The 57,671-nt window shown below is 69.3% G+C and carries 40 protein-coding genes (1 of these 40 running past the window's edge); 23 read left to right on the top strand and 17 right to left on the bottom strand.

The window, feature by feature from the left end; translation table 11 throughout:
• The 3 genes from G6O54_RS14290 to G6O54_RS14280 all read right to left on the bottom strand — a co-directional run.
• On the bottom strand, positions 1-4,072 hold the 5' portion of the coding sequence (locus tag G6O54_RS14290) for a beta strand repeat-containing protein (RefSeq protein WP_165226319.1). Its footprint begins 191 nt before the window's first position; the window shows 4,072 of its 4,263 coding nt (coding positions 1-4,072); the start codon lies at positions 4,070-4,072; the stop codon falls past the left edge of the window.
• Between the two features lie 178 nt (positions 4,073-4,250).
• On the bottom strand, positions 4,251-5,912 hold the full coding sequence (locus tag G6O54_RS14285; RefSeq protein WP_165226318.1) for a hypothetical protein: 1,662 nt from the start codon (positions 5,910-5,912) through the stop codon (positions 4,251-4,253).
• 82 nt (positions 5,913-5,994) lie between these two features.
• Entirely contained in the window at positions 5,995-6,207 is a 213-nt protein-coding gene (locus G6O54_RS14280; protein ID WP_165226317.1) for a hypothetical protein, read from the bottom strand.
• On the opposite strand from G6O54_RS14280, the gene G6O54_RS14275 reads away from it, so the two are divergent.
• The 5 genes from G6O54_RS14275 to ltaE all read left to right on the top strand — a co-directional run bounded on the left by G6O54_RS14275 (position 6,206) and on the right by ltaE (position 19,112).
• The gene (locus tag G6O54_RS14275) at positions 6,206-6,496 is read left to right on the top strand and encodes a hypothetical protein (protein WP_165226316.1); all 291 of its coding nucleotides are present in this window, start codon (positions 6,206-6,208) and stop codon (positions 6,494-6,496) included. The genes G6O54_RS14280 and G6O54_RS14275 overlap by 2 nt on opposite strands.
• Positions 6,497-7,064: 568 nt before the next feature.
• Positions 7,065-10,349 carry a non-ribosomal peptide synthetase gene (locus G6O54_RS14270; protein WP_165226315.1) on the top strand — a complete coding sequence of 1,095 codons (3,285 nt, stop codon included), beginning with the start codon at positions 7,065-7,067 and terminating at the stop codon, positions 10,347-10,349.
• A 3-nt stretch (positions 10,350-10,352) separates the two neighbouring features.
• Positions 10,353-16,862: a non-ribosomal peptide synthetase gene (locus G6O54_RS14265; protein WP_165226314.1), complete on the top strand. Its 6,510-nt coding sequence runs from the start codon at positions 10,353-10,355 to the stop codon at positions 16,860-16,862.
• Positions 16,863-16,876: 14 nt separating this feature from the next.
• Positions 16,877-17,959, top strand: a complete 1,083-nt coding sequence (locus tag G6O54_RS14260) for a sulfotransferase family protein (RefSeq protein ID WP_165226313.1) — start codon at positions 16,877-16,879, stop codon at positions 17,957-17,959.
• Between the two features lie 85 nt (positions 17,960-18,044).
• Entirely contained in the window at positions 18,045-19,112 is a 1,068-nt protein-coding gene (gene ltaE, locus G6O54_RS14255) for a low-specificity L-threonine aldolase (protein ID WP_165226312.1), read from the top strand.
• A 4-nt stretch (positions 19,113-19,116) separates the two neighbouring features.
• On the opposite strand, the gene G6O54_RS14250 is transcribed toward ltaE, so the two are convergent.
• From G6O54_RS14250 to G6O54_RS14240, 3 genes are all read right to left on the bottom strand, one after another.
• Positions 19,117-21,654, bottom strand: a complete 2,538-nt coding sequence (locus tag G6O54_RS14250; protein WP_165226311.1) for a discoidin domain-containing protein — start codon at positions 21,652-21,654, stop codon at positions 19,117-19,119.
• Positions 21,655-21,809: 155 nt separating this feature from the next.
• On the bottom strand, positions 21,810-22,445 hold the full coding sequence (locus G6O54_RS14245; RefSeq protein WP_165226310.1) for a PH domain-containing protein: 636 nt from the start codon (positions 22,443-22,445) through the stop codon (positions 21,810-21,812).
• Between the two features lie 123 nt (positions 22,446-22,568).
• Positions 22,569-23,138 carry a hypothetical protein gene (locus G6O54_RS14240; RefSeq protein ID WP_165226309.1) on the bottom strand — a complete coding sequence of 190 codons (570 nt, stop codon included), beginning with the start codon at positions 23,136-23,138 and terminating at the stop codon, positions 22,569-22,571.
• A gap of 235 nt (positions 23,139-23,373) precedes the next feature.
• Here G6O54_RS14240 and G6O54_RS14235 point away from each other — a divergent pair, with 235 nt between their 5' ends.
• Positions 23,374-24,930, top strand: a complete 1,557-nt coding sequence (locus G6O54_RS14235; protein WP_165226308.1) for a DUF1570 domain-containing protein — start codon at positions 23,374-23,376, stop codon at positions 24,928-24,930.
• A 73-nt stretch (positions 24,931-25,003) separates the two neighbouring features.
• Here the strand turns inward: G6O54_RS14235 and rpsR are convergent, their stop codons facing one another.
• Entirely contained in the window at positions 25,004-25,246 is a 243-nt protein-coding gene (gene rpsR, locus G6O54_RS14230) for a 30S ribosomal protein S18 (protein ID WP_165226307.1), read from the bottom strand.
• A gap of 513 nt (positions 25,247-25,759) precedes the next feature.
• On the opposite strand from rpsR, the gene G6O54_RS14225 reads away from it, so the two are divergent.
• The 7 genes from G6O54_RS14225 (at position 25,760) to G6O54_RS14195 (ending at position 32,170) form a co-directional block, all read left to right on the top strand.
• Positions 25,760-26,167 carry a response regulator gene (locus tag G6O54_RS14225; RefSeq protein WP_165226306.1) on the top strand — a complete coding sequence of 136 codons (408 nt, stop codon included), beginning with the start codon at positions 25,760-25,762 and terminating at the stop codon, positions 26,165-26,167.
• A gap of 5 nt (positions 26,168-26,172) precedes the next feature.
• Entirely contained in the window at positions 26,173-27,567 is a 1,395-nt protein-coding gene (locus tag G6O54_RS14220) for a bifunctional folylpolyglutamate synthase/dihydrofolate synthase (protein WP_165226305.1), read from the top strand.
• 51 nt (positions 27,568-27,618) lie between these two features.
• Positions 27,619-28,023 (top strand): DUF423 domain-containing protein, encoded by a 405-nt coding sequence (locus G6O54_RS14215; RefSeq protein WP_165226304.1) that lies wholly within the window; start codon positions 27,619-27,621, stop codon positions 28,021-28,023.
• A gap of 15 nt (positions 28,024-28,038) precedes the next feature.
• A complete protein-coding gene (locus G6O54_RS14210) occupies positions 28,039-28,698 on the top strand; it encodes a glycine cleavage system transcriptional repressor (RefSeq protein WP_165226303.1) in 660 nt (219 codons plus the stop codon).
• Entirely contained in the window at positions 28,685-30,061 is a 1,377-nt protein-coding gene (locus G6O54_RS14205; protein WP_165226302.1) for a PFL family protein, read from the top strand. The genes G6O54_RS14210 and G6O54_RS14205 overlap by 14 nt, the downstream gene beginning before the upstream one ends.
• Positions 30,062-30,177: 116 nt before the next feature.
• A complete protein-coding gene (locus G6O54_RS14200; RefSeq protein WP_165226301.1) occupies positions 30,178-30,954 on the top strand; it encodes a Uma2 family endonuclease in 777 nt (258 codons plus the stop codon).
• Between the two features lie 202 nt (positions 30,955-31,156).
• A complete protein-coding gene (locus tag G6O54_RS14195) occupies positions 31,157-32,170 on the top strand; it encodes a hypothetical protein (protein ID WP_165226300.1) in 1,014 nt (337 codons plus the stop codon).
• Positions 32,171-32,312: 142 nt separating this feature from the next.
• Here G6O54_RS14195 and G6O54_RS14190 read toward each other — a convergent pair whose 3' ends face one another.
• The 4 genes from G6O54_RS14190 to G6O54_RS14175 all read right to left on the bottom strand — a co-directional run bounded on the left by G6O54_RS14190 (position 32,313) and on the right by G6O54_RS14175 (position 36,701).
• Positions 32,313-33,113: an amino acid ABC transporter ATP-binding protein gene (locus tag G6O54_RS14190; RefSeq protein WP_214654228.1), complete on the bottom strand. Its 801-nt coding sequence runs from the start codon at positions 33,111-33,113 to the stop codon at positions 32,313-32,315.
• Entirely contained in the window at positions 33,110-34,720 is a 1,611-nt protein-coding gene (locus tag G6O54_RS14185) for an ABC transporter permease subunit (protein WP_205678786.1), read from the bottom strand. Before G6O54_RS14185 ends, G6O54_RS14190 begins: the two co-directional genes overlap by 4 nt.
• 84 nt (positions 34,721-34,804) lie before the next feature.
• Positions 34,805-36,136, bottom strand: a complete 1,332-nt coding sequence (locus G6O54_RS14180) for a glycosyltransferase (RefSeq protein ID WP_165226299.1) — start codon at positions 36,134-36,136, stop codon at positions 34,805-34,807.
• 100 nt (positions 36,137-36,236) lie between these two features.
• Positions 36,237-36,701: a hypothetical protein gene (locus tag G6O54_RS14175; protein WP_250846886.1), complete on the bottom strand. Its 465-nt coding sequence runs from the start codon at positions 36,699-36,701 to the stop codon at positions 36,237-36,239.
• 397 nt (positions 36,702-37,098) lie between these two features.
• Between G6O54_RS14175 and G6O54_RS14170 the strand changes: the two genes are divergently transcribed.
• Complete coding sequence (locus G6O54_RS14170; protein WP_165226297.1) at positions 37,099-39,801, top strand: serine/threonine-protein kinase; 2,703 nt, start codon at positions 37,099-37,101, stop codon at positions 39,799-39,801.
• Positions 39,802-39,988: 187 nt separating this feature from the next.
• Positions 39,989-41,335, top strand: a complete 1,347-nt coding sequence (locus G6O54_RS14165) for a carbohydrate porin (RefSeq protein ID WP_165226296.1) — start codon at positions 39,989-39,991, stop codon at positions 41,333-41,335.
• A gap of 9 nt (positions 41,336-41,344) precedes the next feature.
• Here the strand turns inward: G6O54_RS14165 and G6O54_RS14160 are convergent, their stop codons facing one another.
• Together G6O54_RS14160 and G6O54_RS14155 are read right to left on the bottom strand one after the other, a co-directional pair.
• Positions 41,345-42,688, bottom strand: coding sequence for an FAD/NAD(P)-binding protein (locus G6O54_RS14160; protein ID WP_165226295.1), 1,344 nt, complete (start codon positions 42,686-42,688; stop codon positions 41,345-41,347).
• On the bottom strand, positions 42,676-43,287 hold the full coding sequence (locus G6O54_RS14155; protein WP_165226294.1) for a cysteine dioxygenase: 612 nt from the start codon (positions 43,285-43,287) through the stop codon (positions 42,676-42,678). The genes G6O54_RS14160 and G6O54_RS14155 overlap by 13 nt, the downstream gene beginning before the upstream one ends.
• A 664-nt stretch (positions 43,288-43,951) precedes the next feature.
• Between G6O54_RS14155 and G6O54_RS14150 the strand changes: the two genes are divergently transcribed.
• Positions 43,952-44,413, top strand: coding sequence for a hypothetical protein (locus tag G6O54_RS14150; RefSeq protein ID WP_165226293.1), 462 nt, complete (start codon positions 43,952-43,954; stop codon positions 44,411-44,413).
• 335 nt (positions 44,414-44,748) lie between these two features.
• Here G6O54_RS14150 and G6O54_RS14145 read toward each other — a convergent pair whose 3' ends face one another.
• The 3 genes from G6O54_RS14145 to G6O54_RS14135 all read right to left on the bottom strand — a co-directional run bounded on the left by G6O54_RS14145 (position 44,749) and on the right by G6O54_RS14135 (position 47,554).
• Positions 44,749-46,017, bottom strand: a complete 1,269-nt coding sequence (locus tag G6O54_RS14145; protein WP_165226292.1) for a peroxiredoxin family protein — start codon at positions 46,015-46,017, stop codon at positions 44,749-44,751.
• A 151-nt stretch (positions 46,018-46,168) separates the two neighbouring features.
• The gene (locus G6O54_RS14140) at positions 46,169-47,227 is read right to left on the bottom strand and encodes a DUF1559 domain-containing protein (protein WP_250846885.1); all 1,059 of its coding nucleotides are present in this window, start codon (positions 47,225-47,227) and stop codon (positions 46,169-46,171) included.
• 111 nt (positions 47,228-47,338) lie between these two features.
• Positions 47,339-47,554, bottom strand: coding sequence for a hypothetical protein (locus G6O54_RS14135; RefSeq protein WP_165226291.1), 216 nt, complete (start codon positions 47,552-47,554; stop codon positions 47,339-47,341).
• Between the two features lie 465 nt (positions 47,555-48,019).
• On the opposite strand from G6O54_RS14135, the gene G6O54_RS14130 reads away from it, so the two are divergent.
• The 7 genes from G6O54_RS14130 to G6O54_RS14100 all read left to right on the top strand — a co-directional run bounded on the left by G6O54_RS14130 (position 48,020) and on the right by G6O54_RS14100 (position 57,267).
• Positions 48,020-49,357, top strand: coding sequence for a hypothetical protein (locus G6O54_RS14130; RefSeq protein ID WP_165226290.1), 1,338 nt, complete (start codon positions 48,020-48,022; stop codon positions 49,355-49,357).
• Positions 49,358-49,769: 412 nt separating this feature from the next.
• On the top strand, positions 49,770-50,807 hold the full coding sequence (locus G6O54_RS14125) for a DUF1559 domain-containing protein (protein ID WP_250846884.1): 1,038 nt from the start codon (positions 49,770-49,772) through the stop codon (positions 50,805-50,807).
• Between the two features lie 76 nt (positions 50,808-50,883).
• The gene (locus tag G6O54_RS14120; RefSeq protein WP_205678784.1) at positions 50,884-53,238 is read left to right on the top strand and encodes an arylsulfatase; all 2,355 of its coding nucleotides are present in this window, start codon (positions 50,884-50,886) and stop codon (positions 53,236-53,238) included.
• 404 nt (positions 53,239-53,642) lie between these two features.
• Positions 53,643-53,981 carry a hypothetical protein gene (locus tag G6O54_RS14115; protein WP_165226288.1) on the top strand — a complete coding sequence of 113 codons (339 nt, stop codon included), beginning with the start codon at positions 53,643-53,645 and terminating at the stop codon, positions 53,979-53,981.
• A gap of 92 nt (positions 53,982-54,073) precedes the next feature.
• Positions 54,074-55,279, top strand: a complete 1,206-nt coding sequence (locus G6O54_RS14110; RefSeq protein WP_165226287.1) for a M20 metallopeptidase family protein — start codon at positions 54,074-54,076, stop codon at positions 55,277-55,279.
• Positions 55,276-56,403 carry a carboxylate-amine ligase gene (locus tag G6O54_RS14105; protein ID WP_165226286.1) on the top strand — a complete coding sequence of 376 codons (1,128 nt, stop codon included), beginning with the start codon at positions 55,276-55,278 and terminating at the stop codon, positions 56,401-56,403. Before G6O54_RS14110 ends, G6O54_RS14105 begins: the two co-directional genes overlap by 4 nt.
• A 156-nt stretch (positions 56,404-56,559) precedes the next feature.
• Complete coding sequence (locus G6O54_RS14100) at positions 56,560-57,267, top strand: winged helix-turn-helix domain-containing protein (protein WP_165226285.1); 708 nt, start codon at positions 56,560-56,562, stop codon at positions 57,265-57,267.
• Here the strand turns inward: G6O54_RS14100 and G6O54_RS38830 are convergent.
• A complete protein-coding gene (locus G6O54_RS38830; protein WP_165226284.1) occupies positions 57,231-57,515 on the bottom strand; it encodes a carbon storage regulator in 285 nt (94 codons plus the stop codon). The genes G6O54_RS14100 and G6O54_RS38830 overlap by 37 nt on opposite strands.
• Positions 57,516-57,671 lie beyond the last annotated feature (156 nt).

Raw genomic sequence — 57,671 nt, 5'->3', positions numbered from 1 at the left:
CGGGCACGGCCGCGTCGAGCGTGACGGCGAAGCTCGCGTTGCCGTCGGCATCGGTGGTGACCGTGACCGATCCCAGGTAGGTCTGCCCTTGCCCGTGGCCGCTCGGGTCGGCCGCGTCGTTGGCGTAGAACTGGATCGTCAGGGTCGTGGACGGCGGCCCGGAGAACGTGCCGGCCAGCGCGATCGCCGTCCCGGTCGTGATCGCGGACTCCACCACCGGCGTGTTCTGGAGGTGGTTGGGGCCGTCATAGGGCCCGCCCGGCAGGTTCGGGCTGACCCCGTCGCCGCCCAGGTCGATGCCCAGGCCGAAATTGCCGTAGATGGAGTTGCCGAGGACGGCGTTGCGGTAGCAGAGGTCGCCAGCGAAGCTCCCGATCGTCACCCCGTTGCCCCAGTTGCCGGCGATGATGTTCCCCTCGCCGGCGGCGGTGCCGCCGATCGTGTTCCGGGAGGAGTAATTGCGGATCGTGACGCCGCCGCCCCAGTTGCCCAGGGTTGCATTACCGGCCGCGTCGGTGCCGATGAGGTTGCCCTGGATCAGGTCGCGGGACGCGAACTCGACGATCAGGCCGTCGCCCCAGTTGCCGGAGATCACGTTGCCGGCGCCCGCCACGGCCCCGCCGATGGTGTTGTTGCCGCCGTCGTCGTCGATGCCGCCGCTCATGTTGCCGATCGCGGAAAAGCCCGTTGCGTCGGTCCCGATCCGATTCCCCTGCACCGTGTTGAACGCACACCCGGCCGCGAACGTGATCCCGTAGCCGGCATTCCCCGAGATCAGGTTGCCGGCGCCCGCCGCGGCCCCGCCGATGGTGTTGTTGCTCGCCCCGCTCCGGAGCGCCAGGCCGTCCGACCAGTTCCAGATCGCGTAGCTGCCGGTGCTGTCCGTGCCGACCTTGTTACCCACGATCGCGTTCCCGACGGCCGCCGGCCCGTCGAGGAGGATTCCCACGTCCCAGTTCCCGGAGACGACGTTGCCCGCGCCGGCCGCCGTCCCGCCGATGGTGTTGTTCGGGCTCTCGGCGTAGATCCCCAGGTTGTTGCCGAAGCCCGGGCCGGTCCCGGTGATGTCGGTGCCGATGAAGTTCCCCTCGACGACGTCGCCGCCGGCTCCCGCCAGGTGGATCGCCGTGGCGAACCCGTCGAAGGAAAGCCCCCGGATGACGACGCCGGGCGAGGTCACCACCAGGCCGTCGCCGCCGTTCATCTGCGCCAGGCCGTTGAGCTGGACCAGGATGACGGCCGTGCTCCCGGGGTCCGCGGTCGCGGCCTGGGCGCCCGGCTGGGAGTAGCCGTCCAGGATCGTCGCGTGGGTGATCGCGGGGAGCGGCGACAGGGGCATGATCACGAACGGGCCGTCCCCCTCGATCGCGAACCGGATCGTGTCCGGGCTGGCCGTGGTGGCGAGGTTGGCGTCCAGGATCGCCTGGCGGAGCGAGCCCGGCCCGTCGTCGTTGGTGTTCGTCACGGTGAACGTCTTGGCGGCGACCGTGATCGTGACCGTCGCCAGGGCCGAGGCGTTGCCGAGCCTGTCCGCGTAGGTGAAGTGGTCGGTGCCGACATAGCCCGCGGCCGGGACGTAGACGAACGACCCGTCGCCGCCCAGGGTGATCGCCCCGTGGGCGGGGCCGGTCACGATCGTCGACGTGAAGCCGCTGCCGTCGAACGAAAGGTCGTTCGCCTGCACGCCGGGACCGGCGATCATTAGGGCATTGTCCTGGTCGATCCGGTAGGCGTCGTCCTGGGCCAGCAGCTTGCCCGACATCGGCACGATCGCGGCCGCGGCGGAGAGCTCCGAGGTGTTGCCGGCCGCGTCGGTCGCGGTCGCGGAGACGACCGTCCCCGGCTGCGTCTTGAACGAGCCCTGGAATCTCGCGTTGCCCGAGGAGTCGGTCTGGACGGCGATCGTGCCGAGCAGCGTCTGGCCGGGGCCGGATCCGGACGGGTCGGCGGACGCGTTGGCGAAGACCTGGATCGTGAACGCCGCGTTCGCCGCGGCATTCAGCGTCCCCTTGACGATCGTCTGGTTGTTCCGCGAGGCCGCGACCCGGAGGACCGGCGTGTTCTGGAGGTTGTTGGGCCCGTCGTGCGGCCCGCCGGGCGTGTTCGGGGTCAGACCGTCGTCGCCCAGGTCGATCCCGAGCCCCGCGTTGCCGTAGATCGAGTTCGACAGGATCGCGTTGCGGACGGCGCCGGAGCTCGAGAGGATCCCCACGCCCGATCCGCCGTTGAACGCGATGACGTTCCCGGCCCCCTTCGCGGTCCCGCCGAGCGTGTTGTCGTTCGAGCCGAGCCCCTGCACCGAGATGCCGTCGCCGGCATTGCCGAGCGGGTAGGACCCGGTGGCGTCGGTGCCGATGAGGTTCCCCTGGACCAGGGCCGAAGAGCTGCCGTAATCGAAGATCAGGCCCGGGCCGCCGTTGCCGGAGATCACGTTGCCGGCATTCTTGTCGGTCCCGCCGATCACGTTCCCGACCCCGCCCAGTCGGATGCCGCCCATCCCGTTCGGCACGGCCGTGACGCCCGCCGAATCGGCGCCGATGACGTTCCCCTGGACCACGATCGACGAGGCCCCGAAGAAGTAGCCGACGATCCCATAGCCGTGGGCATTGCCGGAGATGACGTTGCCGGAGTTCTTGCTGGTCCCGCCGATCGTGACGTTCACGGCGTAGTCCAGGGTGATGCCGCTGCCGGTCGCCCCCAGGGAATGGAGGCCGGTCGCGTCCACCCCGATCGCGTTCCCCTGGATGGACGTCCCGGCCCCGCCCGGCTCCACGAGGATGTCGCGGATCACGTTCCCGGCCGTGGCCCGGGTCCCGCCGATCACGGTCCCCGAGCCGGCGAAGATGACCAGGCTGGTTCCACCCGAGAAGCCGCTCCATCCGGCCGCGTCGGCGCCGATCGAGTTCCCCTGGACGAGCGTCCCGGTCGTGGCGCCGGGGCTGCTCGAGGTCCCGATGGTCAGGCCGGTGAGGACATTGCCCGAATCCGGCTTCAATCCGCCGACGGTCGTGTTCGAGGCCCCCGCGACGAGCACGCCGCCGGCGAGCGTCAGCCGCTGGCTCCCGGAAAGGTCGGTCCCGACGAAGTTCCCCTGGAAGACGTTGCCGGCCCCGGCGATGGTGACCTCATAGCTCCCCGAGCCGTCGATGACGTTCCGCTGAGCGGGCTTCGGCCCGCCGATGAGGTTCCCCCCCGCTCCGGAGACGATCATCGGCCCGGAATTGAGCGCAGCCGCGCCGCTCGGATCGAGGCCCAGGAAGTTCCCCTGGATGGTGTTCCCTCCGCCGTCGTGGATGTCGATCGGGCTGGCGAAGGCCGTGATCGAGAGCCCCTTGACGGTGCTCCCCCCCGCGCTGATGACCAGGCCGGGCGACCCGGCGGGGAGCAACGAGCCGTCGATCTGGACCAGGATCACGGCGTTCTCGCCCGCCGCCAGGCTGTTGGGCTGAGAGCCGGGCTGGGTCGTGCCGTCGATCACGGTCGGGTGCGAGATCGCCGGCAAGGGGGTCAGCGGCCGGATCACGAACGGCCCTGTGCCTGGGATCGCGAACTTGATGACGTCGGGCGCCGCCGTGTTCGAGGCCGCGGCGACGGCGAGGGCCTGCCGGAGCGAGCCCGGGCCGGAATCGTTGGTGTTGCTGACCACCTGGGTCTTGGCATTCACGGAGATGACGACCGTGGCCGCGGCCGAGCTCGTCAGCCCTTCGACCGCGACGTACGTGAACGTGTCGAGGCCCGTGTAACCCCCCTTCGGTGCGTACTCGAACGAGCCGTCCGGATTGAGGACGACCGAGCCATGGGCCGGCCCCTTCACCAGGGCCGCCGAGAAGACGCCGCCGTCCGAGGTCGAGTCGTTGGCACGGACCCCGGGCGCGGCCACGACCAGGTTCGTCTTCGCGTCGGTGTTGTAGGCGTCGTCAACCGCGGTGACCGTCGAGAGGAGCTGGCGCGATTCCAGCGGCTGGAGGCGCCAGGCCCTCAGGGCCGCCCGCCCTCGCCGGGTGCGCGAGAGGTCGCGAGCGGACGCAGGTCGCGAGTCGTGGAGTGACTGGCTGCGAGCACGGTACGACATCGTCGAATTCCCCCTGATGGGTCGAAGTCCCTCTCGAGCTAGACCCTGGTGGAGGATCGCTCCCGCGGCGCCCGGTCCGGCGAACCATCGCCGTGCGGGGCCTCCGCGGCATCCCTCGATTCCCGGCCGCCGACAGGGCGGGCAGTCTAGCTCATCTTCCGGGTCGGTCGGGAGAACCCTAGGACAGATTCCCACGTCTTCGTGCACCAGCGGCGACATTCCCTCCGTCGATGTTGTCTTCAGCCGGCTCGGAGGGAGATCCGGGAACATCCGGGTCATTGGCCGCGCTCGCCCTGACCTCGGCCTCCTCGCCGGACGGCCTCCGCACCGCACCTTCTGCCACGCCCGGAATCGGGTTCGTTCGCGCCTCGACGGTCTCACTGGATTCGTCGCAGCCCTCTTCACAATCAGGGCTTGCGTTCCATCCGCTCGCAACGCCAGGACCAGATTTCTCGTCCGCCGCAGGCAAGGGGATGGCCTCGGAGGCGTGAAGCGACCCCACGGCCGGCGGGCCTTCGCCCTCCCCTTCGGCCCCCGGGACCGGCATCGGGGTGGCTCTGGAGGAGCGCAGCGACCCCACGGCCGGCACGCCTTCGCTCCCCACTGTCTCCTCTCCTGTGCTGCGGGCGGACAAGTGGGTGGATGTGGAGGAGCGCAGCGACCCCACGGCCGGCGAGCCTTCGCCGCCCGCGCAGGCCGTCTCGGTGCCAGGCCGATCCCGTGGTGTCGCCTGCGTCTCCACCACAGCCACCCGGACTTCTGACCTCTCCGGATTGGGTTTGATCGTCGTCCTTGCCTCGGTCGGCTCCTCCGATTCCTCGACGGCCTCATCATGGCTCATGCCCGGGCACTTCTTGAGACGGACGACCGCGTCCAGGATCCGGAGCAGCTCCCGCCCTCGCGCCGTGGAGGTCCGCCGGTGCCGGTCCAGCTCCGGGCCGGCGTCGAACGCGGCCGCGTCGGCCAGCTCGTCGGCGTCGACGTCGTCGTCGGTCGCGGCGGCCTCCATCGCCTCCAGCCGCGCCAGCTTCCGCTCCGCCAGGTCGATCAAAAAGTCCTGGGCCGCGTCAGAGCTCGCCGGCGGCTCGCCGAGCACCCGCCAGGAGCGATGGCCCTCGTAGAACTTGTCGTAGATCCGCGTCCGGCGGCAGTAGTACTCGTAGAACGCCTGCCCCTTGCCGCCGCCGAGGAACGCGTCGAAGGCGGCGATCACGGCGTTCAGCTCCAGGTCGACGTTGGCCTCGGTCTGGAGCTTGCCCAGGAGCCGGACGTAGCGGTAGAAGTCGCCCCAGCCGAACTGGTCGCGGCCGCAGAGCAGGTTGATCTGGGTCAGCCACTGGCGGATCAGCCAGGCGCGGCCCTCGTGCATCTCCTCGAGCCCGGCCAGGAAGGCGGCCGGGACGTCGCGGAAGATGTCCGAGTTGCGGTGGCAGCCGGGGGCGGCCTCGAGGAAGAGGTCCCGCGCGAGGTGCTCGACCCGCCGCTCCCGCTCCTCGCTGGGTTCGTTCGCCTCCGCCTTGAGGGCCGCGCGGGCGAGCCTGGCCAGGTAGGCGGCCTCGGCGCGGTCGGACCGCTCGAGCATGAACGAGAGCCGGGCGGCGCGAGTCAGCAGGTCGCGCTCGATGGCGTTGCCCGCCTTGCCGGCCTGGACATACTCGCGGACGCGGCGGTCGAGCTCCTTCGGGTCCTCCTGGGGGAGCACCGGCATGGCGAGCTGCTTGGAGCGGTTGCCGTGCTTGAGGGCGTTCATTCTGGAAGCCGCCTTGCCCGCCTCTGTCCTCGGTCCGCTGCTCTTCTTCGCGTTGTTCCGGTTGGCTTGGATCTGGGCGGCGGTGGCCATGGGAGTGTCTCCAAGTTGTGGGCCGCGCGCTCGATGGGCGCGGCCTTTACTCAGTACAATCCCGAATTCGGCCGGGCCAGTTTCACCAAAGTCGGAAATCGCTTTCGAATGTGGTCCCAAGGTGGTTTTCGTGGGCCAGCTCGATGACAATGATCTCTGCGCCGAGAGGCCGGACGGTGCCACGCTGTGGTGGCACGATGCGGCCAGCTTCGACGTGTTCACTCGCCCGCGCTGTCTTGCCTGCAAGGCCGTGGGCCAGCAATTCTGAGGTGTCCGCGATGAAGGTCGTGAGCATGACGAGCCTGATGGCTCTGACGATCCTCCTCCTGCCCGCGACGGCCTTCGGACAGGATGGAGCGGGGGGCAATTCCTCCTCCTGGCTGACGCTCGCCCTGATTCTTGCCCCGGGCGTGATCATCATGGCGCTTTTCTTCGTGGTCATGCGAAGAAATCGCGCGGACGTGGCGAAGGCACACGAGCAGATGAAATTCGCTCGCCAGCACATGGCGACCATGGAGCAAAAGACCGAGCGCATGGTCGAGCTCCTCGAGTCGATCGATCGCAAGCTCGCCGAGCGGGCCTGAGGCATCGTCCGGCCGAAGTGGAGGGCTCGGGACGAGGCGGAATCGGGCTCTCTCCCTTACCACGCGGGAGTCGGAGGGGGTGTATTGTCCAGGCCATGACGGTCGAATTCACCCCCCTGAATCCCCCCTTCGTAAGGGGGGAACGATTCCTCACCGGGCCGGTCCTGTCCCGTGGTGTTTCACCACGGCCACCCGATATCCCTGCTGGACTCCGTTGACTGAAATGACCCGACGTGGCGACCTGACGCGGGCTCGAAGACGGAGAATCCGCCTGTCGCAAGACCCCGTTCACGCAGGGACTTCCGATCAGGAAGACTCGCTGGGTTCTTGAAGATGCGACAAAAGGGCAATATAGTCAGGTGGTATTCACGCCTACCCGTGCGCCCGCGCCATCGGTTGACAAGAAGTCCTTCGGATGATCGGGTTGGGGATCTCCTCCTCAGATCCGTGAAGCGACAGGGGCGGCGGGTGGCTGTTGCCTCGCCCGATCTCAGCACCGCGGACGCGGGCGAAGGGTCGGGCGCGAGGCCGATTCGATCCGTCTGGACTCCGGAGTTTCGACGCCGAGATGACGACCAGTCCTTCCGTGGAAGAGAAACGAAGGCTCCTGGGGAAGAAGCTCCAGGGGGCCAACCTCGAGCTTCCCGTCACCCGGCTGTTCGAGCTCCAGGCGAGGCGGACGCCGGACAACCCGGCGGTCATCTGCGGCGATCGCGAGCTTACCTACGCCGAGTTGAACGAACGGGCGGACCGGCTGGCGACACTCCTGCGCGGCGACGGCGTCGGCCCCGAGTCCCTGGTTGGCCTGCTGGCGACGCGGTCGGTGGACATGGTCGTCGGTCTGCTCGGCATCCTCAAGGCCGGCGGCGCGTATGTCCCGCTCGACCCGGACTTCCCCGCCGACCGGCTGGCGCACATGGTCCGCGACTCGGCCATGCGAACGGTGGTGACCGAGCAACCCCTGCGTGATCTGGTCCCGCTGGACGGCGTTCGGGTCCGGCTGCTGTCCGAGATCGACCGGGCCGAACCTGCGGCACCGCCCGAGAGGGGGCCGACGCCGGCGCCCGACTCGCGTGCGTACGTGATCTACACCTCCGGCTCGACGGGGATCCCCAAGGGCGTCGAGATCACCCATCGGTCGCTCACGAACTTCCTGACGGCGATGCGCGGGACCTTCCGGATGACGGCGGAGGACCACCTGCTCGCCGTCACCACGCTCTCGTTCGACATCGCCGCGCTCGAGATCTTCCTGCCGCTCATCCAGGGAGCCCGGGTCACCCTGGCGGGCCGGGAGGTCGCGGCCGACGGCCTGGCGCTCGCGAAGGAGATCGACCGGGGCGACTACACGTTCCTCCAGGCCACGCCCTCGACCTGGCGGATGCTCCTGGACGCCGGCTGGGAGGGCTCGCCGAGGCTGGCCATGCTCTGCGGCGGCGAGGCCCTGTCGCGCGAGCTCGCCGACCGGCTGCTCGAGAAGGGGGAGTCGCTCTGGAACCTCTACGGCCCGACCGAGACGACGATCTGGTCGTCCGCGGCCAAGGTGGAGCGGGGGGACTCGGCGATCACCATCGGCGGTCCCATACGCCGGACACAGCTCCACGCCCTGGATGCGCGGTTCGAGCCGCTGCCGCCGGGCGTGCCGGGCGAGCTGTTCATCGGCGGCGAGGGGCTCGCTCGCGGCTACCTCAATCGCCCCGGCCTGACGGCCGAGCGGTTCCTGCCCGATCCCTTCAGCGCGACCCCCGGCGCGCGGATGTACCGGACCGGGGACAACGTCCGGGGCAAGGGGGACGACTCGCTCGAATGCCTGGGTCGGCTCGACCACCAGGTGAAGATCCGCGGCCACCGGATCGAGCTTGGCGAGATCGAATCCCGCCTGGAACGGCACCCGATGATTCGCCAGGCCGTCCTCTCCGCCGTCGCCGCCGCGGGAGGGATTCAGCGCCTGGTCGCTTACATCGTCCCGACCGAGGGCTGGGGGCTCGACGCCGCGGCCCTCCGCGCGCACCTGCTGCTCTCGCTGCCGGATTACATGGTCCCGTCGGCGTTCGTCTCGATGGACAGCCTGCCGCTGACCCCCAACGGCAAGGTCGACCGCAAGGCGCTCCCGCAGCCCGGCGAGCGGCTCGAAGGCCGTCAGGCCGGCTCGTCCCCGCTTCGGAGCCCGGTCGAGGAGGCCGTCGCCGAGATCTGGCGCGAGGTGCTGTCCGTCGACCGGATCGGCGCCGAGGACAACTTCTTCGAGGCCGGCGGCCACTCGCTGCTGGCCACCCAGGCCCTGGCCCGCGTCCGCGACCTCTTCGAGGTGGAGCTCTCGGTCCACGACCTCCTGGACGACCCGACCGTGGCCGGCCTGGCCCGACGGGTCGAGCAACGTGTCCGTGAGGGGAACGGCCCGGCAAGCCCCCCCATCGTGCCGAGGCCCCGTGACGGCGACGCGCCGGCCACGTTCGCCCAGCGGCGACTCTGGTTCCTCCATCAGCTCGATCCGTCGAGCCCGGCCTACAACATGCCGGTGGGCGTGACGCTCGAGGGCGAGCTCGACGCCGAGGTCCTCCGCGAGGCCCTCGAGGCGATCGTGGGCCGTCACGAGGTCCTCCGCACGACCTTCCCGGAGATCGGCGGCGAGCCGCGGCAGGCGATCGCGGCGACCGCACGCGTCGAGCTCCCCGTGGTCGACCTCCGGCCGCTGCCCGAGGACCTACGGGCCGAGGAGCTCGCCCGGCTGGTCGACGCGGAGGCGGCCCACCCGTTCGACCTGGTCCGCGGCCCGCTCCTCCGCGCCGCGCTCGTGCGGACGAAAGATCGCGAGCACGTCCTGCTGATCACCATCCACCACATCGTGGCCGACGGCTGGTCGATGGGCGTGATCGTCCGCGAGGCGTGCCTATTGTATGCGGCCTTCTCCGAGGGCCGTCCGTCGCCGCTCGCCGCCCCGGTCATCCAGTACGCCGACTACGCCGCCTGGCAGGACGATTGGCTGAGCGCCGGGGCGATGGATGTGCAGTTGCGTTTCTGGGGCGAACGGCTCGCGGGCGTGCCGCGGCTGGACTTGCCGACGGACCATCCGCGGCCGGCGCTCCCCTCGGGCCGCGGCGGCTCGCTGAGCGTCGACCTGCCGGCGGGCCTCCTGGGCGAGCTCAAGGCCATCGGACGCCGGGAGCATGCGACCCTCTACATGACGCTGATGGCGGCCTTCCAGGTCCTGCTGGGCCGGTACGCGAACCGGGACGACTTCGCCGTGGGGACGCCGATCGCGGGCCGCACGCGGTCCGAGCTCGAGCCGCTCATCGGCCTGTTCGTGAACACCCTGGCGATCCGAGCCCGGCTCGAGGGGAGCCCGAGCTTCCCCGAGGTCCTGCGCCGGGTCCGGCAGGAGGCGCTCGGCGCATATGCCCACCAGGACGTGCCGTTCGACCGGGTCGTGGCGGCGATCGAGCCCGATCGGGATCCGTCACGGTCGCCGATCTTCCAGGTCCTGTTCGCGCTCCAGGACGCCCCCCTGCCCGCCTTCGAATCGACGAGCCTGACCATGACTCCCAGGGAGTCCCCGAACGGGACGGCCAAGTTCGATCTCGCCCTCTTCGCCGCGGAGACGGACCGCGGCCTGAACCTGGAGCTCCAGTACAGCCGCGACCTGTTCGACGCGGAGACTGCCGAACAGATCCTCGGCAGCCTGAGGGTCCTGCTGGAGGCCATCGGCGCCGATCCCGATCGGCCGATCGCCGCGCTGCCGATCCTCTCGGACGCGGATCGCCGCGCGATCCTGGAGCCGCCGGCCCCCCCCGCCATCGACCTCGATGCGCTCACGGACGACGAAGTCGAGGCCCTCCTCAAGCGACTCGAGCCGTGATCCATGCGCAGTCCTGATCGCGTCCAGCCGGAGGCCCCGGCCGGCGACCGCACCGCAGCCGAGCTCCGCCGCGCCCGCCTGGCCGCACTCCTGAAGTCCGGCGCGAAGCCCGCGGCCGCGCCGACCCGGCTCCTGCATCGCCGCTTCGAGGAGGTCGCCCGCTCCCACCCGCGGGCGGTCGCGGTCTCGTTCGAGGGGCGGACGCTGACCTATGCGGAGCTCGACCGCCGCGCGGGCCTGCTGGCCCGGCGGCTCCGCGCGGCCGGCGTGGGCATCGAGTCGCTGGTCGGCCTGGCCGCGGAACGGTCGCTCGAGCTGGTCGTCGGCCTGCTCGCGATCCTCAAGGCCGGCGGTGCGTACCTGCCGCTCGACCCCGTCTATCCGGCCCAGAGGCTGGGCTTCGTCCTCCGTGATTCCGGGGCGAGCGTCCTCCTGGTCCAGGACGACCTGCGCGGGCGGTTCGCCGACTTCGACGGCACGATCGTCCCGCTGGTCGCGGAGGATGCGGCGTCGACCGAATCAACCGGCGGCGGCCTGGATCTCCCGGCAACCGCGGTTTCGGCGCGAATGGAACAACGTCCACGCCCCGGTCACGCCGGTCCGGCTCTCCCCCTTACGAAGGGGGAGTCGGAGGGGGTCGATCGTTCCGGCCATGGCGATCGAATCCACCCCCCTGTATCCCCCCTTGGTAAGGGGGGAATCGATTCGGCGCGATGCTCCCTGCCCGGGGCAATCGACTCCGGCGACGGTCCTTTCGACGACGACGACTCGGCGGACCGGCTCGCCTATGTGATCTACACCTCCGGCTCCACCGGCACCCCCAAGGGCGTGCCGGTCACGCACGCGAACGTGGACCGGCTCTTCTCGGCCACGAGGCACTGGTTCGGCTTCGGCGGGTCGGACGTCTGGACGCTCTTCCACTCGTTCGCCTTCGACTTCTCGGTCTGGGAGATCTGGGGCGCGCTGCTGCACGGCGGGACGCTCGTGGTCGTGCCGTACTGGGTGAGCCGGTCGCCGGAGGCCTTCCGCGACCTGCTCCGGGACGAGGGGGTGACGGTCCTGAATCAGACCCCATCGGCCTTCCGCCAGCTCATACGGGCCGACGAGGCCGCGGGGGGCGACGGGCTGGCGCTCCGGTACGTCGTCTTCGGCGGCGAGGCCCTCGAGCTCCAGTCCCTGGGCCCCTGGCTCGACCGCCACGGCGACGCCACGCCGAAGCTTGTGAACATGTACGGGATCACCGAGACGACCGTCCACGTCACCTATCGCCCGATCACCCGGGCCGACCTGGAGGCGCACGCGGGGAGCAGCCCGATCGGCGAGCCGATCCCGGACCTGCGGGTCCACGTCCTGGACGGGAACCTCGAGCCGGTCCCGCCCGGCGCGGTGGGGGAGATCTTCGTCGGCGGCGAGGGGGTGGCGCGGGGCTACCTGGGCCGCCGGGGGCTGACCGCCGAGCGGTTTCTCCCCGACCCGTTCTCGGGCACGCCCGGTTCCAGGCTCTACCGCAGCGGCGACCTCGCCAGGCGGCGGCGGGACGGCTCGCTCGACTACCTGGGCCGCTCGGATCGCCAGGTGAAGGTCCGGGGATTCCGGATCGAGCTCGGCGAGATCGAGGCCGCCCTGGCGCGGCAGCCGGAGCTCCACGACGCGGCCGTGGTCGCCGCGCCGGATCCGCGGGGGGACGTCCGGATCCTGGCCTACGTCGTGCCCAGGGGCGCGCCGCCGGCGGCGGATGCCCTCCGCACCCGGCTGCTCGAGTCGCTCCCCGACTACATGGTCCCGGCCGTCTTCATCCCGCTGGAGCGGCTGCCGCTCACCACCAACGGCAAGCTTGACACCGCCGCCCTGCCGTCGCCGGAGGCGGCCGGATCCCTGGCCGAGCCGGCCGAGTACGTCGCCCCCGGCTCGGCCCTCGAGGAGCAGGTCGCCGCGGTCTGGGGCGAGGTCCTGGGGGGGCCGCCGATCGGCGCCACGGACAACTTCTTCCTCCGCGGCGGCCATTCGCTGCTGGCCGCCCAGGCGATGGCGCGGCTCCGCCGGGCGACCGGGCTTGAGATCCCCCTGCGGGCCCTCTTCGAGGCCCCCACCGTCCGCGGCCTCGCCGCGCGGATCGAGGCGCTGCCGTCCGCCGGCCATGCCGGCAGTCGGGCGGAGATCCTGCCGGTCGCACGCGACGCCGAGCTGCCCCTCTCGTACTCGCAGCAGGCCCTCTGGTTCCTCGATCGCCTGGCGCCGGGCACGCCGACGTTCAACGTCACCGCCGCGGTCACGATCCGCGGACCGCTCGACGTCGCCGCGCTCCGCCGGAGCCTCCGCGAGATCGCCGCGCGGCACGAATCGCTCCGCACCAGGTTCCCGGAGATCGACGGCCGCCCGGTGCAGGTCATCGAGCCGGCGTGCGACCTCCCGCTCGAGCTGGAGGACCTCCAGGGGCTGGCCCCGGGCTCGCGCGATGAGGAGGCCCGACGGCTGGCGGCCGAGGAAGGCCGCACGCCGTTCGACCTGGCCGCCGGCCCGCTCTTCCGCGCCCGGCTCCTGCGGCTCGGCGACGACGACCACGCGCTGCTGCTGACGATGCACCACATCATCACCGACGGCTGGTCGATGGGCGTGGCCGCGAAGGAGCTGGCGACGCTCTACGCGGCGTTTACCGAGGGCCGCGAATCCCCGCTGGCCTCCCCGGCGATCCAGTACGCCGATTACGCGGCCTGGCAGCGCTCCGAGCTGGCCGGCGCCAGGCTCGACCGGCTGGTCTCGTACTGGAAGGGCCAGCTCGAGGGCGTCCCTCCGCTCCAGCTCCCGACCGACCGGCCGCGGCCCGCCGTCCGGGGCACGCGCGGGGACATCCGCTTCTTCGAGCTCTCGCCGGCACTCACCGCCGGGCTGAGGACGCTCGCGAACGGGGAAGAGGCCACCCCCTTCATGGTCCTCCTCGCCGGCTTCCAGGCACTCCTCTCGGCGTACTCCGGCCAGGACGACATCGCGGTGGGCGTCCCCGTGGCCAATCGCAACCGACCGGAGATCGAGGACCTGGTCGGTTACTTCGTGAACATGATCGTGATCCGGACGGGCCTTTCGGATGACCCGAGCTTCCGCGATCTCGTCCGCCGCGTCCGGGACGCCTCGATCGCCGCCTTCGACCACCAGGAGCTGCCCTTCGACCGGCTGGTGGAGGCCATCAAGCCCCCGCGCGACCCGAGCCGCACGCCCCTCTTCGACGTCATGTTCGTCCTCCAGAACAACCGGATGCCGGACGCCTCGCGCCAGGAGCTGACCCTCGGCGGCCTCGAGATCCACGAGGGGACGGGCTCCGCCAAGTTCGATTTGACGCTGGCGATGGCGGAGGATGGCGACGGCCTATCCGGCTCGTTCGAGTATAGCACCGACCTGTTCGACGGCTCGACGATCGAGCGGATGATCGGCCATTTCCGCACCCTGCTCGAGGAGGCGGTGGCCGACCCGGGCGCGCGGATCTCCGCTCTCCCCCTCGCGGACGACGCCGAGCGGTCCCTCGTCCTGGACCGCTGGAACGACACCGCCGCGCCGCCGCCCGATGTCCAACGGCTCCATCGCCTGGTCGAGCGGGCCGCGGAGCGATACCCCGATCTTCCGGCGGTCGAGGCCGGCCCGGATCGGCTGACCCATCGCGAGCTGAACGCGCGGGCGAACCGCCTGGCCCGCCTCCTGCGATCGAGGGGCATCGGCCGCGAGGACGTGGTGGCCGTCCGTGCGGACCGATCGATCGGCGCGATCGTGTCGCTGCTCGGCGTGCTCAAGGCCGGCGCGGCGTTCCTGCCGATCGACCCGGACGAGTCTCCCGTGAGGCTGGCGCGGATGCTCGAGGATTCGGGGGCGCGGGCGCTGCTGGTCGGTGGTTCGGCGAAGCCTGCTGATGCACAGCAAGACTCCCTCCACGAGGCGAGCCCTCTCATCCCCTCCCCCCTCCGTGGGGGAGGGTTAGGGAGAGGGGGCGCCGTGGACGAGCCGTTGATCGCGGGAACGTTCGATGATCGAATCGCTCGTACTCAGGTTGATGCCCCTTCCGACCGCATCGGTGGTCGCCCCCTCTCCCTAACCCTCCCCCACACGGGGGGGAGGGGACCGGATTTGGCCGCCTCTCTCGATGGCAGGGACGCGGCTGATAAGGGGAACGGCGGGATTGCGCCTCGGCCCGTGATCGACCTGGACGCCGAGGCCGAAAACCTCGCGGCTCAGCCCGAGCACGACCTGGACGATTCCGGTCACCCGGACGACGCTGCCTACGTCCTGTTCACGTCGGGATCGACGGGGATCCCGCGCGGGGTGGTGGTCTCGCACCGGTCGGTGGTCAACCATGCGACGGCCGCCATCGACCTGTTCGACCTGACGTCGGCCGATCGGATGCTCCAGTTCTCTCCGCTCCACTTCGACATCGCCGTGGAGGAGATCTTCCCGACCTGGATAACCGGGGGCTGCGTCGTCCTGCGGGACGGGGACGCGATGCTCGATCCGCGGGCGTTCACGGACTGGATTGCGGCGCGAGAGATCACGGTCCTCGACCTGCCGACGGCGTACTGGCACTCGTGGACCGACTGGCTGTCGCGCCGCGGTCGTCCCCCCGGCGCGGGGCTGCGGCTCGTGATCGTGGGGGGCGAGCGTGCCCTTCCCGCCGTCCACCGGGCGTGGAGCAAGCTCGCGGGTGAGGGCCTCCGCTGGATCAACACCTACGGTCCGACCGAGGCGACGGTGATCGCCACGTCGTTCGAGCCGGCTCGCGAGACGCCCGCCGACGCGGCCGAGGGAGACCTGCCGATCGGCTCGCCGATCCGGAACGCCACCGTCTACGTGCTCGACGAGGCGATGCGGCCGATGCCCGTCGGGATCCCCGGAGAGCTCTACCTCGGCGGCGCGGGGGTCGCCCGCGGCTATCTCGGCCGCCCCGCGGAGACCGCCGCGCGGTTCGTCCCGGACCCGTTCGCGGTCCGTCCCGGTGCCCGGCTATTCCGGACCGGGGACATCGTCCGCTGGCGAGCCGACGGACGGCTCGCCTTCGTCGGCCGCCGCGATTTCCAGGTGAAGCTGCACGGCTTCCGGGTCGAGCCGGGCGAGGTCGAGGCCGCGATCCGCCAGCATCCGGAGGTTCGCGACGCGGCGGTACTGGCCGCATCCGAGGCGAGCGGCGGGAGCCGGCTGGACGCCTATGTCGTCCCGGCCGAGGGCGCGGAGCCGACACCGGAGACGCTTGCGGCCTTCCTCCGAGAACGGCTGCCGCGGTACATGATCCCGGCGCGATTCGCCGTGGTCGAAGCCTTGCCCAGGACCGCCACCGGCAAGGTGGACCGGAAGGCCCTGAAGGCCAGCCCGGTCGCGACGACCGGGCCCGGGGAGGGCGAGCTGGTCGCCCCTCGCGACGAGATCGAGGCGAAGCTGGCCGCGATCTGGGAGGAGCTGCTGGGCGTCCGCCCGATCGGCGTGCACGCCGGCTTCTTCGACCTCGGCGGCCACTCGCTGCTGGCCATCCGGATGCTCAGCCGGGTCGAGGCGGAGCTGGGCCGGGAGGTGCCGCTCTCCGCGCTCTTCGTCGCCCCCACGGTGGCCGGGCTGGCCGAGGCGATCCGCGACCCGGCGCCGGAGCGGCCGGGATCGCCGATCGTCCCGATGCACGCGGGCAAGGCCGCGAACAGGTTCTTCTGCGTCCATCCCGCCGGGGGTATCGCCTATTGCTTCCTGGAGCTGGCCCGACGGCTCGGCCCGGACGTGGGCCTCGAGGCCTTCCGGGCGCGGGGACTTTCGGGCGGCAAGACTCCCCTAGGCACCATCGAGGAGCTGGCCGGGTCCTATCTGGCGGCGATGAGGGAGGTCCAGCCGGCCGGGCCGTACCTGCTCGGCGGATACTCGCTCGGGGGGACGGTCGCGCTCGAGATGGCGCGTCGGCTGAACGCCGAAGGCGAGCGGGTCGCCCTGCTGGCGATGTTGGACGCGACGGCCCCGACCGGGCCGCCGGCCGTCGGAGACTCGCTCTTGCGGCTGGCGCGACGAGCCGAGAAGCTCCCTCTCTTCCGGGATGCCCTCGATCTCGATGATGCGGGGGTCGACGATCCGACTCGACGGGTGGCGTTCCTCCTTTCCTACCTCGGCGTTTCCGGCCCCTTGGCGCGTGGCATGGTGGATCGGCTCTCGGGCATGGATCCGGCCGAGCAGCGGCAAGAGGCGTTGCGGGCGTTTGGACTCGATGCGGTCTATCGCGAGGAGATGAGGCCGGACCGCACTGCCGGCCTCTGGAGGGTCCTCGCCGCCAACCTGCTGGCGGCCTCGCGGTATGTCCCTCAACCCTATGGGGGAGACGTGGTCCTGTTCCGCGCGGGCCAGCCGGCCTTCCGAGATTCGTCCCTGGGCTGGGACCGTCTGGCCCGGTCCGTGACCGTGCACACGATCCCCGGCGACCATGCGAGCTTCCTGGTGCCGCCCGGCGCCGACGCTCTCGCTCGCGGCCTCGTCGAGGAGATCCGGGGCCGCGTCGCTCATCCCTGAATGGCCTCTCGCGCATGCTCTACTTCCCTCGCCTGCTGCTCGCCATGTTCGTGGTCCATCTCCTGGAGGGGATCACCTGGGGGGACTGGATCCGCCTCCTCCGCCGCGAGGGCTTCCGGATTAGCCCGATCTGCTGGCCACGGGTGGTCTGGATCACGACGCATAGCCTGGCCAACTCGGCGATGGCCCGTCACGTCGCGCGGACCCGCGACGCCGAGATCGAGGCCGCCCGGGTCGAGGCGCCGGTCTTCATCCTGGGGCATTACCGGAGCGGGACGACGTTCCTGCACGAGCTGATGGCCACCGACCCTCGGTTCGCCTCGCCGACGCGGTTCCAGACGTTCAACCCCCGGACGTTCCTCTTCTCCGAGCGCTGGCTGGCTCCGCTCGTCGAGCCCTTCATGCTCCCGAGGCGGGTGCAGGAGGACGAGGTGGCCCTCATGAACCTCGTCCAGCAGTCGCCCTACATGGACTGGTGCTTTCCCCGAAGCCGGGTGGGCTACCGGCGATTCTCGACGCTCCGCGGCGCCGATCCGGCGGAGATCGCCGCGTGGTCGGACGCCTTCGGCTACTTCCTCAGGTCCCTCACGGTCCGGTATCGCCGGCCCCTGATCCTGAAGTCCCCGCCGCATACGGGCCGCATCCGCTACCTGCTGGAGGCGTTCCCCGACGCGCGGTTCGTGCACATCCGCCGCGATCCGTACACGGTCTACCGGTCGATGCGGAGCCTGCTCCGGGATATCCGCCCGGTCTTCCGGCTCCAGACGTCGGCCGGCGAGGACGACGAGGAATTCGTCCTCTCGACGTATCGCGACATGTACGACGCCTACTTCGAGGACCGGGCGCTCATCCCCGCCGGCCGGCAGATGGAGATCGCCTACGAGGACCTCGAGGCGGACCCGATCGGCCAGCTTCGGGCCGTCTACCGGGGGCTCTCGCTCGCCGACTTCGAGCCGATCCGACCCGCAGTGGACGCGTACCTGCAATCGATCCGGGGATATCGCAAGTCCCGCCATGAGCCGCTCGACGACGAGCTGAGGCGGCGAATCGCCGGGGCGTGGTCGCGGTGCTTCGACGAATGGGGCTACCCGCGTTGACCTGCCGGGCCGGCGGCCGCGACAATAGGAGCGGAAGACGCGCCGAATGCCCCAAGGCCAGACCCCCGCAGGGGACGAGACTGTCATGAGCCGCCCGCCGATCGACCTCCGTTCGGACACCGTGACGAAGCCGACGCCCGCCATGAAGCGGGCGATGATGGAGGCGGAGCTCGGCGACGACGTCTACGGCGACGACCCGACGGTCAACGCCCTCGAGGCGATGACGGCCGATCGGCTCGGCAAGGAGGCGGCGCTCTTCGTCCCGTCCGGGACGATGGCGAACCAGATCGCCGCGGCGATCCACACCCGCCCCGGGGACGAGCTGCTCTGCGGGGAGACCTCGCATGTCTACGTCTGGGAGGCCGGCGGAGTCGCCAGGCACTCCGGGGTCACGGCCCGCACGTTCGCCGGCGACGCGGGCCTGCTCCGCCTGGAGGACATCGAGCACGCGATCCGTCCGGACGACATCCATTACACCCGGACCCGCCTCGTCTGGCTGGAGAACACCCACAATCGCGGCGGCGGGCGGGTCCATCCCATGGAGAGCATCGCGGCGATCCGCCACTGGTCCCGCGAGAACCAGCTCCTGATGCACCTGGACGGGGCCCGGCTGATGAACGCCGTGGTGGCGACGGGGACCGCCGCCGCGGACTGGGCTCGCCATTTCGACACGGTCTCGATCTGCTTCTCGAAGGGCCTTGGGGCCCCGGTCGGCTCCGCCCTGGCCGGTTCGGCGGAGATGATCCGCCGGGCGCGGGCCGTCCGCAAGCTCCTGGGGGGCGGGATGCGGCAGGCCGGGATCCTCGCCGCCGCCGCGATCCACGCCCTGGAGCATCACGTCGACCGCCTTGCCGAGGACCACGCCAACGCGAAGATCCTCGCCGACGCCTTCCGCGCGACCGAAGGCTTCTCGCTGGAACTCGGCCCGGTGGAGACGAACCTCGTCTGGGTGGCCGTCGATCCCTCGATGGGGACGGCGGCGGAGGTCGTCGCCTACCTCAAGACCCGCGGCGTCAGGCTCTCGGCCCTGGGCGGCCAGGTCATCCGGGCCTGCACCCACCTGGACGTCTCCCGCGAGGACGCCGAGTACGCCGCCGGCGTCATCCGACAGATCGAGCCGGCCATGATCACGGCGGTGACGCTGGTTTATTGAACGTTCACGGGAAGACCCGGAACTCCCGGATCGAGTGCCCGTAATTCGTCCCTCGGGCCTTGCCGACGTAGCGGACCCAGCGGGCCCCCGCGGGGGTGAAACGGATGACCTCGGTGCCTCCCTGGCCGGAGTCGGTTCGGTAGACCTCGGACCAGGTCTTGCCGTCGGCCGAGAGCTCGATCGCGTACGACTTGCCGAAGGCCGGGTCCCAGAGCAGCTCCACCCGCGAGATCCGCCCGATCCCGCCGAGGTCAACGGCCAGCCACTGGGGATCGGAGAACTCGGACGACCAGCGCGAGTCGGGCCGGCCGTCGAACGCGGCCGCGGGCGATGTCGCCCCGTCCCGGGCCAGGTTCGACGAGGCCGTCGCCGGCTTGCCCAGGGCCAGGCCCAGCCGCGCCCGCCGCTGCTCCGGCGTCACCACGCGGAGGTCCCGGACGCTCCGCACGGGATCGCCATCGGAACCGAGGAGCGAGGCCTCGAGCTCGTATTCGCCGGGCTCCGCCGGGAGGCTGAGCGTGAATGCCGTGGTCGCTCGCCCTAGCGCGGGGACAATTAGCTCACGGCCCTGTTCGTGCTCGGCCTTGCCGTCGTGGAGGAGACGGAAGCGGACCTCGCCGCGCCAGGGACGATCCAGGTCGTTGATCACGGCGACGGGGATGCTCCGATGCTCGCCCACGAGCTCGTCGTCGGCCCAGGCGTCGATCATCAGGCCGACCGGCGCGAAGGCGTCGCGGACATACCGGACGAACTCGGGCTCCCATTCGAGGCGGGTGACATCGAGCCAGTGGTCGCTGGTCTGGCCGTCGGGGCGGGAGTAGCCGAGCGCCGTGAAGTGGAGCACCCCGGCCGCGTGGCGGTGGCTCCGCCAGAACTCGGTCTCGGCCGCGAGATAACGGGCGTACGTCCGCCGCAGCGCGGTGACGTTCGCGTGCTCGCCCAGGAGGTTGGCGTAGAGTCGGTTCGTCAGCGTGGTCGGCGTGCCGTCGCGGTTGAGCCAGAGCCAGCCGTACTCGTTGATGATCACGGCGTGCTGGCCGTCATTGTGCAGGGGGCTGCCCTGCGGCACCTGGTCGGAGGTTGCCACGTCGGCGAGCCGGAACGCCGGATCCTGGAAATGGTACGGGTGCGACTCAAAGGCGTCGCCGGGCCGCGCAGGGGGATTGTAGCTGTTGTCCCAGGGTCGGTCCGAGAGATCGAGGCCGCGGACCCGCTCCACGGCGGCGGACAGCTCCGCGTGCTTCGTCTCGTTGCTTGCGTCCCAGATCACGACGCTCGGATGATTCCAGCGCTCGCGGATCCATTCCGCATACTCGCGGGCCAGCTCGTCGCGGCCGAGCTCGCGAGGCCAGGTGGACCAGCCGTCGCCGCCGTGCCAGACGGGGAATTCGTCCTGGATCAGGATGCCAAGCTCATCGGCCAGGTCATACCAGCGCTCCGGGGCCAGGCCGATGCAATACCGCAGCGAGTTCCAGTGCATCCCTTTGATCCGCTGGTGGAGCGTGCGGACCCAGCGCTCGTCCCAGGGGAGGCCCTTGCACTCGGGGTCCTCGTAGAACCGATAGAGCGTGATGTTGCTCCCGCGGAGGAAGTACGGCCGTCCGTTGAGCATCGCCCGGCCGGTCGGGCCGTCAAGCCGGAACTCCCGCATGCCGAACCTGGTCCGGACCGAGTCCGCGCCCGCGTCGGCCTCGAGGACGTAGAGGAAGGGATCCTCGGGCGACCAGGGCCGGCATGACTCCAGGGGGACCCTCGCGTCGAGGCTGATCTCCGCACCCGCGGGGACCTCTCGAGGACTCGCCTCGGCCCGGCCCACGGCCTTCCCCGAAACCGCCTCGCGGACCGTGAACGAGACGCGGGCCGTCGCGGCCGGCCCGTCGTTCCGCAGGATGGCCTGGACCCGCACCGACCAGCTTGCGACATCGGGTGCGGCCTGGACGCTCAGGACATGGGGGGTGCCGCTGAGGATCAGCTCGACCGAATCGACGAGCCCCGGGATGTAACGCTCCTTCTCGTAGTCGAAGCCGGAGGGGACGCCGGGGCCGACCGCCGCGCGATCGGCGCCCACGCGGATGAGGATCTCGTTCTCGCCTTCCCTGAGCGCGGGGCGGGCCTCGAAATAACCCGGCGTGAAGCATGCCGCGTGCACGCCCAGGTCGCGGCCGTTGAGGATCACCTTCGAGCCGAACATCGCCTGCCGGACCTTCAGCCGCGCGATGGCCGGCAACGGGCCGTCGACCCGAAAGGTCCGGCGATACCAGAACGCATCGCGGTTCGGATCCTTCTGCGGAAAGGCCCGGCGGTCCGCGACCCTCGGGCCGGGCGGCGACTCGAACGGGGGTACCGCGTTCGAGGCGAGCCCCGGGACCTGCGCCGTCCGAGCGAAGCGAGCCGGGGGGGCATCCATCGTTCCCTCGGCGATCTGCCAGGTGCCATCCAGGACGATCGTCCGCCGACTTCCTTCCGCTGCACGGATTTCCGACGGACCAAACAGGCCCACCAGCGCGAGGGCGCACGCCACCGCGATCGATCGCGAGTTCATCCCAGCCTCCTCGATTTTCAACCCGGCCAAGCGCCGCCGGGGAGAGATCCTCGCACACCCTCAGTATGACCGGCGCCAGGGCCGTGTCGAGGGGGCGGTCGAGACGAGGCGTTCCCGATCGCCTGCTCGTTGCGAGCGGCCGGGTCGACGGAAACTCAGCGGCGGCCGATGTGAGTGGCTGTGCCCTGCGCGAGCTGAGTTTTGGCCTCGCGCTGAGCCGTGCGGATGATCTCGTAGACCGCGCGAGCCTCGTCGGCGAGCTCGAACGACGGGACGACCTGGGGACCGAATCCCGGCCAGCCGGCCCCGGCGTAGAACCAGTACATGGGCGGCCGGGGACCGAACATGATGGTGCCGCCACCGCCGGCGCGCTCGGTGAGCGAGACGTCGGTCAGCGTGTCGATGCTCAGCGACTTGATGCTCCGGGAGAAGACGCCCGACGCAATGATGACCCGCTCCGACGTGACCCCGTAAGCGGTCGCCGCCCGCTGGCGGGCGTCTACCCAGAAGCGTCCGAAGATGATGTACAGGCCCACCAGCACGAACGGTACGCCCCAGATCGCGAAAAAGATCGGCGCACCGCTCGCGATCACGCTCGCTTCCCAGAAGATCGCGAAACCGCCCCAGAGGATGCTGAAGGGGATCAAGAGCGCGTCGATCGCCCGGAGAAGGATCCCCTGCCGAGGTTGACCGGCCCAGAGCAATCGCTCGGACGGCCCGAGCTGGCCGCGGAGCACGTTTTCCGGCAGTTCGTCCACCTCGATGCCCTCCGCGACAGCACGACCGGGCACGGCCTACCGCCTCGATGACCCGAGCTGCATCCTACCAGGACGGTCCACTGCAACGCGAGATTCACGACGACGAGAATGCAGACATTGAGGAATGGATCGCATTCGCAGTCCCATTGTCGGCGATCACCGCGACGACGGCCCGCGAATCGCCTCGGTCCGATCCCCCGGCTCCGGCGTCGCGAGCGATCGGCATTCCAGCAGCTCGAGTGCCGTCGAGACGGTCGTCCCCACGGTCTTCTGGTTGACCCGGTAGATGGCGACCTGGTTCGTGCTCGTTTCGATCACGAAGAGTGGCGACCAGCCCGAAGCATAGATCCCCAGCGATCCGGTCGTCATCAGGAAGTGGGGCTTGGGCCCCGTGTCCAGGTCGAGCTTGAAGTCCTTGGCGAGATCCCGCTCGGCGAACGCCCCGAGGTAGCGCGAGGTGGTCCCCGTCTGATGCAGCGCGGGGACCGTCGCCACCAGGCGACCGGCCTTGTAATCGAGGAGATAGAGGGCCTCGGTGGGGACCTGGATCTTGTTCGTCTCGTCGTAGCGGATCAGGATCGGCCCGGTCGTGACGATCGACTCGCCGGTCCGGTCCCCCCCGCTGGCTCGGAGCGGAACCGGGCGGAAGGTTGCCATCCCCCATCCCATCAACAGGCCGAGGAAGAGCAGGACGACGCTCGGGAGGCGAGGATGCAAGCGAGGCATGGTCCGCCGGCTCCTTTCGATGGCCTGAACGGGGAAACACCGTGGGTTGAACAGGCCCAGGCGGGGCATTGTGCGACGGAGGGGTCAACCCGTCCAGCCCAGTCGCTCCAGCCCGGCGACTCGACGAGACGCGTCACCGGATCGCGGGCTCGAATAGGGCCGGGCGCGGGCTCGTCGGATATAATGATCCGCGGGCCGTTCAGGCCCTCGACGAGCTCGCTACGGAGGGGTAATCGTGATCGCAAGCGCCGCCTGGTTGCTGGCCTGCTCGCTGCTGGGCCAGGCCCCGCCCCCTCCCCCCGGCGTGACCGAGGAGCAGGCCGGGGCCCTGCGGTCCTCGGCCGTGGCCGCCCTCGATCGCGAGGTGAAGGCACTTCGCGCGGTGGAACGTCGACTTTCCTCGGGGCCCGACCGGAATGAAGCCGCGGCTGCGGAAATCCGCCGGCTGATCGCCACCGACCGGCCGGAGGGGGGGGCAAGTCGCTTCACGGTCCTGCCGCCGGTCGTCCCTTCCACGGCCAAGAAGGGGCTGGCCAGCGTCGACGGCGGCCGCGGTACCTGGCGGGCGGAGGCCCAGGAAGCTCGTGCCCAGACGGCGGCGGCGCTCTTCGACCTGGCCAGTCGGGCGGCGGCCGGCCCCAATCCGCGCTATGGCATGGCCGCGGCCTGGCTGAGGGCGGTCCTCGAGCGGCAGCCCGACCACGCCGAGGCCCGCCGGCTGCTGGGTTACGTGCCCCACGAGGGAGGCTGGGCCCGACCGTTCGCGGTTCGCCAGCTCCGGGACGGGAAGGTCGATCACCGCGTCTTCGGCTGGGTCCCCCGGGAGTGGGTCCCCCACCTCGACGCCGGCGAGCTTCCCGCCCCGGCACCGAAGGGCCAGAAGAAGGTCCGCTGGCTCCCCGCGGCCGAGGCCGATGCCTTGCATTCGGCCTGGGACGACCGCTGGCAGATCACCACCGAGCACTTCGACATCCAGTCCGACGTGCCGCTCGGCGAATCGATCGAATTCGCCCGCCGGCTCGAGGCCTTCCACGACGTCTTCTTCACGTTGATGGCGGACGCCGTCGGGGACAATCTGCCACTCGCCCGGCGATACAAGACGCCCAGGGCCGGCGAGCCGATCTATCGGCCGCACTCCATCTACTACTTCGCCAACCGGAACGAGTACGTCGAGCACCTGAGCGTGCTGACCGGCCCCAAGATCGCGGGGACGCTCGGCTTCTACAATCCGCCCACGCCGGGCAAGGGCAATCGCGGACGGTCCTACTTCTTTCGCGATCGAGAAGGGCGAATCCCCGTCACCGATACCTTGTATCACGAGTCCTCGCACCAGCTCCTGTTCGAAACCGCCGGCGCCAACGCGTACACCAAGAACGCCGGGAATTACTGGTTCTGCGAGGGCCTGGGGACCTATTTCGAGACCGTGACCCCACGACCCGATGGCTCGATCGAGGTGGGAGGCCGGGTGGGCGTCCGGCTCGAGGCAACTCGCCAGTTCATGAAAGCCGGGGGGTTCATCCCTCTCAATGAGTTCATCCGCCTCGGCGAGGCGGAGTTCAACGAGGACGACCTGATCTACGGCCATTACCAGCAGGCCATGGCCCTGACCATCTTCCTCATGCAGGCGAAGGACGGCGCCTACCGGGAGGCGTTCCTGGACTACGTCCGGGATGCCTACCGCGGCCGGATCAAGCAGAACACCGGGCGGTCGCTCGAGGATCGCGTCGGGATCCCCCTTCGCGAGATCGAGTCCGGATACCGGGCCTACCTGAGCCAGGACCACTCGTCCTGAGGGAGATGGAAGCGGGATGGGAAGGCCGCCCGGATCGAACGAGGCGGCCTGGGCCCGGTTCCCGTCCGTCGTCTCACTCGCCCACGTAGGGGAGGAGGGCCATGAAGCGGGCCCGCTTCACCGCCGCGCTGCTGGCGCGCTGGAAGGCGGCGCAGTTGCCGCTCCGCTTGCGGGAGAACATCTTGCTCTGGCTGGTGCAGAGCTTCTTGAGCAGGCCGATGTCCTTGTAATCGACGTAGGCCGGGCGGGGGCAGCCTTCCGGGGTGCAGAATCGGCACCGATTCTTGCGGTTGCGTCCGAACTTTTTCCGCGGCATAAACCTTGAGTCCTTGAAACCTTCGGGCCATTCTCACGGCAACGGCGCGGTCCCGACGCTGCCTTCACGACCGATCGGCACGTCCCGGGACCTGCGGGGAAACCATCATTCTATTTGGCGTGAGAGAAGTTCGCAAGCGGACGATCCGAAAGGGGCATCGGAATAGGGGCGAGGGGCGAGGGACGAGGGACGAGGGGCCAGGGGGAAGGGACGAGGGACGAGGGATGAGGGACGAGGGGCGAGGGGGAAGGGACGGGAGGAGGAGACGCTCGGGATACGCTTGTTCGCCCTCGGCCCAGGTGGCAAGGGCTTGGGGGCCGTGGGGTCGCTTCGCTCCTCCACAGCCACCCATTCGCTTGCACGCTGGCGCGTCGGCGGCGAGGGCCCTCCCGAATTCGCTCGCCCCTCGTCCCTCGCCCCTATTCCGATGCCCCTCGCCCCACGCCCCCTTCCGGGTTATGCTGGAAGTCGCGTCCTCATCACGATGGTGGGACCCCGGGGACACGGCGTGGAATGGAAACGACCATCGTCCTGGCCGAGGATGAGCCGCAGTTGCGGGCCCTCTACGTGGAGTGGCTCCGCCGGTCCGGGTTCCGCGTGCACGAGGCGGCGGACGGCGGCGAGGCCCTCGCCCGGGTCCGCGAGGTCCGTCCGGATCTGCTGATCCTGGACCTCTGGATGCCGGTCCTGAACGGCCTGGAGGTCGTCGAACATCTGGCCCGGACCGCGGAGGCCGTCGGGCTCCGGATCGTGATCCTCTCCCACCAGGACGACGCGGACACCCGGCTGGAAGGATTCGCGCTGGGGATCGCGGACTACTGGACCAAGGACATCACGCTGACCGAACTGATCGCCCGGATCGCGATGGTGCTGGGCTCGCCATCGCCGGGTTTCGAGGCGGAAGTCGAGGTGGACGGCTGATACCGATGCTCGACGCCTACCAGGATCGGCTCGACTACCTCTACGGCCGCCTCAATTACGAGACGGTGGGGATGCCCCCGGCCTCCACCGACCTCCGCCTGGGGCGAATGCGGCGGCTGCTCCGACGGCTCGACGATCCCCAGCGATCGCTCCGGATCATCCACGTCGCGGGCACCAAGGGGAAGGGCTCGACGGCCGTCATGCTCGCCGCGGCGCTCACGGCCGGCGGTCGTCGGACCGGCCTGTACAGCTCTCCCCACCTGCACCGCCTGGAGGAGCGATATCAGGTGGACGGCACGCCGGCGACGGCGGGCGAGCTCGTCGACCTGGCGGACGAGGTCCGGACGGCCGTCGAGGCGATGGAAGCCTCCGACTCCAGCTTCCGGCTCCACGGGGCGACCTTCTTCGAGATCACGACCGCCATGGGCCTGCTCCACTTCGCCCGCAAGGGGACGGACGTGGTGGTGCTCGAGGTCGGCATGGGGGGGCGGCTCGACTCCACCAACGTGGTCCATCCGGTCCTCGCCGTGATCACCAGCATCGCCCTGGACCATACCCGGCAGCTCGGGAACACCCTGGGCGCGATCGCGATGGAGAAGGCCGGGATCCTCAAGCGGTCGCGCCCGGCCGTCAGCGGCGTGATCGACGACGAACCCCGCCGGGCGATCCTCCGGATCGCCGCCCTCCGGCGCTGTCCCGTTCGCGAGCTGGGCCGGGATTTCCGGTTCGAGGCGATCCCCCCGGCCCGCCCCCTGCACCGCCCGTCGCCGGGCTCGGTGACGGTGCGAACCTGGAGGACCGACTGGGGGACGTTCACCCTGCCGTTGCTGGGCCGGCATCAGGCCCACAACGCCGCGGTCGCCCTGGCGACGCTGGACGTCCTGGCCGAGCAGGAGCCGACCCTGGCGATCGGCCGCGAGGCGGTCGCCCGGGGGTTCGCCTCGCTCCGGTGGCCGGCCCGGGTGGAGGTCCTGGGCGAGTCCCCCTGGATCGTGGTCGACGGTGCCCACAACGTGGCCTCCGCGGAGGCGCTCGCGGAGACCCTGCGGGATTATCTGCCCGAGGTGCGCCGGACCCTCGTCTTCGGCACGACCCGCGACAAGGACCTGCGCGGCCAGCTCCGCTCGCTCCTGCCCCTCTTCCAGGACGTGATCGCGACCCGGTATCGGGACAATCCCCGGTCCGTGCCGCTGGAGGACGTGGCGGCGGCCGTCCTGGACCTTTCGGGCCGGCCCGCCGCGACCGTCGCCGATCCGGCCGAGGCGATCGAGCTGGCACGCCGCCAGGCCGGCGGCGGCGGGCTGGTCTGCGTCACCGGATCGCTGTTCCTGGCCGCGGAAGCCCGGGCCGCGTTGCTGGGGCTGGAGGAGCCGCGGCCGCAGGCCGCCGCGCCGCGATGAGCCGCCCCGAGGCCGGGGCGGGCGGGCATTTCGAGGTCGGGAGGGTCGACGATGAGAAGCGGTTTCTGGGTCCAGGTGGGTGCCGCCTGGGGGTTCCTCGCGGTGGCCATGGGCGCCTTCGGGGCGCACGGGCTGAAGGGCCGGCTGGAGGAGACGGGTCAGCTCGCGAATTTCCAGACCGCCGCGCAGTATCATATGTACTGCGCGCTCGCCCTCGTCGCCGTCGGCCTGCTGGGCCTGGCGGGCAGGTCGGGCGCGGCGGCCTCGGGGGCCGGCTGGGCGTTCCTGGTCGGGTCGGCGATCTTCTCCGGCAGCCTCTACGCGCTGGGGGTGACCGGCCTGAGGTGGCTGGGGGCCATCACGCCGATCGGCGGCGTGCTGATCCTGGCCGGCTGGGCCGCCCTGGCTGTCGCCGCCGGATCGGCCGCCAACAAGGATGCGATCACGATCAATTAATCCATTAAAATCAACATGCCAAAATACATTATTAGCCTGACGGCCGCGGACCGGGTGGGCATCGTCTACTCCGTGGCCGGGGCGCTGCTGGACCTGCAGGGCAACATCCTCGAGCTCAGCCAGACCGTCATGCGCGGCTACTTCACGATCATCCTCGAGGTCGAGTTCGCCGCGGCAAAGCCCGCCAAATTGCTGGTGGACACGATCCTGGAGCGGGGCCGGCGGTTCGACCCCCAGGTGCTCGTCACCGAGGTCAAGGAGCCGGCGCGGAAGCCGGCGGTCCCGGACGGGGATCGCTTCATCCTGACCATCCTGGGCGGCGACGCCCAGGGGATCATCCACGGCATCTCCGGCCTGATGGCGGCGCACGGGGTGAACATCACGGACCTGCACGCCCGGGTGGACGGCAGCCGGTTCTCGATGGTGATGGAGGCCCTGATCCCGCCCGACTTGACCCCGGGGACCATCCGCTCGGAGCTCGAGCGGTACGGCCGCGAGCAGGGGATCGAGGGTTACGTCCAGCACGAGAACATCTTCCTGGCGACCACGGAGCCGGGCCCGGTCCGGGTCGGCGTCGGCCAGGCCGGGCGGAGTCGGCCGCTCGCCCACGCGGAGATCCCGGGCCTGGACCCGGCTCATGCCCAGGATGGAGGGAACGGCCTTGCATCGCACTGAAGACGTCCTGGCGACACTCAGCATGATCCGCCAGTACAAGCTCGACGTCCGCACGGTCACGATGGGGATCGACCTGTCGCCGTGCGCCTCGCCGGACATCGCCGCGATCTGCGCCCGCGTCCGCGAGCGGCTCATCCACTATGCCGGCCGGCTGAAGGCCGTCTGCCGCGAGGTCGAGGGGCGGTACGGGATCCCGATCGTCAACCGGCGGATCGCCGTCAGCCCGATCGGCACGCTGGCGGCCGGCCATCGGCCGGAGGACTACCTGACGATCGCCCGCACGCTCGACGCGGTCACGGCCGAGGTCGGCGTGGACCTCGTCGGCGGCTTCTCCGCGCTGGTCCAGAAGGGCTGGACCGAGTCCGAGCGGCGGCTGATCGAATCGCTGCCGGAGGTCCTGTCGTCGACCGAGCGCGTCTGCGCGTCGGTGAACGTGGGGACGACGGCCGCCGGGATCAACATGGACGCGATCCTCGCCCTCGGCCACGTCCTCAAGGAGACGGCGGAGAGGACCCGCGACCACGACGGCTTCGGCTGCGCCAAGCTCGTGATCTTCGCCAACGCCCCGGCGGACAACCCGTTCATGGCGGGGGCCTTCCACGGCCCGGGAGAGCCGGACTGCGTGATCAACATCGGCGTCAGCGGCCCGGGCGTGGTCAAGGCCGCCGTCGAGGATCTGGTCGCGGTCTCGGCCGCCCGGCCGACGCTCGGCGAGATCGCCGAGGAGATCAAGAGCACCGCGTTCCGCGTCACCCGCGTCGGCGAGCTGATCGGCCGCGAGGTCGCCGCCCGGCTCGGCGTCAGCTTCGGCATCGTGGACCTCTCGCTGGCGCCGACGCCGCAGGTCGGCGACAGCGTCGGCGAGATCCTCCAGGCCATGGGCGTGGCCCGGATCGGCGCCCCCGGATCGACCGCGGCGCTCGCCCTCCTCAACGACGCCGTCAAGAAGGGGGGCTCGTTCGCCTCGTCGAGCGTGGGCGGCCTCTCCGGCGCCTTCGTCGCCGTGAGCGAGGACGCGGCGCTCGCCCGGGCCGTCGAGGCGGGCGACCTGACGCTCTCCAAGCTCGAGGCCATGACCGCGGTCTGCTCCGTCGGCCTGGACATGGTCGCCGTCCCGGGCGACACGGATGCCGAGACGCTCGCCGCCCTGATCGCCGACGAGGTCGCCATCGGCGTGATCAACCACAAGACCACGGCCGTCCGGGTCATCCCCGTCCCCGGCAAGGGACCCGGCGATCGGGCCGTCTTCGGCGGCCTCTTCGGCGAGACCGCGATCCTCCCCGTCCACGCCGCCGGCGGATCCACGGCCTTCGTCCGCCACGGCGGCCGGATCCCCTCGCCGCTCTCGAGCCTGCGCAATTAGCGGGTACACATGAGCCCTCGCCAGCCCGCACCGGTCAATCTGGCCCGATCAACTGATCTGTGCAAGAATGGGAATCGGTGAGGATCGGAGGCGGCCCCCAGAAAGCCGAGGGCGTCATGAGCACCGGGTTCACCCGCAAAGAAGACCTTCGACGCAAGAAGGTCCGCAAGATCGTCTATCCCGACAGCGACGGTCGGCCCATGGCGGATAACACGCGGCAATTCCGCTGGATCGTCGTCATCAAGGAAGGACTGGAGATCCTCTACCGCGACCGGGCGGACGTGTTCGTCGCGGGGGATCTCCTCTGGTATGCCGAGGAGGGGAAGCCGAAGGTCCGCATGTCGCCCGACGCCATGGTCGTGTTCGGCCGCCCCAAGGGCTACCGCGGCTCCTACATGCAGTGGGTCGAGGACGGCATCGCCCCCCAGGTCGTCTTCGAGGTCCATTCCCCGGGCAACCGCCGGGCGAAGATCGAGCAGAAATTCCGTTTCTACGAGCAATACGGCGTCAAGGAGTATTACTACTACAATCCCGACAACGGCAAGCTCACGGGCTGGCGTCGGTCCCGCGGCAAGCTCCAGCCGATCGCCGACATGGACGGCTACACGAGCCCACTCCTGAACATTCGATTCGAGCCCGTCAGGGGTCCGGATAGCCTGAAGATCATCCGACCCGACGGCCAGCCCTTCCGCACACCCGTCGAGCTCGCCGAGGGCTGGGAACTCGCCGAACACCGCGCCGATACCGCCGAACACCGCGCCGATGCCGCCGAACATCGCGCCGATGCCGCCGAAAACCGCGCCGATGCCGATCGTCGGCTCGCCGCCGAGGCCTTGCAGCGGGCCGAGCGACTCGCCGCCCGGCTCCGGGAGCTGGGCGAGGAGATCGACTGATCGGGAGTGCCGCCGTGGCTCCAGGCCAAAGCACGAGCTTCCCGAGCCGCGGCTCGTTGCCATTCGGGGAAATCGGAAAGTCAGTACATTTTTCGCGGAGAAGTGTTGGGAATTCTCGAAACGCTCGTTAGACTCCACATCACTCGCAGCACCCGATGCGTTCGCCTGGAAGGCACCAAGGACATCACTGGAGGATGCGGTCATGATGACGCCATCGCGGGTCGTTCGCTCGTTGGGCATCCTGGGCCTGATCGCCTGGTTCGGGATGGTCGGCTGGGTCGCCAAGTCATCCAAGGCTCAGAATAGCGGCACGATCGACGAGCCGCCGAAGCCGGCTCCGGTTGATGCCCAGGCTCCGCCCGCAGCCACCCCGACGGCCGTCGCCGCGCCGATCGCTCCCGTCGGCGGCCTCGACGACCTGAACTCCCCTCCTCCCCTTCCGGCCGTGAGCCCGGCGGACGCCATGCTCGAGCAGAACGCAGCGCCCGTCCCTCCGCCGTATCCGCCCGGTCCGGCGGACCGGGCGATCAAGACGGCCGCGGCAGCCGCCCCGGCAGGCTCGGCCGTGAAGCCCGCGGCCACCGCCCCGGCAGTCTCCGCCGCGAAGCCCGCGGCCACCGCCGCGCCCGCACCGGTGGGCTCCGCCGCGTCGAGTCCGGCGGCCTCTCCCGCGCCCATGCCCATCGGCCCGGCCTCGGCCGTGCCGACCACCTCGCCGATCCCGGTCGCGCGGGCCGGGGCGCCCAAAGGCTCGGATGATCCGGAAAGCTCCGCTCGCTCGTTCGTGGAGCGGAACGCGAGGGAGGCCGAGGAGCACCTACGGGCCCTGACCGCCGAGGCCGAGGAGCTGCGGGGACGGCTCGAGAAGCTCGAATCCGGCATCAAGCAATGGGAGGGCGTGCTGCGGGCCCTCAAGGGATCGCGACACTCGCGAGACGGGTCCGCGACCGGCGAATCCGCCAGGTCCGGTTCGGATGAACCCTCGATGCTCGAACCGATCCCCGGCAGGGTCGCCGCAAGGCCGGATGCCCGGCGCAATCGCTGGATCAGCTCCGAGGCCGTCCCTTCGCCGGATGGGGCCAAGCCCACCGCGGCCGTCAGCTCCGAGGCCGACCCCAGCCCGTATCTTCCGCCGGCCTCGCCGGCCGGACCCGCCGCACCGGCAAGCGTCCCGCCCGTCGTCTCCTCGCCGGGGGTTTTCACGGCTCCGCGGTGAGAGCCTCGCCCGACGGCGCCGGTTGACCATCGGGCCACGGCCGGGAAATGGGGACAGGCACCTCGAAGACTCGGAGCCAGTCCCCAATTCCCTCTGCCACCTGGCCAGGGCTTTCATCGCCTTGCAGCCAGGGGCCGGGATCTCAGGCCGCCAGAACCTCCGCCAGGAGGGATCGGGTGGCCTCGTGGCCGGGCTCGTCGAAGATCCGGTCGGGGGGGCCGGATTCCACGACCCGGCCGTCGCCGAAGACGTGGATCGTGTTCGAGACCTTGCGGGCGAAGTGCATGGCGTGGGTGACGATGACCATGGTCAGGCCGTCGCCCGCGAGGTCCGCCATCACCGACAGGACCTCGCCGGTCATCCGGGGATCGAGGGCGCTCGTCGGTTCGTCGAAGAGCATCACGGGGGGCTCCATGGCGAGCGCCCGAGCGATCGCCACCCGCTGCTGCTGGCCGCCGGAGAGCTCGCGCGGATAGGCGTCCAGGCGGTCCGCCATCCCGACCCGATCGAGGAGCCGCCTGGCTCGCTCGACCGCCCGCTCCCGAGGCAGCCCGAGCACGCCGACGGGGGCCTCGATGACGTTCTCCAGCACGGTCCGGTGGGGGAAGAGGTTGAACGACTGGAAGACCATCCCCGCCCGGCGGCAGACCTGACGGATGGTCCTGGTCCGCACCGCCGGAGGATCGTCCGCTTCAACCTTCAGGCCGTCGACCGCGACCGAGCCCCCCTGGAACCGCTCCAGCCCGTTGAGGCAGCGCAGGAACGTGCTCTTGCCGCTCCCCGAGGGGCCGATGATCGTCGCGACCTCGCCCCGGCGGACCGAGAGATCGAGGCCCCGGAGCACCGACACGGCCCCGTGCCGCTTCACCAGGCCCCGGACCTCGATGATCGCGGGCTGCGGCTCGCCGCCCTGCCCGTCGAGGGCGTCTCCATCGGTGCTCATGCGGTCGCCGCTCCCTTCATCTCGCCGGACAGCCGGCGCTCGGACCATCGCGAAAACCAGGAGAGGGGGACGCTCATCAGCATGTAGAGCGTCGCCACGGCCAGGGCGAACTCGATCGCGCCCCCGGTGCTGTTGGCCAGGATGGAATACTGCTTCGTCAGCTCCACCAGGGTGACCACGGAGCAGACCGAGGTGTCCTTGAACAGGGCGATGAAATCGTTGGTCACCGGCGGGATGACGATCCGCACGGCCTGGGGGACGATGATCCGCCGCACGGCCATCGCCCGCGTCATCCCGAGCGCGAGGGCCGCCTCCATCTGGCCGGCGGGGATGGCCTGGAGCCCGGCCCGGTAGATCTCCGCCTCGTAGGCCGAGTAGTTGATCGCCAGGCCGGCGATGCCGGCGACCCAGGCCGGCAGCCTGAGCACGAAGAAGAGGACGTAGAGCTGGAGCATCAGCGGCGTGCCGCGGATCAGCTCGACGTACCCCGTCAGCGCCGTCCGCATGGGGGCGGGGCCGTAGAGCCGCCCCAGCGCCACGAGCAGGCCGACCGCCATGGCCAGCGGCATCGAGCCGAACGAGAGGAGCACGGTCACGGTTGCGGCGTCGAGGAGGAGCCCGGAATACTGGCGGATCAGGCTCAAGCCACCGCCGGTGCGCTCCCCCGTGACGACCTCGATCGGTCCGTCGAAGGTCTCGAGCTCGGCCTGGGCCTCGGTCCAGATGCCGTACTTCTCGTAGATCCGCCTCAGCTCGCCGGACTTCAGCAGGCGGCCGATCCCCCGATCGAGCGCGTCCCGCAGCGAGGGATCGCCGGCGCCCGTGTAGATGACGTAATACCCGTGGGAGACCGGCGGGCCGACGAGCGCGAGGCTCGGGTAGCGATCGCGATAGAAACGCGCCGCCGGCAGGTCCTGGAGCGTAGCGTCGTACTGGCCGTTCTCCACCGCCTTCATCGCGTCGGTCGTGCCGTCGAAGCGGATGACGTCGACCGTCTTGCCCCCGTCCTCCTCCGCGAACCGGTCCCCCGCGGAGCCGACGAGCACCCCCACGGTCCACCGCCGCCCGTCCGGCCGGGGCCGCTTCAGGTCCTCCCAGGAGCGGATCGCGGAGCCCTTCGGCGCGATCAACTGGAGCTGGAACACGTAGTAGGGGCGGGTGGCGGCGTACTCTCGCGACCGGACCTCGGACCATTCGTAGCCGTTGACCACGGCGTCGAGCCGGCCGGTGGAGAGGACCTGGAGGAGCTTGTCCCATTGCCCCTGGGTGAACGCGGGGTCGACGCCCAGCTCCGCGCAGAGGAGGCGCATGAGCTCGACCTCGAAGCCGGTGACCTCGCGCGGATTTCGGGGATCGGGGAAGGCGTAAGGGCCGCCCCCTTCCATGTCGCTGCCATACCGCAGGACGCCGGCCGATTTGACCCGGGACAGTTCATCGCCATGCGCCGGCGCGACGGCGAACCAGGAGATGAGGGCCGCGATCGCGACGGCGAGGACGGTGCCGCGTGAGCGGACGGCCGAGGTGTGCGGAAGGGGGCGGGCCGACCCGTGGGGGGCCGTGGGGTCTCGGATTGCATCGGACTCCGATGCGCCGGGGTCTTCTTCCATCAAGGAGCCTCTTTCCGGAGCGGGCGAAGGGAGGCCGGAATCGACAACGCGATTCGACGATGATCGGATCGAGGGCTCGCGCTTTCAAGTCTCTTTTTCGCGATCGCGCGGGTTGACCGGCGGCTCGGTCCCGGCCCGGAAGGACTCGCCCGCCTCCGGCGGGGGGAGGTCAGGCCGATGAGGCTCCTCCGCGGCGGGATCCCCGTGCCGCGACCGGAACCGCCGGGCGCGGCGGAGCCGCCGCCGGACCTCGCGCGATGCCCGGGATTCGCGGAGGCGGGTCAGCCGGCCGACGCGGAACCGGTGGCCTCGCCACTGGACCCGGGAGTTCACCACGGCGTCGAACCAGAGCGGCAGGAGCAACACGTCCTTGAGGGGGCTGAAGAGCAGATATCGCAGCATGGGGAACTTGCCGGTGAGCCACCGCGTCTGGACCGCGTCCCGGAAGATCCCGAGGCCGACCAGCACGGCCAGGCCGCCCCAGGCGATGCCCGAGTCGCCCGAGAAGGCCCAGACGAGCCCGACGACGGCCAGGTTGGCCGTCGGCTCGATCACGAACGTGGCCGTGGCCATCTGGCGGCGGATCTTGAACCAGCGGGAATGGCGATTGAGGAACCAGTTGAACCCGCGCCGGAGGTTCACGTTGTCGATGACGTGGTGCGAGAGCTTGATCGAGTAGCCCGACTTGCGGATCAGGACCCCGAGGACCTGGTCCTCGGCGAGGAGGTTGCGCACGCGGGCGAATCCGCCGATCCCTTCCAGGACCTTCACGGGGATCATCATCGACTTGCCGACGACGCAGGTGATCCGGAGGACGGACGCCAGCGCCATGTTCCCGGCGATGAAGCCGTTGATCTGGAGGTTCTCCATGATCGCCCCGGACCTGGTCTCGCCCACGCCGGCGAAGAGGTTCGTCACCAGCCCGACGCCGGGCTCCGCGAGGTAACAGGCGGTCTCGCGGAGGTACTCCGGACGCACCCGGACGTTCGAATCCGAGATCAGGACCACGTCGTGCTTGCGGTAGCGATACGCGGACGCCAGGTTCTCCACCTTCGGGTTGAGCCCGAAAGGAGGGCATCCGACCACCAGCTTCGCGTCCTGCTCCGGGAACTCCGCCAGCAGGAGGCGGACCACGCCGCCGGCCGGATCGTCCTCGTTCGCGACGCCGAAGACGAGCTGATACACCGGGTAGTCCAGGCGGAAGAAGCTCCGGAGGTTCTCCTCGAGATCCTCGTCCAGCCCCTTGAGGGGCTTGAGGATGGTCACGGGCGGCGTGAAGGGAGGACGCGCGGCCATCCGCCGGCCCCGCCCCGGGCGGAGCATCCATGCCAGTGCGGCCATGGAGAGCAGCGTCGACAGCACCGCCACCAGCGCCACCAGGGCGAGCAGGAAATTCCCGATGAACGGAGACGGCATGGGAAGCTCACCCCTCCCTTCCCTGGACGGGACGATTCGAGGTAGCGGACGGCCACGGCAGGTCGCGATCGTGGCCGCGGGCGCGGGGCCATCGATCCGATCAGTCCTTCTCAGGCTTCATCCTGAGCTCCATCTCACCCTGGCAGCACGGGCAGGTCTGCGGGAATCGTACGCGGATCGAGCAGATGATGCAGTAATACTCCGGAGTGCGAAGCCGCCCACCCTCCTCGACCTTGAAGGAGACGACCTGAAGGTAAGGGAGGCCCCGAAGCCGCCTCCCCTTGATCTCCACCGGGCGGTCCCGCAACCGTTCGTCCAGGAAGAGGGCCCGGCTGGCTTCATCGGAAAGGAGGGGCAATAGCTCGCCATCGTTCCCCACCAGCGCGACCTGCTTCTCCACCGGACCGGCATCGAATCGCAGGTCCGCCCTGGCCTGCCGTAGCGCGGTCGCCAGCGGCAGTACCTTCCCCCTGAGCACCACGTCCTGGTGCTCCGGAACCTGGGCCCGGGCCGGCGCGATCGCCATCACGCTCACGGCCAACAGGCAGGCAACGGAAAGTACCACTCGGCTCTGAGTCATTACCAGCCAAGATGTTAAGGTGAAACGGTCCGTCCTCACGCTTGCAGGAATTATATCGCTGTGCGGCCGGCGAACCAAGTCGTCTTCCGCATGCGTAACCCCGCGATATCACCTGGGAGGCTCGATCGCGGTGGGTCATTCGTCGCGGAGGAGACGGTCTTGGATCGACTTCGACCCCTTCAAGAGGCCGCTCCCGGGCGTTCCACCCTCTCGGCGCGAGAACCTGGCTTTCTTCGCCGGCACAAAGCGGCAGGACCGCGGCGCGAATGCCGTCGCTTCGGTGACGGAATCATGGGATACCAGAGGGTCCACACGATCGAGGGCTGAGCCACGGTGCCGGCCGCGCAGTGTCGGCCCCCGCCTCTTCCGGAGGAGTCTGGCCATGGAGACCGAACGGCGAACGGCGTACCGGCAGGAGGAGCGGTTCGGCCGGGCTGGGGCGATCGCGCCGAGAGGCCTGAAACCGGAGGATCGTCGGCCGGGTTCGGATTCTTCGATCCACGGCGACCCCCGTGTGGCCGCGGCACTCGAGGAATATCTCCAGGCCCTGGAGGCCGGCGAGCCGCCCTCGAGGGAGGAGTTTCTTGGACGCCACGCCGAGATCTCGGGGACGCTTGCGGAGTGCCTGCCCGGCCTCGAGCTCGTCCGGGTCATCGGGAAGAACTTCGAGGACGACTCGTCGCGGGAGGAGATCGGCGAGCAGCGCGTCGGTCCGAGCTCGACGGCATTCGGCGCGCGCATGGATCGGCTCGGGGACTATCGAATCCTCCGAGAGGTCGGCCGCGGCAGCATGGGCGTGGTCTACGAGGCCGAACAGGACTCGCTGGGGCGAAGGGTCGCCCTCAAGGTGCTCCCGTTCGCCTCGGCGATCGATCCCAGGCAGCGGCAGCGGTTCCTGATCGAGTCGCAGGCCGCCGCGCAGCTCCACCATCCCCACATCGTCCCGGTGTTCGCGGCCGGTTTCGACCGGGGCGTCCACTTCTACGCCATGCAGTTCATCGAGGGGAAGACCCTCGCGGAGCTCATCCGGAAGGCGCGAGGCCGCGACGACGAGCCGCTCTCGGCCGATGCGGCCGCGGACGGGGCGGACGGGGCGGACGACGCGACCCGAGAGTTCGCCGCGGAGGACCACGCCTCGTCGAACGTCGCCGGTGCCGCGAGAGAGGCCGCTTCGGGCCCCACGACGTCGCCGAGACGCCTCGCCTTCGACCCGCGAACCGTCGCCCGGCTGGGGATCCAGGCCGCCCGGGCCCTGGAGCACGCCCATGCGCTGGGCGTCGTCCACCGCGACATCAAGCCGGGCAACCTGATGGTGGACTCGGCCGGCTCGCTCTGGGTGACCGATTTCGGCCTGGCTCGATTCCGCGGGGATGCCAGCCTGACGCGCAGCGGCGACCTCGTCGGCACGCTCCGCTACATGAGCCCCGAACAGGCGATGGCTCGCCACGGGGTGGTCGATCAGCGGACGGACGTGTACGCGCTGGGCCTGACACTCTACGAGCTGCTGACCCTTCGCCCCGCGTTCGAAGGCCAGGCCCATCACGATCTGATCCGGCAGATCGCGACCGAGGATCCGACGCCACCCCGGAAGGTCGATCCGAGCATCCCCCGCGACCTCGAGACGATCGTGATCAAGGCGGCTTGCAAGGAGCCGGCGGGCCGGTACGCGACCGCCCAGGAGCTCGCCGATGACCTGGAGCGCTTCGTCGACGATCGGCCGATCGTCGCCCGGCGGCCGAATCTCCTGGAACGAGGGGCGCGGTGGACGCGTCGCCACCGACAGGTGGTCGTCACCGCCGCGACGGTCCTGGCGCTGGCAACCGTGATCGGGGTCGCGGCCGTCGCCTTGCAGGCGAGGAAGACCGACGAGGCCCGCCTCACGCTGCTGGACTACGCGAAGCGGTCGTTCCGAGCCGTCGACGTGATCACGATGGATGCCATGCAAGGTGCGACCCAGATGGCGATGGGCCGGCTCGGGGGCATCGAGCGTGACCACATGCTCGAGATCTACGGCAAGGCCCTCGAGGTCTACAACGAGACAGCAAAGCTGCCGCCGACGGATCTCGAGTCTCGCAAGATCGTCGCCAGGGCGATCCACCGGATCGGTATGACGCACGCATTCCTGAGCAGGGTCCACGCCACGTCGGCCGGTCCCGATCCCGAGCATCTGGCCACCGCGGAGCGCGGCTATCGGGACGCGGCGGCACGCTTCGATCGGATCCTGGCCGAGGCTCCGGGTGATGTCGACGCCCGTCGCTGGCAGGCCGACGCGATCGGGGGCTGGGGGCTCGGCTGGTTCCTGGCGATGACGGACCGGCCGCAAGAGGCCGTACCCTACTATCGTCGCGCCTTCGACCTTCGGCGGGGGCTCGCGCTCGAGTCGGGCGACATCCGAGTCGCTGCCGATGAGCTGGGATCCCTGGTGTGGCTCACCGAGAATTTCGGCACACTCTATGCGACGCTCGGGGAGGACGCGGAGGCCGAGAGAGTCCGGAAGGTGTTCCTGGCCACCGCCCGGGAGCTCGCCGGCCGGCCATGGGCTCCCGGCCAGGCCCGCGAGCTCGCGGTCCCGCTCGCGGCGATAGGCGGCCGTGCGACCACTCCGGAGCTTCGGTCTTTCGGCCTGGACATGCTTCGCCTGGCGATCCGCCTCGACCCCGATTCTCCGCACGCGAATAACAACCTCTCCTGGCTGCTCGCGAGCGACCCCGGCATCTCCGGCGAGGACGTCCCTGTCGCGCTGGCGTCGGCGCGCAAGGCCGTGGCCGCGGACCCGAAGAGCTGGGCGAACTGGAACACGCTCGGCGCGGCGGCCTATCGCGCCCGTGACTGGAAGGCGGCGGACGAGGCTCTCGAGAAATCGATGTCGCTCAACAACGGGGGAACGTCCATCGACTGGGCCTTCATGGCCATGAGCCGCTGGCGGCAGGGCAAGCCGGACGAGGCGCATCGGTGGCTCGATCGTGCGCTCCAGGACAAGGCCCCCGACCCCGAGACACGCCGGTTTCGCGAGGAGGCCCGGGCGCTGCTCGACCCGGGCCGGGCCGCAGGGCCCGTGGCCGGAGAATCGGCGGGCCACCCGTAAGCCCGGCCGCAGCCGTCACCGGGCGGCCGCGAGCCGCAACCCCGCCCGTCGCGCGATTTGCTCAAGCCATTCCCGGCGGGTGCCGAAGTTGAACCGGATGCGCGGGGGAATCCTCCCGGAGTCCTGTCATCGTCCGCATCGCTCGGGAGGCTTGAGTGGCGGGCACGCAAGCGGAGGAGGCGTGACCATGCGCCGGCTCGGTAGCATCGCGATCCTCCTCCTCGCGGGCTGCGCGCCGATCGTCGCCGCCCAGGAGCCCGGCCGTGCTCCCGCCGCCGAAAGCTCCCTCAACGCGTCGCTCCTCGACCCGGCCCAGGAAGCCCCCGGGGGCTCGTGGACGCCTCCCCCTTGGCGCGATCCTTACCCGGACGGGCCGAAGACGAGCCGGTTCCTGCTCGGGGACGACTTCCTCTTCCGTTCCCTCAGGGAGGAGACCGGCTTCTCCTTCTACACGTCCCTGACCCAGTTCGAGCAGGGAGTGACTTCCGGCGGGATCGGCCAGGCGTTCCGCTGGGGCGGCAAGTTCGACATGCTCGCCCATCTCGATTCCGACCGGGCCGGCCTCTGGGAAGGGGGAATGCTGGACCTGTTCGCCGAATCCCGCCTGGGCCAGTCGATCGAGGGCTTCGCCGGGTCGCTCTCGCCGACCAACCTGGCGATGTACTTCCCGGTGCCCAACCAGCAGGTCACGGCGATCACCGGCCTGAAGTTCACCCAGGCGATCTCGGATCGCGCGGGGATCTTCTTCGGCAAGCTCAATGCCCTCAACGGCGACCGCGAGAAGTTCCTCAAGTATCCGCTCACGTCCCGGTTCTGGAACGCCGCGTTCAACTTCAACCTGGCGCTCGACCGCTACCCCTACTCCGCGCCCGGGGCGGGCTTCTACTACGAGCCCGAGCGCGGGCCGTCGTTCGCGTTCCTGGTCCTCGATTCCTACAACTCCCCGCGGACCAGCGGCCTGGAGAAGCTCTTCCGGAACGGGGCCTTCCTGTACGCCGAGGCGAAACAGAAGACTGAATTCCTAGGCCTGCCGGGGAAGCAGACCGTCGCGACGCTCTGGGGCACGGGGGCGTTCGAGGACCTGGACCCGGCCTCGTTCGTCGACCTTCCTTCCGGCCCGCTCCACGTCCCGAAACGGCGCGGGACGTGGACCGTGCTCTGGAACGCCGAGCAGCGGCTCCTGGTGGACCCCGAGGACCCGGACCGCGGCATCGGCCTCTACGTCCAGACCGGCCTGGGCGACGGCAACCCGAATCCGACCCGCTGGTTCCTGAGCGTCGCCCTCTGCGGCAACGTGCCGTTCCCGGGCCGTCAGGGAGATACGGCGGGCCTTGGCTACTACAACTTCGGCCTCAGCCAGCAGGCCAAGGACATTCTCCCCGGCCTCCGCGACGAGCCCGGCGGCGAGCTCTTCTACAACCTCCGCCTCGCACCCGGCTGCCACCTCACGCCGGACCTGCAATACATCCGTCCGGGCTTCGCCCCGATCCGCGATGCACTGGTGTTCGGGCTCAGGCTCAAGGCTGATTTCTGACCAGGATGTCTAGCCCCGGGTCAGGTGGGCCGCCAGGTCGCGGGCCTGGACCCGAAGCTCGCGGACGGCCGTCGTTTCCCACAGCCTCTCTTTCAGGAGGGGGCCGATCGCGAAGAGTCGATCGTTCGTGGCCCCATCGGGGCCGATGAGCGCCCCGGACGGCCGGGCTTCCAGGCCCAGCGCCAGCGGCCCGGGCCGCGCGATACCGCGGGCGATGAGCGAGCGGATCAGCGGTGAGGCCGAGTCGCGGATGTCACGCGAGGGGCCCGTGCAGTTGACCAGGCGGCCGAAGGTGAGGACCTGGGGATCGGACCGGTCACGACGGCGGACACGGACGGCCACGGACGCGCCGGCCGGCTCGATCGATTCGACGCGACCAGCGATCACCCTGAGCTGACCGGAGCGCGTCGCCGACTCGAGCAACGCCGCAATCCTGGGGGCGATCCGATGCCGGTGGACATCCCAGCGTGAAGCGAGGTGGCGGAGGAATCGCTCGCGCTCGGCCCCCTCGAGCGCCCCCCATACATCCTGGGCCACGGGCCGGATCCCGTCGATCACGGAGCGCCAGTCACCACCCTCGGATTGACACTGACGAGCCTCGACGCGAACCGTCCTCAGGAGTGCCCGGGCCGTGACGGGACGGCCGGCGGAGAGGACGTGCGGTCGCGGCGGCCCCGCGGACGGGCGATGAGCCTGGGGCAGGAACCCATGCCGCGAGATCGCCACGATCGGGCCGCGATGTCCCCTCGCCCTGGCCTCGACGACGAAATCGACGGCCGTGAGGCCGGTGCCGATGAGGCCGATGGGCTCATCCGGGGCCAGGTCGTCAAGGGCGCCGGGAGTCCATGGGTCGCGCACATAGCCCCTCAGGCCCGCCGCGACGGCGATCCCAGCGGGGTCTGCCGGCGGCGGGTTGCCCAGGGCCAGGACCACCCGGTCGGCCACGATGGTGCGGCCGGCCGCGGTTCGAAGCGCGACCCGATCGCCGAGCTCGAGGTCGGTGATCTGATCGCGAATCGGCTCCACGCGGCCGGACTGTCGAGCCTCGTCGAGGAGCCCTTGCAGGTAGTCTCCGTAGACCATGCGCGGCGCGAACGTGTCCGCGCCGGCCTCCGAATCCCTCCGCCGCAGCCAGTCGAGGAAATGCGTCGGCTCGTCCGGGAGCGCGCTCATCAGGCCAGCGGCGACGTTGAGCAGGTGCGCCTCACAACGCGACCCGTAGGCCGCCCCCCTGGCCAGGCGATCGCCCTTTTCGGCGAGGACGACGCGTACGCCGCCGGCCTTCGCCAGGTGGACGGCCACCATCGTACCGCTGAAGCCGCCGCCGACGATCGCTACCGTCAGTCCTTGCATGACTTCCTCCGCGAGAGGCCGGCCGGGGCGATCGGGCGGGCGGCCGGATGCCCCAGATCAGCTCGGACCGTCACCGGCCGGTCCCGGATCAGGTGGTCATTGGCCGCCAGGGTCGTCTCGTCGAGCGAGTGATAGCGCCATCCGGACGGCGGAGGCGAGTAGACGTGGACGGTGACAAGGTCCTCGCCGGGTGCCTGGAGATTCGCAAGCTGATGGGTGCAGTCGCCGTGGCAGCCGATCACAGTCCCCGCGCCGGAGGCCGCCGCGCGGACCGGCGCGAGCTGGCCACTGGGCACCCGCCGGTAGCGAGTCTCCGTCGCCTCGCCGGATACCACCAGGACGACACACGATGATCCGGCATGATCATGGATCGGACTGGCCTGCCCGCTCCGCCAGCACATGACGAACATCTCGTAATGCGGACGCGAATGGACGGTCGCGCGCCGGTAAGCCCGTTCGTCGAATCCGATCGCGTCGGCGATGTCCTCGGCCTCGAGGTTCAACCCGGCGAGGCCACGTTTCAGCTCCGCCAGCGGGATCGCTTCCTCGCGCGCATCCCAGAGCTGGAGCAATTTCTCGAGCCGCTTGAGCCCTTCCATGGATTGCCCCCTATAGCTCGGTCGCGGCAGAGGGGAATGCCCGCGACGAGGCGGTCCAGGATCTCGACCGGATAGGTTCTGTTACTCTCTATCGTGGATCGAGAAATTCGGCTAGAGGAATTCCCACTGAATTGGTGGGATTTACTTTCGGGCGGTGAGCGATCGGCGATCGGGACGGCCTCCGTGCGCCGGGCGCAGGGCTTGCCAGGGCCCATTCGGCGGGGGTTCTCGCGGACCGCTCTCCGGGCTCGCGGGAGCGGTTCACCCGCCCGGCCTGCTCGGGCGGTTTCCCGGCGTGGATCGCTCGACGCGTGGGCGATCGGCCACCGGCCGGCGCGTCACACCGTCGAACGGTTACAACATGCTCCGTGGCGAACCCTCTTATTTGCAAAACTCATGTTACCGCGATGGTTTAGATCCGCCATGGCTCAGCCTCGCGGCCGGGGGACCACGAACTTTGCCCCTCGACGAGCCCGAAACGTCTGCTCCGGCCTGGTCATGCCCGGAGGCCGGCGGACAACACGACCATTCCGATCAGATTGGTCGTGTTACATCAAAGATCTTTTATTTTTTCCTTGCTTCGTCACATTTTCCGTGGATAATCGGCCCTCGTCGGGTAGGGCGAAGACGACCAGCAAAAACACGAAGGACAGGAGAAACCACGATGACGACCGCCATGATGATGGAGCGGACGGGCATGGGTATGTCGGGCATGCCCCAGGGCACGATGGGCGGCGCGGCCGCGATGCCGAACGCCCCGCAAATGATGATGGTCCCCCGCTGCACGATCAAGATGGAGAAGTGCAAGGGCGGGATGAAGATGATCTGCACGAGCGAGGACAAGATGTCCGCCACCATGATGCAGAACCTCTGCACCATGATGGCCGGCGGGATGTGCTCCTGCTGCATGATGATGAACGGCATGATGATGTGCTGCTGTAACATGATGATGGGCATGTGCAAGTGCGAGATGACCGAAGACGGCGTCTGCATCACCTGCACCAGCGGCGACGAGGCCTGCTGCAAGATGATCCAGGCCTGCTGCGATTGCATGACGGCGATGTGCGACGCCGGCTGCGTCTGCTGCATCTGCATGAACGGCATGCCGGTCTGCTGCGGCTGCTGAGGTCTCCATCCGGTCCATCCGGCCGCGGATTTCGGACCTGCCCCGATCAGACGATCGGGGCAGGTCCGTTTTCCGTTATGCGACCCGGCCGGATCGTTCCCGGAGCCTCCGGTCGGCCGGCCGCGGGGGTTCCCCCGGCCCCTGGAGGCGGCGGGACGTCAAAGGTGGATGGGGCGGAATTCGCGGGCGACCATACGGGGCTGGTCGCGCCGGAATCCACCGTGAAGCTGCTCGCGGGATCAAGTCAGGAAGGCCAGGCCCGCGGGGATTCCGCGGGGCTGGCCCGTTGGGTGTCAGGCTCTGGGATTCGAGGAACGCGCCTTCCGTGGGCGGCTTCAACGCGAGGCCGTGCGTGCCTGGGCCAGCAGACGCTCGACGGTCTCGGTGAACTCCTTCTTGAGCTCGAGGTTGAACTCGGCGCTCGCGGGGCTGGCGAAGCCGGCGTGGATCTGCTTCACGAGCCCGTCGCGGCCGACGAAGAACGTGGCGGGCCAGGTGTTGAGGTTCACCGCCTGCGGGACCTTCGTCCACATCTCCAGCGGCGTGCCGGCGATCAGGTAGGGATACTCGACGCCGTACTTCTTGACGAACGAGCGGACGCGCTTGTAGCCCTGCTCCTGCTGCTCCTCCTCCTCGAAGTCCAGGGCGACGACCTCAAGCCCGCGGTCGCGATACTTCTTGTGGAGCTCGACGAGGAACTGGGCCTCGTCGTGGCAGTTCGGGCACCAGGTGCCGGTGACGACCGCGACCACGACCTTGCCGCGGAACCGCGGGTCGTCGTTCGAGTAGAGCTTGCCGTCGACGTCCGGGAACCGGAACCGGAACGGCTCGCTCTCGTTGCGGACCGTGGTGTGCTTGAGCGGGTCGCTCGGCCGCGGGAGGCCCTTGGCCCTCGCATCGGCCGGCCGATGGGCCACGTAGTGGAGGTAGGTCTTGTCGTACTCCCCGCTCTTGGTCAGGAACTTCGCGTAGGGGCTGTGCAGGGTGAGGTTGAGCGACCCGTCCTTGGCGGGCTCCACGTCCAGGCGGAGGGCCTTCGGTCCGGCGAAGATGCCGAGGACGAACTTGCCGTCCTGGTAGTGGCCGGTGAGGGCCCCGGTGTCGCCGTCGATCCGGAGGATCGAGGCCGTCGCCTCGTCGCCCTTCTGGTGGATGATCAGCCGCCAGGCCTTCTCGCCCTTGGCGCTCTCATTGGGGATCTCCCAGAGGCCGTCGATCGAGGGGACGACCTTCGGATCCGCGGGACGGCGGGGGGTCGGACGTTCGGCCGTGAAGGCGAGCGTGGGCAGGTCCTCGCGGGCGGTGTTCCGGTAGATTCCCTCGATCCGACCGTCCTTGAAGCGGCCTTCGAGCTTGCCCAGGAAGTGGTCGAAATTCAGGACGAACCTGTCCCCATCGAGCTTCCCGCTCGTGGAGGTCACCGGCACCTCCCCGTCGTAGAGAGTCCCCTTGAAGTGGTCGCCCTCCCCAGAGAGCTCGACCCGGAACGGGAGCTCGGCCTTGCCGATGGTGGTCTTCGCCGCCCAGGAGCCGTCGATCGGGCCCGCCTGGGCAAGGGCCGAGGTCGCGACCACGGCCAGAGAGGTGAGGAGTCGCTTCATCATTCGAATTCCTTCTATTTGGTCTCGTCGCCTCGACCGGCCGGGATCCGTCGGGCCCGGATAACCGGCGAGGCTGGGTCGCGAACGGGCATCTATCGTGTCCGGGACGCGCGGGCTCGGACCCCGCACGCCGGTGAGGGGTGCCGGTATCATGTCAGTACGCGTCCGAGCTGATGACCTCGCCGCCGGCCTTCGTCGAGAGGGCCTGGTAGACGCCGAAGCTCGTCCCCGGCTTGAGGGCGAAGGTCGCATAGGGCGGGCTGAGGACGGTCTGCACCACGTTGATCGGTGCATCCTGGTTGGCCCGGTCCAGGGGCCACGAGTTGATCGAATCCTTCACGAACCGCACCGACCCGTCGCAGAACGCGAAATTGACGCCGCCGGGGTGGTAGCTCGACGCCGACATGAGGAAGGTGGACTCGGGGTAGCTGTAGTTCTTGTAGAGGTCGTCGATGTCGGTACGCTTCGGGTTGGGCGGATACATCGTGTTCTGGATGGTGTCGCCGTAGTTGCCGGCCATCCACCAGTGGAATCCCGCCTGGTCGGAGTCGTTGAGCCGGCCGAACGCTCCCTCGCCGAACAGGAACGTATTGCTCGTCCCGTCGGTGATCGAGGCGATCGAGGTGTTGCTGTAGAGGTGGATCACCCCCAGCGCGTTGGCCTTGAAGGCCGGGTAATTGGGCTCGGTCGCGGGATTGGGGCCGATCGGTGGGTTATTCCAGGGGCCCGCCACGCCGCGGTAGCTGGTGCGTCCCACCAGGAAATTCACGAAGAGGGGCGGGTAATTGATCGCGGGGGGATCTCCGATCTTGGCGTCGCTCGGGCAGTAGAGCGTGTTGATCTTCGCCGCCAGGACCGTGAGATTCGACGCGTCGGTGTATCGGAGGTTGCTGTTGTACGCGTTGTACACGTTGCCCTGCTCGATGAACTGGGAAAGCCCGACGATCGCCCCCTTCTCCCAGGTCGTCTGGAGCCCCGCCCAGTTGAAATAACCGCCCACCGGCAGCGTGTTGTGCGTGCTCAGGTAGTTGTGGGCCGCCAGGCCGATCTGCTTCAGGTTGTTGGTGCATTGCGCTCGTCGGGCCGCCTCGCGGGCCGACTGCACGGCCGGCAACAGGAGGGCGATGAGGACGGCGATGATCGCGATCACCACCAGCAGCTCGATCAGCGTGAAGCCGCGACCGAGCGGCATGAGCCGCATGCGTCTATCCATGTCAGGGAGTCTCCTGAGAGTGGAGGCCATCCGAACGGGGCGCGGAGCGACCGGCGGCCCGTCGTCGAGCCATCACGCATCGGTCGCATGGAACCGCAGCCGCCCGCCTCGCTACTTGCCCAATCTCGGATCGAGGAACTGGGCCGGCCGAGCCTGAGGCCCTCGGGCCCTGGCGCCCGCTCGGGAGGCCGGCTTGGAAGGTATCGGGTCGGCCTCCGCGACCAGGGCGTGGGACGGGGGAAGCGCCCCGCCCGTCGAGGTGCCGCAGCCCCCCGCCGCGATCGAAACGGCCAGCCCCGCCCAGCTCAACACGTGTTTCCGCCGCATAAGCACCATCCGCAGCCCCCCCTTCCTCCGCCCCACCCCGTCCGCGTTCGCGAACGAGATGACAACCAAAGATTGAAAGCGTGATCGCTTGAAATCGTGGCGCTCTGATCGAGTTGCTCGGTCGCGACCGGCGAAAGCATATAAAGCCTATAGACTCAATAGACAATGTCAAGTCGGATCATTCAACTTCTCGTTTTTTTACATGTTGACCGAACAGGTTGACAATCGAAATCGAGCCTCAAACTGTTTTCCTTAATGCGTTTATGACGATGATCCGGCCCCAACAAGAATTCGGCTCCAGACTTGACGTGTTTCATATCGATTAGATAGACATAGTAGAGATTCCACCCGGCGACGCCCTGGGCAGGGCACAGACAGGGGCCTGCGATGGGGAAACCGGCACATGCCGTCCTCGCCGCGTGGGCGGACGCGATATTTCGCCTTCAATTGAGGATATGTTCCACAATGTCGACCGTAAATGCATACGCGGGGGGTCCGGGCGGGGCGGCGGCGCGGATCGGCCTCACCCTGCTCATCGGCCTGGGGGCGGGCGTGGCGCCGGCTCGCGCCCAGTTCATCCCCTTCCAGGAGGAGCCGATCCGCTACTACGTCGACAAGCCCGAGGACCCGGTGGCGAAGCTCCAGGAGCGTATCGATCGAGGCGAGAGGCGGCTCCGGTTCGAGGCCCCCAACGGCTATCTCCGGTCGGTCCTCGCCGAGCTGGACGTGCCGCTGTCGTCGCAGGTCCTCGTGTATTCGCGGACCAGCCTCCAGTTCCGCAAGGTCTCGCCGAAGACGCCTCGGGCCCTCTACTTCAACGACGACGTGTACGTGGGCTGGATCAACGGCGGCGACTTCCTGGAGATCGTCTCGTTCGACGCCAATCAGGGTGCCATCTTCTACACGGTGGGCCAGCAACGCGAGGAGGCCCCGGGATTCGCGCGGACGGAGCTCGACTGCATCCAGTGCCACGTCGCACCGAGGACTCGAGGCGTCCCGGGGGTGCTCATCCGATCGATCGTCACGAACGACAAGGGGAACCAGGCCCCGAAGACTCCGACGTACGACACCGACCACCGCAGCCCCCTCTCGGAGCGGTGGGGTGGCTGGTACGTGACCGGATCGCAGGTTCGCCAGCCGCACCTGGGGAACCTCATCGTCGACAAGCCGGCGGGGGGGCCGGTCGGGGCCGCGGCCGGCGGTGATGCGTTCGACCTCTCCTCCCGCTTCCCGCTCGACGAATACGCGGCCAGGCACAGCGACGTGGTCGCCCATCTCGTGCTGGATCACCAGGTGCCGCTGCACAACCTGATCACCCGGGCCAACTACGAGACGCGCCTGGCGCTGCATGCCGAGGCGGCCGCGGGCCGCGGGCCGTCTTCCCTGTCGTCGGAGGCTCGAAAGCGAATCGATGACCCGTCGGAGGAGCTGGTCCGCTATCTCCTCTTCGCCGGAGAGGCGCCGCTCACCGGCCCGGTCGTCGGCGATTCGGGATTCGCCAGGGAATTCTCCGACCGAGGTCCCAGGGACGGTCGAGGGCGGTCGCTGCGAGACTTCGACCTGACCCGGAGGATCTTCAAGTACCCTTGCAGCTACCTGATCTACTCCAAGGCGTTCGACGCCCTGCCCGCGCCGTCGAAGGACTACGTCCAGCGGAGGCTCCTCGAGGTGCTCACGGGCGTCGACGACAGCCCGACGTTCGCCCACCTGACCCGAGTCGACCGGCGCGCCATTCTCGAGATCCTGGTGGCCACGAAGCCCGGCCTACCCCCGGCCTGGAAACTCGCCCTCGTCGGGAAATAGTGCTCCGTCATCACTCAGAATTCGGGTTTCAGGACAGACAGGAATGTCTGTCCCCCAGGTTTAAGCCCAGGTGTGTTGGAGATTTCGGAGGACAGGCATTCCTGCCTGTCCTGCTGCAATCCGAAAATCAGCTCTCACAAAGCACCAGGTCGCCCCAGGGCGAAGCCCATTCCACCGAGCCGGCCGCATTTCATAGTAATCCTATAGAATTTATAGATATTCGGGTTGACCCAGCCCTGTCGGCTCGGCATGAATCGGAGTCGACAGTAGAGGCAACTCGAGGGAATGGCGTCAGCGGCACCCCGCCGCCGCGGTGGCGGTCGAGGGAGATGATCGTCGTGCGCGCCGGTTTCCGGGGGGCCTCGGTCGATCACGCACCGGGGCTTTTCCCCATCGAATGCGAGGACCTACCGTGGAGAGTCGCACCATCATCGCCCGCCACCAGCGGGCCGCGTTCACGCTCATCGAGCTGCTGGTGGTCATCGCGATCATCGCCGTTCTCATCGCCCTGCTGCTCCCCGCGGTCCAATCCGCTCGGGAGGCGGCGAGGCGGATCCAGTGCACGAACAACCTGAAGCAGCTCGGGTTGGCCGCGCACAACTATCATTCGACGTACGATACGTTCCCCACCGCCTGCTTCACCTACCAGGTGGCGGGCAATACCTGGGGGCAGCACGCCCGCATCCTGAGCTTCCTGGAACAAGGGAGCCTGTACAACACGATCAACTTCTCGTTCGGGATCGTCGCGCAGGAGAGCTATACGGCCCTCTACACTCAGATCAACACCTTCCTCTGCCCGTCGGACACGGATCGGATGACCGACGCCTCGAACTCGGCCAATGCGGTCGGCTACTCGCGGACGAATTACCGCGGCAACGGCGGCAACGACACCGGTGCGCTGAACGCGACCTTCACGACCGAGCAGAACAATGGCCCCTTCATCGCCTACCAGACGGTCAAGATCGCCCGGATCACCGACGGGACCAGCAACACCGCACTGTTCTCCGAGGCCCTGCTGGGAGACGGCTCGGCGAGCACGGTCTCCGTCCCCGGCGACTGGTTCGCGGTGACGCCCGCGGGCGCGAGCAAGCTGGACCTGTACCAGGCCTGCAATGCGCTCAACACGACGGGCCTGACCGGCGACGACAAGCAGAACTCCTACGGGGGACGCACCTGGGCGACCGGCTGGTACCAGGCCACCCGCTACACGCACATCTTGCCGCCGAACTCCAAGAGTTGCGTCTACAACGTGAACAATGCCGTCAATCTCATCAGCGCGACGAACAACGGGGCGACGGCGACGACGGCATCGAGCCGGCATCCCGGCGGCGTCAACGTCCTGATGGCCGACGGCTCCGTCCGGTTCATCAAGGGTTCGGTCGCGGCGCCGACCTGGTGGGCCCTCGGCAGCACCGGCGGCGGCGAGGTCATCTCCGCGGATGGATTCTGACCGGGCACGAAGGGAGCTCGGTCGAACGGGCGGAGACTCTCCCACATTCACGAACGAAAGGGTTGCAGCGATGAACATGATGCGTATCCGTAGGCGGGTCCGACTCGGGGCCCTCGCGACGGCGATCCTCGGCCTGGGCGCCGGATCGGTGGCCGCCCAGGATGAGGATTTCAAAGGGGTCATCGGCAAGACCCTGGGCGAATCGAAGCCCTATTACCCGCCCCCCGTCCGGCCAAGGGAGGGGGCGCCCAACGTGGTCTATATCCTCCTCGACGACTTCGGGTTCTCGGACCTCGGGTCGTACGGGTCGGAGATCCGGACGCCGCACATCGACGGGCTGGCGGCATCCGGGCTCCGGTACAACAACTACCACTCGCGTGCCGTCTGCTCCCCCACGCGAGCCGCCCTCCTGACCGGCCGGAACGCCCATTCGGTCGGCCTCAACACGGTGGCCAATTCCGAGAACGGCTTCCCCAACGGCCGGGGCCAGGTCACGCGGGCCGCGGCGACGGTGGCCGAGCTGCTCCGGGCCTCGGGATACAACACCTACGCCTTTGGGAAGTGGCATCTGGTGCCGCCCCGGAACACGTCCCCCATCGGGCCGTTCGAGAACTGGCCGCTCCAGCGCGGGTTCGACCGTTATTACGGCTTCCTCAACGGCATGACGGACCAGTATCACCCCGAACTCGTCCGGGACAATACCCGGATCGACCCGCCGTCGAAGCCCGGCTATCACCTGACCGAGGACCTGGTGGACCAGGCGATCGGCACGCTCAAGAGCCATGTCGCCTCCGGCCCCGACAAGCCCTTCTTCCTCTACCTGGCGCTGGGCGCGACTCATTCTCCCCACCAGGTCCCGCGTCCCTACATCGAGAAGTACGTCCCGGTCTTCGAGAAGGGATGGGACCGGACCCGAGCGGACCGGCTGGCCCGCCAGAAGCAGCTCGGGATCGTCCCCTCGAGCACCGAACTCGCCCCTCCCAACACGGGCATCAAGCCGTGGGATAGCCTGAGTGCCGACGAGAAACGGCTCTTCGTGCGGCTTCAGGCGGCCTATGCCGGATTCGTCGAGCACACCGACGAGCAGGTCGGCCGGCTGATCGAGGCCCTGCGGGCCCACGACCGGCTGGAGAACACGATCATCGTGGTCAGCGCCGACAATGGCGCCAGCCCCGGCGGCGGCCTCGACGGCACCCTCAACTGGGTGGCCGACATGAACGGCCTCCGCGACCACGCCGCCGAACTGGTCAAGCGGCTCGACGACATCGGCACCGAGCATTCGTTCGAGGATTACCCCCAAGGCTGGGCCCAGGCGGGCAACACCCCGTTCCCCAATTACAAGGGCTCGATCCGCGGCGGCGGGGTCAACGAACCGCTGATCATCCACTGGCCCCGCGGGATCTCCCAGAAGGGGGCCGTCCGCTCCCAGTTCGTCGACGTGATCGATATCACGCCGACCGTGCTGGACCTGGCCGGCATCCAGGCCCCGAAGGTCTTCAACGGCGTGCCCCAGAAGCCCCTGGAGGGGGCCAGCATCGCGGCCAGCTTCAAGGACCCGAGTGCCCCCGCCGCCCGCGACACGCAGTATTTCGAGTTCGGCGGCCAGCGGGCCCTCTGGCACAACGGCTGGAAGGCCGTCGCCGTGCATCGCCCGAACACCAGCTACGACGACGACCGCTGGGAGCTGTTCCGTCTCGACGAGGACTTCTCCGAGACCAGGGACGTGGCCGCCGCGCACCCCGACATCCTCACCAAGCTCAAGTCGCTCTGGTGGCGAGACGCCGAGCGCTATGGCGTGCTGCCCCTCCAGGACATCTCGTGGCGCGGGCCGGAGCGGCGAGCGGCGAAGCCCCAGCTCCAACCGGGGCACCCCTCCCAGCGCAAGTCGTACACGTTCTACCCCGGGCAGGAGCACATCCCGGCCGAGGCCTCGCCGGACATCCTCAACCGGCGGTTCTCGGTGGCGACCGAAATCGATGGGGGGGGCAAGGCCGTGGAGGGCGTGATCCTCGCCCAGGGCGCCACCAACGGCGGTTATGTCCTCTACGTGAAGGAGGGGAAGCTCGTCTTCGACTTCAACGACCTCGGCCGCAGCCACTCCGTCATCTCGTCGGGGGAGCCGCTCGACCTGGCGGCGGGCAAGCAGTCGATCCGCCTCGAGTATGTCCCTTCCAGCGTGACCGAGGGGACGGCCGTGCTGACGGTCAATGGCAAGAAGGTCGGCGAGGGCAAGGTCCGCAAGTCGCCCACGACCCGCGTCCTGACCTGGGAAGGCTTGGACGTCGGCCGCGACGCCTATTCGCCCGTGAGCGACGCCTACGCCGCCAGGGGGGACTTCGCCTTCGCCCCGGGCGCCCTGGGTAAGGTCCAGGTCGAGCTCGGCGAGCGCGTCGAGCCGGCATCCACCGTCCGGGCCACGGAGAGTCAATGATCCGCTCCCACCACCCCGGCCGGTAGAGGGCGGGGCGGACGGGAGGGCGAGGCGACCCAATCCGGAGGCCCTCGCATCCCGGCCCGCCCCGTCACCGCTCCCTCATCACCTCCCCGCCGTCCTTCCCGCCTCGCCGGCACGGGCCATCTTCGAGGAAGGACTTCGAGCGAGACGGTCATATCCTCGGAGACCACTCCCTCCGCCGCCATCGCCCGCCGCCGCTGAGTTGAAAGCTTCGGCAGCGACCCCGAGGCTCCTGGCTGGCTCCCCGCCGGCTTCCCGTACTCTGACCGATCGCCTCGGATTCAGTCGGACGAGAGGGTGGGGCGGTATCGCCGCGTTCGGCGACGAGCTAACATTTCGATCATGAACGCCGGTGTCATCGCGAGCGAGGCCTTGCCGTCATGAGCAACCTCACGCCCGGGTTTGCCTGGGAGCGTGCCCTGGCGCGCCTCGGAGTCGCCATCCTCACCGCGATCATCCCGGTCTTCGGTCTAACGATGATCCTTTGTAGCCCTTTCGTGCCCTGGTTACTGCCGCGGTCGGAGGTCCTGCCGGTCTGGATCCGGGATGGGATCGTGATGGCGACCTCGGTCGTGGTGGGGTATCTCCTCCTGCGACTGGCCGTCCGGCTGACGGCCTGGCTCGCGGAAGGATCCAGCAGGGATCGCACGACGAGCGTTCATGGCCGAGGGGGACCCGGGCCGAGCGACCCGCTCTGGGACCCCGAGCTCGACCGGTGACGACGGCCCCGGCTTCCCCGTCCGTCCTGCCTCCACTTAGAATTGGCTGCCTGGGACGCGGGGCTTCCGGGACGGGGAGGGCACACGAGACGATGTCGGACTGGCGGCAGGCAATCGACGGGTGGATCAACGATCACGCGGACGAGATCCGCGACGTGAGGCGACATCTGCACGCCCACCCGGAGCCGAGCAAGGAGGAATACCAGACGACGCGGTTCCTCGCCGGCCGGCTGGAGAAGGCCGGGATCCCCGTCCGGATCGCACCCTCGGGCCGGGGCCTCGTGGCGGGCCCGCCTCCGGCGGATGGGCACAGCCTCGTCGCCTTCCGCGCCGACATCGACGCCCTGAGGATCCAGGACGCGAAGGAGACGCCCTATCGCTCGTCACGCGAGGGCATCACGCACGCCTGCGGGCACGACGCCCACGCCGCCATGGCACTGGGGACGGCGATGGCGCTTTGGGAGTGTCGGGACAGCCTGCCCGGCCCCATCCCCTGGCGGGCGATCTTCCAGCCGGCGGAGGAGATCGGCGTCGGGGCCCACGAGATGGTGGCGGCCGGGGCGATGAACGGGGTTTCCTCGGTCATCGCGGTGCACGTCGACCCGGCCACGGCCGTCGGCAAGGTCGCCTACCGCGCGGGCGTCCTCACGGCCTTCTGCCAGGAGCTCCAGGTCGTGATCCAGGGCATGGGGGGGCACGCGGCGCGTCCGCATCAGTCGATCGACCCCATCGGCGTCGCCAGCCAGTTCATCACGAGCGTCTACCAGTTCGTGCCTCGATCGGTCGATTCGCGGGATCCGGTGGTCGTCACCTTCGGGTCGATCCAGGGGGGGACCAGCCCGAACATCATCCCGGAGTACGTCCTCCTCAAGGGGACGATCCGGACGCTCGGCGAGACCTCGGCGCGGCGGGTTGGCGAGCGGATCAAGCAGATTGCCTTCGGCCTGACGGAGGCCAGCGGCGCCCTGATCGAGGTGGAGCTGCGGCGGGGGACCGACGCGGTCGTGAATGATCCCGAGGTGACTCGCACGTGCGTCCGGGCCGCCGGCGAGATCGTCGGGCCGGCGAACCTCGAGGAGATCCCCCTGCCGAGCATGGGCGGCGAGGATTTCTCCGGCTATCTGAAGCATGCGCCGGGGTGCCTGCTGCGGCTCGGTGTCGGCGACCCGGACCGGGCTTCTCCGTTCCTGCATTCCCCTCACTTCGACATCGACGAGCGGGCCCTTGCGCTGGGGGCCAGGGTCCTGGCGCACGGCACGGTCCTGCTCTCGGACGCGTCGCGGAGCCACCGATCGTGAGCCCATACGTGTTCGCCAGGAGCGACGGCCCGACGCTCGGCGTCGAGCTCGAGCTGAACCTCGTCGATGCGGGGACCATGGCGCTACGGAGCGGCGCGACGTCCATCCTGGAGGCGCTCCCCCCGGGCCTTGAAGGCTCGGTGAAGCCGGAGCTCTTCCAGTGTTACGTCGAGATCAACACGGGCATCTGCCGTGACGTGGACGAGGTCGGCCACGACCTGGCGGTCAAGATCGCCGCCATCGAACGGCTGGCCGTCGATCGCGGCATGGCACTCTTCTGGAGCGGCACGCATCCGTTCTCTCCCTGGCAGGCGCAGGAGGTCACCCCGACGGAGCGATATCTCGGGCTGGTGGACCTGCTCCAGGAGACGGCCCGCCGGCTGATCACGTTTGGGCTCCACGTCCACGTGGGGCTGGACTCCGGCGACAAGGCCATCATGATCTGCGACCGGATCCTCCCCTACCTCCCGGTCCTGCTGGCCCTGTCGGCGAACAGCCCGTTCTGGCAGGGGCGGGACACGGGCCTGCACTCGCATCGCAGCAAGGTGATGGAGACCCTGCCGACCTCCGGGCTGCCCCCGCTGATGCGGAACTGGAGCGAGTACACCTGGCTCCTGAACCACATGGTCGAGACCGGGTTCATCACGACGATCCGCGAGATCTGGTGGGACGTCCGGCCGCACCACAACTTCGGCACGGTGGAGGTGCGGATCTGCGACATGCCGCCGACGCTTCGCCATGCCCTGGGCCTGACGGCCCTGGTGCAGTGCCTCGTCGAGGAGCTGTCCGAGGAGATCGACCGCGGGATCTACCAGTCCGATTGCCACCCGTTCCTCGTCCGCCAGAACAAGTGGCGGGCGGCCCGGTACGGGATGAATGCGCACCTCGTCGATCCCCGCTCCTTCCGCGTCGTGCCCGTCCGCCGGACCATCCATGAGCTCGTCGACCGGCTCAGGGACCGGGCCCGGGACCTCGGCTGCCTCGCCCACCTCGAGCTCGCCCGCGAGCTGGCCGACGAGCCGACCGGGTCCGTCCGACAGCTCGAGACCTACCGGCAGACGAACGACCTGGCCGAGGTCGTCCGGCGGATGGTCGCCATGAGCCGACTTTCGAGCTCAACGTGACGGGGCCGCTCCCGGATGGCCCGAACGACCCCGTCGCCGGGGACGCCTTCACGGCTTCTTCACGATTCCTTCATTCGTGAGTCACCGGATCTCCTAGAATGGACCGGAGATCGACGCGAGATTTCGCCTCTCCGAACTGAGAATGGTAAGGCTACCATGCCCAAGCCCAAGATTCTGGTGATCGAGGACGAGCGGACGCTGGTCGAGGTCCTCGCGGTGAACCTGGAGCGCGAAGGTTTCGAGGTCATCCTGGCGCACGACGGCCAGGAAGGCCTCCGCCAGGCCCAGTTGAAGCTTCCGGACCTGATCGTGCTGGACCTGATGCTGCCGCTCAAGCCGGGCCTGGAGGTCTGCCGCGAGCTGAGGATGGGCTCGCGGACGCGCGACATCCCGATCATCATGGTCACCGCCAAGGCGGAGGAAACCGACCAGCTCGTCGGTTTCGCCACCGGCGCGGACGACTACGTGACCAAGCCCTACAGCATGAAGGTCCTGATCCAGCGGATCAAGAAGGAGCTGCGGCGGGCCCAATCGCAGGAAGAGCTGCCCGCCGGCACCGTGCTGGAGGGCCAGGGCGTGGTCATCGACCGGAACAGCCACCGGGCCCTCTACCGCGATCAGGAGCTGCCGCTCACGCCGACCGAGTTCCGTCTCCTCGAAGTGCTGCTCCGCCAGGCCGGCCGCGCCTTCAGCCGCTATGAGCTGATGGACGCGGCCATCGGCGAGGATGCGATCGTCCTGGAGCGGACGATCGACGTGCACATCCGCAGTCTGAGGAAGAAGCTCGGTGAGGCCGGCGAGCTCATCGAGACCGTCCGCGGGGTCGGCTATCGGTTCCACGAGCCTCGCCTGGTCGGCGCCTGAGCGAAGGGGCGGAGTGGTGCGGCCTGTCGACCCGCCCGGGGGCCCGTCGCGGCCGCATCCGCCCGCATCTCCTGGAGGTGAGGTCGAGTGCCGTCCCGCTCCGGCACGAGCTCCGCGCGGACCACGTTGACCGACCGGGGCGCCTCGATCCCGAGTCGGACCTGCCCCCCCTCCAGCCGGACGACGGTCACGCAGATGTCGTCTCCGATGTAGAGCCTCTCCATCAGCTTACGGGTCAGAACCAGCATGTCTTTCGTCCTCGCTCGCTCCTTGGTTCGGTGAGTCCCTCTGCCAGAACACTAGGTCATACTTCGAGGTAGGGGCGAGGGCACCCGGAAAGGTGCGAGGGCGAGGAGCCCGAATCAGAACCAGACCGCGTCCCCCCGCGACCTCGGCGATTCCCC

Origin of the sequence: Aquisphaera insulae (genome assembly GCF_011064615.1) — a bacterium.
GTDB lineage: Bacteria > Planctomycetota > Planctomycetia > Isosphaerales > Isosphaeraceae > Aquisphaera > Aquisphaera insulae.
This window is presented reverse-complemented; position numbering and strand designations above follow the sequence as displayed.

Excerpts from the sequence above, each read along its gene's own strand:
- G6O54_RS14285 (WP_165226318.1), bottom strand. The coding sequence starts at position 5,912 with ATGGCCACCGCCGCCCAGATCCAAGCCAACCGGAACAACGCGAAGAAG.
- G6O54_RS14275 (WP_165226316.1), top strand. The coding sequence starts at position 6,206 with ATGACGAGCCTGATGGCTCTGACGATCCTCCTCCTGCCCGCGACGGCC.
- G6O54_RS14280 (WP_165226317.1), bottom strand. The coding sequence starts at position 6,207 with ATGCTCACGACCTTCATCGCGGACACCTCAGAATTGCTGGCCCACGGC.
- G6O54_RS14270 (WP_165226315.1), top strand. The coding sequence starts at position 7,065 with ATGACGACCAGTCCTTCCGTGGAAGAGAAACGAAGGCTCCTGGGGAAG.
- G6O54_RS14265 (WP_165226314.1), top strand. The coding sequence starts at position 10,353 with ATGCGCAGTCCTGATCGCGTCCAGCCGGAGGCCCCGGCCGGCGACCGC.
- G6O54_RS14260 (WP_165226313.1), top strand. The coding sequence starts at position 16,877 with ATGCTCTACTTCCCTCGCCTGCTGCTCGCCATGTTCGTGGTCCATCTC.
- ltaE (WP_165226312.1), top strand. The coding sequence starts at position 18,045 with ATGAGCCGCCCGCCGATCGACCTCCGTTCGGACACCGTGACGAAGCCG.
- G6O54_RS14250 (WP_165226311.1), bottom strand. The coding sequence starts at position 21,654 with ATGAACTCGCGATCGATCGCGGTGGCGTGCGCCCTCGCGCTGGTGGGC.
- G6O54_RS14240 (WP_165226309.1), bottom strand. The coding sequence starts at position 23,138 with ATGCCTCGCTTGCATCCTCGCCTCCCGAGCGTCGTCCTGCTCTTCCTC.
- rpsR (WP_165226307.1), bottom strand. The coding sequence starts at position 25,246 with ATGCCGCGGAAAAAGTTCGGACGCAACCGCAAGAATCGGTGCCGATTC.
- G6O54_RS14225 (WP_165226306.1), top strand. The coding sequence starts at position 25,760 with ATGGAAACGACCATCGTCCTGGCCGAGGATGAGCCGCAGTTGCGGGCC.
- G6O54_RS14220 (WP_165226305.1), top strand. The coding sequence starts at position 26,173 with ATGCTCGACGCCTACCAGGATCGGCTCGACTACCTCTACGGCCGCCTC.
- G6O54_RS14215 (WP_165226304.1), top strand. The coding sequence starts at position 27,619 with ATGAGAAGCGGTTTCTGGGTCCAGGTGGGTGCCGCCTGGGGGTTCCTC.
- G6O54_RS14210 (WP_165226303.1), top strand. The coding sequence starts at position 28,039 with ATGCCAAAATACATTATTAGCCTGACGGCCGCGGACCGGGTGGGCATC.
- G6O54_RS14200 (WP_165226301.1), top strand. The coding sequence starts at position 30,178 with ATGAGCACCGGGTTCACCCGCAAAGAAGACCTTCGACGCAAGAAGGTC.
- G6O54_RS14195 (WP_165226300.1), top strand. The coding sequence starts at position 31,157 with ATGATGACGCCATCGCGGGTCGTTCGCTCGTTGGGCATCCTGGGCCTG.
- G6O54_RS14190 (WP_214654228.1), bottom strand. The coding sequence starts at position 33,113 with ATGAGCACCGATGGAGACGCCCTCGACGGGCAGGGCGGCGAGCCGCAG.
- G6O54_RS14185 (WP_205678786.1), bottom strand. The coding sequence starts at position 34,720 with ATGGAAGAAGACCCCGGCGCATCGGAGTCCGATGCAATCCGAGACCCC.
- G6O54_RS14180 (WP_165226299.1), bottom strand. The coding sequence starts at position 36,136 with ATGCCGTCTCCGTTCATCGGGAATTTCCTGCTCGCCCTGGTGGCGCTG.
- G6O54_RS14170 (WP_165226297.1), top strand. The coding sequence starts at position 37,099 with ATGGAGACCGAACGGCGAACGGCGTACCGGCAGGAGGAGCGGTTCGGC.
- G6O54_RS14165 (WP_165226296.1), top strand. The coding sequence starts at position 39,989 with ATGCGCCGGCTCGGTAGCATCGCGATCCTCCTCCTCGCGGGCTGCGCG.
- G6O54_RS14160 (WP_165226295.1), bottom strand. The coding sequence starts at position 42,688 with ATGCAAGGACTGACGGTAGCGATCGTCGGCGGCGGCTTCAGCGGTACG.
- G6O54_RS14155 (WP_165226294.1), bottom strand. The coding sequence starts at position 43,287 with ATGGAAGGGCTCAAGCGGCTCGAGAAATTGCTCCAGCTCTGGGATGCG.
- G6O54_RS14150 (WP_165226293.1), top strand. The coding sequence starts at position 43,952 with ATGACGACCGCCATGATGATGGAGCGGACGGGCATGGGTATGTCGGGC.
- G6O54_RS14145 (WP_165226292.1), bottom strand. The coding sequence starts at position 46,017 with ATGATGAAGCGACTCCTCACCTCTCTGGCCGTGGTCGCGACCTCGGCC.
- G6O54_RS14140 (WP_250846885.1), bottom strand. The coding sequence starts at position 47,227 with ATGGATAGACGCATGCGGCTCATGCCGCTCGGTCGCGGCTTCACGCTG.
- G6O54_RS14135 (WP_165226291.1), bottom strand. The coding sequence starts at position 47,554 with ATGCGGCGGAAACACGTGTTGAGCTGGGCGGGGCTGGCCGTTTCGATC.
- G6O54_RS14130 (WP_165226290.1), top strand. The coding sequence starts at position 48,020 with ATGTCGACCGTAAATGCATACGCGGGGGGTCCGGGCGGGGCGGCGGCG.
- G6O54_RS14120 (WP_205678784.1), top strand. The coding sequence starts at position 50,884 with ATGATGCGTATCCGTAGGCGGGTCCGACTCGGGGCCCTCGCGACGGCG.
- G6O54_RS14115 (WP_165226288.1), top strand. The coding sequence starts at position 53,643 with ATGAGCAACCTCACGCCCGGGTTTGCCTGGGAGCGTGCCCTGGCGCGC.
- G6O54_RS14110 (WP_165226287.1), top strand. The coding sequence starts at position 54,074 with ATGTCGGACTGGCGGCAGGCAATCGACGGGTGGATCAACGATCACGCG.
- G6O54_RS14100 (WP_165226285.1), top strand. The coding sequence starts at position 56,560 with ATGCCCAAGCCCAAGATTCTGGTGATCGAGGACGAGCGGACGCTGGTC.
- G6O54_RS38830 (WP_165226284.1), bottom strand. The coding sequence starts at position 57,515 with ATGCTGGTTCTGACCCGTAAGCTGATGGAGAGGCTCTACATCGGAGAC.